Below are 55593 nucleotides of genomic sequence, written 5' to 3'. Positions count from 1 at the left end.
CGCCGCCATGGCGCCGAGGATGGGCATGGGGTCCATGCGGGTCGCATCCTGGTCGCCCCGCGCAATGCCGGCGGCATGGCTGTCGCCATACCGGTCGGCGATGGCGAGGCGGTCGGCAAAGAAGAGGAAGTCGAAGCAGCCCTGCTCCAGGAGCCGGGCAATGCGCACGTAGTGGTCAAGACTGAGAAACGGCGTCTCATGGGCCGGATTGCGCCAGATGGCGTGACTGTGAACCACCGGGCCGGCGATCAGGAAGCCGCACAGATGCATGGGTTTTGGCATGGTTGATCCTCCCTGTCCCGATGGGGCACGGCTATCCGCTTCACGCGCCGGAGGTCCCGCGCGTGCTGATGAGCAACTTGATGTTCGGACCTGAAGGTCATCCCCCGGCGGAGCCGCGGGATGACGGGCTCACCGCAGGCGTCAGGTGATGACGCCGATGGTCACGTTCTTTCCGCCCTTGATCTCCTGGACCAAGAAGGACCGGTTGATCTGGTCGCCGCGGGCGTCGAAATCGCAGGTGGCGCCGGCACCAACGAACTTGATCTTCTTGCCGGCGCGGATGAGTTCGAGGCCCTTCACCACGTCGTCCACCTCCTCGCCGGGCGGATTGCAGACCTCGAACACCGACTTCGCCCACACCTTCGCCTCGGAGGATTTGGCATGCTCCATGGCAAGGGCCGTGGCGCAGATCTGGTCGTGGGCGTTGCCGGCGAACAGGAAGACCGTGCCCGGCGCAGCGCCCATCTCCTTCACGAACTTCTTGTAGGCCGGCGCGTCGAGCGGCGGGGCGGGCTGCAGATGGTAGATGCCGTTCGCCACCTCCGGCCCCACGGCCTGGAGGAACTTGCCCTCGGCATCGGCGCCGATGGAAAGCGCGACGATCTTGGATTTGAAGCCGCCGCGATAGGCTTCCTTGGCGATGGAAACGAAGTCCGTCAGCAGCGACAGGCAGAACACCGCGTCTGGCTCGCTGCCAAAGGCCTTCTCCACCTCCGAGCGGTAGGAGGGCTGGTCGGGATTGTACATGACCACATCCGTGACCTTGCTGCCGAGCTTGGCCAATTCCGCCTTGAACGGCTCGATCATGGCCACCACGAAGGGGTTCTGCTGGGCCAGCACGACGGCCGTCTTGGCGCCGATCTTCTCCATGACCTTGGCGCCCGCGGGCCCCCAGGAGGTGCTCTTGGCCTGGAAGCGGAAGACGAGGCCCTTGGTGTCGCCCTCGGTCACCGCATTGGCTGCGCACGACACCATCTGCACCTTGTCGGCGGCCAGGATAATGGGTTTGGCGGCGAGCGCGATCGGGCTGCCCCAGAAGCCGCCCACGAGCTCGACCTTGTTCACTTCGAGCAGCTTCTTCGTGCCGGTGACGCCGATCGTCGGGTTGGTCTCGGAATCCTCGATGAAGAGCTTCAGCGGACGACCGCCGAGCAGGCCGCCCGCGTCGTTCACCTTCTTGACCACCATTTCCGCGGCCTTCTTCATGTCCGGGCCGTATGGGCCGGTCGCGCCGGAGAAGGGCAGCACCATGCCGATGGGGATCTCCGCCGCCTGGGCGGCTGCCGTCCGCCCGAACGCGGCGGCGGCGGGTAGCGAGGCGAGGCCGGCGATCACGTGCCGGCGGGTGAGGGGCAGACTGCGCGTCACGGCTGTTCTCCTGCTGCTGTGTCGGATCGGGGATGAAGGTGGAGCAACGCCTCCGCGGCGCCGTCATCGATCTGCAACGCGTCGTTGAAGCGGTTGAAGAAGCCGGCAAGCGCGGAGCGCAGCGTCAGCTCGACGATCTGCGCTTCGGTGAAGTGACGGCGCAGGGCGTCGAACACCTGATCCCGGATGCCCCAGGCGCGCACCGTGACGAGGCGCGCGTAGTCGATCACCGCACGGTCGGCATCGTCGAAGGCAGGGTGGTCGCTCTCGGGCAGTACGGCGACCGCCTCGGTCGGCACGCCCTCCACCTCCAGCAGGGGTGTGTGGTGCGAGACGCAATAGGGGCAGGCGTTGAGCTTGGAGACGGTGACGACCGCCAGTTCGATATAGCGGAAGGGAACCCCTTCCCGCGCGCGCAACTCCATCAGCATCCGGTAGAGGTGATCGAGGGCGGGCGGCACGTGAGCGAGAACCGCGGCCTGGTCGCGGAAGTCGGAATAGCCGCCGGCGAATGCCGAGAAAGTCTCCGCCACGGCTGCGGGCAGGTCGGCCGACGACAGGGGGGAAACGCGGGGCATCAGACTTTCTCGCTTTCGGGCGGGAAGAAATCGGCGAAGCGGCGCTTGGGCTCGGCGACGAGGCCCTCCGGCCGCAGGATGAGCAGGAGGACGATGCCGATCCCGATCAGCCCGAGGCGGAGCGCGGAGAGCTGCGCGCCATCGATGCCGGGAACCAGATCCTTCAGGAAGCGCGTGGCCTCCAGGATCAGCATGATGGACCCGGCGCCCAGCACGAGGCCGAGGTTGGAGCCGCGCCCGCCGGCGATGACCGCCATGAAGGCATAGGCGGTGATGATGGGCGTGAACTGGCTCGGGTCGATATAGGTGAGGAAGAAGGCGTGCAACGCGCCCGCCATGCCCATGATCGCCCCGCCGATGGCAAAGGCACGCACCCGCAACGCCAGCACCGGCTTGCCCAGCGCCGCTGCGGCCGTCGCATCGTCGCGCACCGCACGCAGCGCGCGGCCGAAGGGCGAGCGGACCAGCGCCTCGCTGAAGGCGAAGACGATCAGCACGAGCCCCAGCGCGAAGATGAGGATTACCGCATCGCCCCATCCCGCCGGCGTCAGGCTGGCGAAGGGGCGTGGAATATTGGCGATGCCGAGCGCCCCGCCGGTCAGGTCGCCGAGATTGAGCAGCAGGATGCGGACCACCTCCGCGAACCCGATGGTGACGATGGCGAGGTAGTTTTCCTCCAGCCGTATGGTGAGCAGCGACAGCAGCATCGAGAGGCCGGCGCACAGGGCGGCCGCGAGCAGCAAGCCGGCCAACCAGCCCACATGAGGCGCGCTGATCGCAAGGGTATAGGCGCCCAGCGCGACGAACCCGGCAACCCCGAAATTGACCAGTCCCGCAAGGCCCCATTGCAGATTGAGGGCAAGGCCCACGAGCGCGGCGATGGACACGAAGATGATGACGGTGACGAGGTAGGAGATCATCGCGCGCCCCTCACTTTCGGATGGCCTTGGCCCCGAACAGGCCATTGGCGCGGAAGAGGAGGAGCAGCAGGATGACGCCGAAACTGACGATCTGCCGGAAGGAGACGGGCAGGATAAGGGCGGACATCTCTTCCGCCACGCCGATGAGCAGCGCGCCCGCCACCGCCCCCATCGGATTGCCGAGGCCGCCCAGGATGGCAGCCGCGAAGATGGGGATCTGGTAGTTCCAGCCCATGAGCGGATCGATGGAGCGATCGAGCCCCGCCAGTACCCCGGCGAGCCCGATGAGGGCGCCGGTCAGCGCGAAGGTGATGCGCGCGATGGTGCGCCGCTCCACCCCACGCACGGCGGCGAGGGAGGCGTTGTCCGCCACCGCCCGCATGGCCCGGCCCAGCGGGGACGCGGTGATGACCAGGTGCAGCAGCACGAGCGCGATCAGTACCACACCGGCGGTGATGATCTGCTCATGGTTGATGCGCAGCCCGTTCCAGCGGATCGGCCGCGCCACCGCGAGATCGAAGCTTCTTGCCGAATTGCCGAAGATGAAGCGGCAGATGTTCTCCAGGACCAGCGAAACCCCCATGGAGGCGACCAGAAGCGTGATGGACCCGCGCGTGCGAAGCCGCTCGAACACCAAGGCATCGGCGATGAGCGAGGCGAGCGCCACGCTCGCCGCGGCCACCGCGGCGGCGAGCGGCAGCGGCAAGCCGAGCACCACGTTCGCGGTGTAGGCGGCATAGGCGCCGAGGGTGAGAAGGGCGCCGACCGCGAAATTGGCGAAACGCAGGATGCCGAACACCAGCGTGAGCGCGAGGGCCGGCAAGGCCAGAAGCAGGCCCGTGACGAGGCCATTGAGGAAAAGCTGCAGGGCCATGGCTCAAGCCGCCTTTCCGAAGAAGAGGCCGGCGAGGTCCGCCTGGCGGATGTCCGCGGCGGCGGCACGAAAAGTCAGCCTGCCGGCGACCAGCACGACCACCTCGTCGGCGATGGCGAGAGCGGCGGCGACGTTCTGCTCCACCAGCAGCACGGTCACGCCCGCCTCGCGCACGCGGACCACCGCCTCCATGGTCTCGCCGACGATCTTCGGCGAGAGGCCGGCCGATGGTTCGTCGAGCAGCAGCACCTCGGGATTGGCCAGAAGCGCACAGGCGAAGGCGAGCATCTGCCGCTGGCCGCCGGAAAGGTTGCCGGCGAGCGTCCGCGGCCTCTGCCGGAGTTCGGGGAAGAGATCGAGCACCCTCTCCCTCTGCTCCGGCCCCACGCCGGCGCGTCCGCGCAGAAATTCGGTGGCGAGCTTCAGGTTTTCCGCAATGGTGAGGGTGGCGAAGATATTGGATTCCTGCGGGACGTAGGAAAGCCCCGCCGCGACCCGCCGCGCCGGCGAGAGCGCCGTGATGTCCCGCCCCGTCACCGCCACCGTTCCGGCGCGGGTGGGCACGAGGCCCGCGATCGTCTTGATGAAGGACGACTTGCCGGAGCCATTGGGGCCGATGACGGCGACAATGCTCTCGGCCTTCTGCGACAGGTCGATGCCGCACACGATGTCGCCGCCCCTGCCGTAGCCGGCCCGCAGACCGGAGACGGAAAGGGCGAGGGACAATGCCTCGGCGTCTGGTGCGCGGGCCGGCATGTTCATGCTGCCACCCCGAGATAGGCGGAGACCACCCGCGGGTCGGCGGTGGCTTCGGCAAAGGTTCCGGAGACGAGGACCCGCCCTTGCGCGAGCACGTGGACCTGGTCACACACCTCTTCCACGAGGTGCATGTCATGCTCCACGATGCCGAAGGAGAGGCCCTCCGCCTTCAGCTCCTTCACCAGACTCACGATCTCTTGCCGCAGCGGCGGCGAGACACCTGCGCCCGGCTCGTCGAGCAGGATCAGCCTGGGCTTCATCAGGAGCGCGCGCGCCAGTTCGAGGAGCTTCTTCTGGCCGCCGGACAGCATCGCGGAAGGCTGGTCCGCGAGCTTCACGAGGCCCACGCGCTCCAGCAGATCACGGGCGGCTTTTGCATTGGCGCGCTCCTGCGCCCACCATCTCCCACGGCCGAACAAAGCGCCGGCAACCGTCTCGCCGGTCTGCGCCGGCGGGGCGGCAAGGAGCGTCTCGAAGACCGTAAGGCTCGAGAGTTCGCGCACGATCTGGAACGAGCGCACCACACCTTTGCCCGCCATCACATGCGCCGGCAGGCCCGTGACATCTTCCCCCTCCAGGAGCACCGTGCCGCCCTCCGGCCGCGCCAGCCCGGTGAGCGCATTGAGCAGCGTCGTCTTGCCTGCGCCGTTGGGGCCGATGAGGCCCGTGACCTCGCCGCGGGCGAGACCGAGGGTGACGCCGTCAAGGGCGGCAACCCCGCCATAGCGCCGGGTCAGCCCGCTGATCTGAAGGAAAGGGCTCGGGTTCACGTCGTCTCCACGGCAGAGGGCGGTGCCTTACTGATGCGCAAGCGCCTTTTTGATGTGCATCAAAATCGCAGATATTGAGCAGTTCTCGGGCAGTCAATTGCGACCGCACGTAGATTAGATCGATGCAATTCGCTCAAATCAAATTTATATTGCTTTGCACTTCCAAAAGTATTTTTAATGATCCGCATGTCGCGCTCGCTGGAGATCGCCCTGCTGCGCACCTTCGTCCTTCTGGTGGAGGAGAAGAGCGTCACCCGCGTCGCGCGGCGGCTGAACCGCACCCAGCCCGCGGTCAGCTTGCAGATCCGCCGGCTGGAAGCGGCCGCCGGTTTTCCCCTGTTCGAGCCGGACCTGCGGCACCTCAAGCTGTCCCGCCACGGCGAAATGCTGCTGCCCCATGCCCGCACCATGCTGCGCCTCGATGAAGAGGCCCGGCTGCGGCTTTCCGCCGACGACGTCGCGGGCCGGGTCACCCTCGGCTGCCCGGACCTCTACGCCGCGTTCCTGCTTCCGGAGACGCTGGCGCGCTTCCGCAGCACCTATCCCGGCGTGGAGGTTACGGTGCGCTGCGCGCTGTCGCGGCAATTGGCGCAGGACATGAGCGAAGGCCTGCTCGACATCGCCATCGCCACCCGCATGCCCGGCGTCTCGCCGCGTGTGGGAACCGGCACGCTGCTGCGGCCCGAGCCGCTGATCTGGCTGGGTGCCGAGGGTGGGAGCGCCCACCTTGCCGATCCCATTCCACTCGCCATGCTGCCGGACGGCAACCTCTATCGCGATTATGCGCTGGCGGCGCTCGACCGCATCGGCCGGCGCTGGCGCATCGCCTGCATTTCGGAAAGCATTGCCGGGCTGCAGTCCATGGCGCTCGCCGATTCCGCAGTGTGCGTCCTTGCCCGGTCGGTGCGCACGCCGGGGCTTGTCCCGATCGGCAGCGCCGAAGGTCTGCCGGCGCTCGAGAGCGTGGATCTGATCCTGTGGGAGCGCCACCCCGGCGGGTCGTCGGCAGCGGACCACCTTGCGGCCCATATTCGCCGCTCCGTTTCAGAGCGGGAGTGACCCAGATCACGCGGTCGCCGGCACGACCTGCAATTGTTGACGGGCCGCGTGCTAGGAAGATGGAGTGGGGATCGGTCAGACCATGCCGCCGTTGGCGCGCAACACCTGACCGTTGATCCAGCCGCCGTCCGGGCCCGCCAGGAAGGCGACCGCGCTGGCGATGTCGTCAGGCGTGCCGAGCCGCTCCAGCGGGTTCATCTTCGACATGCGCTCGATGAGCTCCGGCGACTTGCCGTCGAGGAACAGGGCGGTGGCGGTCGGCCCCGGGGCCACGGCGTTGACGGTGATGTTCCGGCCGCGCAGCTCCTTGGAGAGGATGCCGGTCAGCAATTCGATGGCGGCCTTGGTCGCGGCGTAGACGCCGTAGGTTTCAAGCTTGAGGCCAACCACGCTGGTCGAGAAGTTGATGATCCGGCCGCCGTCGCGGAGGCGATTGGCGGCCTCGCGCATGGTGTAGAGGCTGCCCTTCAGATTGATGGCGATCTGGCTGTCGATCAGCGCGTCATCGCCGTCGGCGATCTTCGCCAGCTTCATGATGCCGGCGTTGTTTACCAGCACGTCGACGCCGCCAAACGCCGCCTCTGCCGCGTCCCACATGCGGGCGACGGCCTTCGGGTCGCTGACGTCGGCCCTCGCCGTCAGCGCCTTTCCACCCGACTCCTCGATGGCCGCCGCCAGCTTTTCCGCATCGGCGACGCTGCCGGCATAGTTGATGACGACGGTGAAGCCGTCCTTGGCGAGGCGGCGGGCAGTCGCGGCCCCGATGCCTCGGGATGCGCCGGTTACAAGCGCGACTTTCCTGGTCTCTGTCATGATGGGTCTCCTTGCTGGCCGCGCCTTCAAGCGCACCGCTAGGATGCCCGCCCTTGACCTCCGGATAATCCTTCGTCATTCAACATCACTGTTCGGATCAGGCGAACAATAGCCGAAGGCTGGCCATGGACCGCTTCGACGCAATGCGGCTTTACACGCGGGTGGTTGAGCGCCGGAGCTTCACGCAGGCGGCGCAGGACCTCGGCATTCCCCGTTCGACGGCGACCCAGGTCATCCAGCAGCTTGAGGACCGATTGGGCGCGCGGCTGCTGCAGCGCACGACCCGTTCCGTCAGGCCCACTCTGGACGGCGAAGCCTATTATCAGCGATGCAAGGCCATCCTCGACGATGTCGAGACTGCCGACGGCGCATTCCGCGGCGCCAGTCCGCGCGGCCTGATGCGGGTGGAGGTGCAAGGGACGCTCGCGCGGCATTTCCTTCTCCCGGCACTGCCCGCGTTCTTCGCGCGCTATCCCGACATCGAAATCGCCATGAGCGAGAGCGACCGGTGGGTGGACGTGGTGCGCGAGGGTGTGGATTGCGTGCTGCGCTACGGCGCGCTGCCCGACAGCGATCTGGTCGCAAGGACGGTGGCGATGCTGCGGCGGATCACCTGCGCTGCGCCGTCCTACCTTGAGCGATACGGTGTGCCCGCGCATCCGGACGACATGGTCCGCCATCGAGCCGTCGGCATCCGCTCGCTTACCACGGGAAGCCTGACGCCGTTCGAATTCAGCTGCGAGGGTCAGACCCGGCGCATGGACATTCCCTCCCCGTTCTCCGTGACCGGGACCGAGAGCTATCGCGACGGGGTGCTCCTGGGTCTGGGACTGGCACAGATGCCGGTCTTCCACATCGAGCGGGATCTTCTGGCAGGGACGCTCATCCAGGTGCTCGCCGACTTCCCGCCACTGGCCGTCCCGGTGTCGGTACTCTACCCGACGAGCAGGCAGCTTTCGCCGCGCGTCCACCTGTTCATTGACTGGGCGACCCGTCAGTTCAGCACGCGGGAAGCGGTCTCGGACCTCTCGTGGCGGGTATCCTGAAAACCCGAGCCTGACGGGTCGGGCGGGGCGCGCGGCGCTGACGCCAAGGACGAGCGATCTCCATACAGAAAGTGCGTTCGCCAAATGCGGGCTGCCCGCCTTCGCGCGATCTCGCGCGCTCCCTCTTGCGGAGCGGCGTCCGATCCGATACGCCTACTTACAAGGATATAAAAGTTACTCACGAGTTTTGTGGTCGTCTGAACCGCGAACCGAAGAGCAATGGTAGGGAGGAACGGAAATGAGGCGGAGCGGATCCGAACGGACAGCGCTGCTTGCAAGCGTCGGCGCGGTGCTTGCGGCCATCGTGGCCACGGGGGGCGCCGCACTGGCGCAGACTCCGGTGAAGATCGGGGTCGTGGAAGGCCTTAGCGGTCCGCCCGCCATCGTCGATTTTGGCGAGAGCTATCTTCAGGGCATCAAGCTTGCGCTTGAGGACTACAAGGCCAAGGGCGGCAAGACCCCCATCGAGCTGGTCGTTTATGATGACGAGGCCAACCCCCAGCGCGCGGTCTCGGTGGTCCAGCGCCTCGTCCAGAACGACGGCGTCGCCGGCGTCATCGGCACGGTGTCCAGCGGCAACGTGATGGCCTTCGCCCCGGTGCTCCAGCGCGCCGGCGTGCCGCTCATCGCGGGACCGTCCGCGGCGACCGACATCACCACCAAATTCATCGATCAGAAGCCGAGCTTCATCTTCCGCTGCTCCATGATCGAGAAGTATCAGATCGACGCGATCCTCGACTGGGCCGTAAAGAACTATAAGAAGATCGGCCTGCTGCATTCCACCACCGGCTACGGCAACTTCGCCGCCCAGGAGGCGACCGCCGGACTGAAGGCACGCGGGGTCGAGCTTGCTGCGGTGGAGGCGGCGGCGCCGGGCGTCAACGACCTGACACCTCAGATGATCAAGATGCGCGACGCTGGCGTCGATCTTATCCTGCACTTCCACGAGTCGTTCGAACTGCCCTATCGCCCGCTGCCGCGGCTCGACTACAAGCCGATTTTCGCCGGCAACTGGGGCCTGTCCTCGCTGAAGGTGAAGGACATCGTGGGCGTGGAGGCGATCCAAGGCACCGCCATGGGCCAGGCGCTCGACCTGTCCGATCCGAAGGCGCAGGCGTTCAACAAGCGCATGACCGAGAAGTACGGCAAGGACTATCGCTGGCCCGTGGTCGCCGCGCTTGGCTATGACGCCGGTCAGATCATGTTCGCGGCCGTGGACAAGGTCGGCAAATCGGATCCGGCCAAGCTGCGCGATGCCATCGAGACGATCGACGGCGTTCAGGCGGTCTCGGCCACGCCGGCGAAGCCCTTCGGCCCCAACGACCATGAATGCCTCGGCCAGGGCGACATCTTCCTCGGCATCTGGAAGGGCGACACCGTGGTGCCCGCGCCGAAGTAGCGCCTTGTGGCTTCGCCGCCGGACAGCAACCGTCCGGCGGCGAAAGGCAGATCAAGCCTTTTTCTTTGTCTTCGCGCTCGGCCGCTTCGGCGCTGACGGGGCGGCAAGACCCGAGATCAAAAGGGTGGCAAAGCTTTCCATGATCTCCTCGGGCGTATTTGGACCGGAATCGCGGTACCAGGCCGGAATCCAGTTGACCACGCCGAGGGCGAACAGGCTGGCGAGCTTCGGGTCACACGGGCCAATGGAACCGTCGGAAACACCGAGGGCGATCAACCCCTTGGTGGCGGCGCTGATGCGCTTGCGGCGGGCCACCACGTCCGCGCGGTCTTCAGGGGTCAGCGAATCGACGTCGGTCAGCACGGGGCAGTTGCCGAGGTCGCCGAAGATGCCTTCCATGTAACGGCGTAGGTAGATGACCAGCTTTTCCAGGCCCGTTCCGTCGTGGGCATCAGCGAGCGCAAGACCTGCCTCGCCGTTATCCATGGCGACCTGGTGGCAAGCATAGAGCAGTTCCTGCTTGCTCTTGAAATACTGATAGAGCGTCGGCTTCGACACGCCGAGAACGGAGGCGACGTCATCCATGGACGTGTTGGCGAAGCCGCGACGATTGAAGGCGGATGCGGCCACCCGCAGCACAGCCTCGCGCTTGCGGCGGCGCTGCTCGTCTCGATCGAACGCCGCGCGCCCCGGCGCAGGGGCGCGGGTCGCCGCGCTGGGAGTGTCACTCATGAACCGGCAGATCCTGCTTTCGACGATGCCGCGGCCGGCCGTCCCGGAGAAGGGATCCGGATGATCGACCTGCGAACAAATACTGTGTCGCATGCTTGCACAAAACTAGCAAAACAGCTAGTCTGACTCATCAGTAAATATAACTACTAACTGGTAGGGAGGGCCGATGAGCATTGCAACGCTCATCCTGCAGACCGCGAGACGCCTGCCGGACAATCCCGCGATCACTGATGCCGATACGACCCTGACCTACGCCGCCTTTGCCGAGCGCGCGGCGCGTATCGGCGGCGGCTTGCAGACCATGGGCCTCTCGCGCGGCGCACGCGTCGTGCTGTTCATGGAGAACACCGGCGCGTTCTTCGAATGCCTCCTCGGCTGCTGGATCGCCGGCCTGTGCACCGTTCCGGTGAATGCCAAGCTGCATCCGCGGGAGGTGGTCGGCATCGCCGCGGACGCGGGAGCCGAGGTGATCCTCACCACGCCCGGCTTGTTTCCGGCTCTTTCTGCCGAAACCTCCGCACTCGAGCAGTTGCGCGCGGTTATCTCCACCGGCACGGATGCCTATGCCCGTCTTGCCGGTTCGCAGCCGATCGCCTGCACGGATGCGGCGGCGGACGAGCGGGCGTGGCTGTTCTACACCTCCGGCACCACCGGCAAGCCGAAGGGCGCGATGCTGAGCCATCGCAACCTGCTGGCCATGTCGATGGCCTATTATGCGGATATCGATCCCGTCGACGCCGATGACACGCACATCGCCTGTGCGCCGGTGTCCCATGGGGCCGGCCTCTACTGCCTGCCTTTCCTGATGAAGGGCGGGCACCAGGTGGTGCTTCCGGGCTTCGACGTCGAGGAGCTGCTGGACGCCATCGCGCGCTACAGCAAGGTTTCGCTTTTCGCAGCTCCGACCATGCTGACGCGCATGGCGAACCATCCGGCCATCCTCACCGCGAATCTGACGAATCTCAAGACCATCTATTATGGCGGCGCTCCCATGTACGTCGCCGACCTGAAGCACGCGCTGCGGGTGATCGGACCGAAGCTGTGCCAGATCTTCGGCCAGGGCGAGTCACCCATGACGATTACTGCGCTGCCCAAGGCGCTGCATCTTGGTCCCGGCGGCGCGCCGGCCGACGATGCGGTTCTGGGCTCGTGCGGCTTTCCCCGCTCTGGGCAGGAGGTCCGCGTGGTGGGCGAGGACGGATGCGATCTGCCGCACGGCGAGGTGGGCGAGGTAATCACCCGCAGCGACTGCGTCATGGAGGGGTACTGGAACAACCCGGCCGGGACGGCCACCGCCCTGCGCGACGGCTGGCTCTACACCGGCGATGTCGGCAGCCTCGATCCGCAGGGCTATCTCACCCTCCGCGACCGGTCGAAGGACCTCATCATTTCGGGGGGCAGCAACATCTATCCCCGCGAAGTGGAGGAGGTGCTGCTTCGCCACGAAGGGGTGCTGGAGGTGTCCGTCATCGGCGCGCCGCATGCGGACTGGGGCGAGGAAGTGGTGGCGTTCGTCGCCCTCCGGCCCGGCGCGGATGTGAATGCCACGGAGCTCGACCAGCTCTGCCTCGACAATATCGCCCGCTTCAAGCGTCCCAAGCGCTACCGCTTCGAGGCAGCGCTTCCCAAGAACAATTACGGAAAGATCCTCAAGACCGAGCTGCGCCGCAGGTTGGCGGAAGATGACGCCGCCACGCGGACGCAACAGCAGGGAGCAGCCTCATGAGGCCCGTCTTCGTCGCCGGCATCGGGTCCTCGGCCTTCGGCCGCCACCCGCAGACATCCATCGAGGCCCTCGCCATACGCGCTGCGGATGCGGCCATCCGCGAATCCGGCCTCGACCGGAGCGACGTCGGCGCGCTCTATCTCGGCAACTTCGTCGCCGGCCCGTTGCTGGGGCAGGAGGTGCTGGCGGGGCTGGTGGCCGACGGGCTGGGCCTGCCGCAGATCCCGTGCACAAAGGTCGAGGGCGCCTGCGCCTCCGGCGGCATCGCCTTCCGCCATGCCTTCCTCGCCGTGGCGACCGGCATGTGCGACATGGCCCTCGCCGTGGGCGCGGAGAAGATGACCCACGCCGACACGGCGGCCGTTACCTCGGCGCTGAACTGCGCCATGGATTTCCGCAGTGACGGCGTGAGCGGGCTCACCTTCCCCGGGCTGTTCGGCCTCGCCTGGCGCCTCTACGAGCAGCGCTATGGGGCGACGCGGGACGATATCTCTGCCGTGGTCCGCAAGAACAAGGGCAATGGCCTGAAGAACCCCCTCGCCCAGATGGGCGCGGATCTTTCGACCGAGGAGATCGGCAACGCTCGCCTGATCTGCGATCCGCTTCGCCTCTACGACTGCTGCCCGGCCAGCGATGGCGCAGCCGCCGTCCTCCTGGTGTCCGCCGATCGCCTGCGCCAGGCCATCTCGCAGCCCGTCCAGGTTCTGGCCTCGGCACAGGCCCGGGGCAGCGCGCGCATCGCCGGCCATCCCGACCTGTGCACGTTCGAGGCGACCGTCGCTGCCGCCCAGGCGGCATATAGCCAGGCCGGCATCACCGCCGACGAAGTGAGCTGCGTGGAGCTGCACGACTGCTTCTCCATTGCGGAGATCATCGATGCCGAGGACCTCGGCCTGATGCCGCGCGGCGCCGGCGCCGCCTATGCCGCCGAGGGCCGCACCGCGGTGGACGGCGACCGGCCCATCAATGCCAGCGGCGGGCTTCTCGCGAAGGGCCATCCGGTGGGGGCCACCGGCCTCGGCCAGATCTATGAGAGCGTGCTCCAGCTGCGTGGCGCGCATCCCAACCAGGTGAGGGGCGCGAAAGTGGCCCTCACCCACAATCTCGGCGGCACGGGCGTCGCCTGCACCGTCAATATCCTGCGCGCCACCGACGCCTGAGCGCGCGTCTCCTCCACAGCATCGGAACATCCCATGGGCGACATTCGCTGCGACCGCCACGGCAAGGTCTGGCTCATCACCATCGACCGTCCCGCCGTCATGAACTCCCTCGACTTCGCTGCGAATGACGCTCTGGTGGAGACTTTCCGGGAATTCGACCGCGACGACGGCGCCCATGTGGCGGTGGTCACGGGTGCAGGCGACAAGGCCTTCTGCGCCGGCGCCGACCTCAAGACCTACACGGTCAACTTCGCCCGCACCGCAGCCCCCGAGTTCCGCACCCGCTACACCAACGGCCCGGGCTTCGGCGGCATCACGCGCTCGATCGAGATCGACAAGCCGATCGTGGCCGCGGTGAACGGGTTCGCCATCTCCGGCGGATTCGAGCTGGCGCTCGCCTGCGACCTCCGCTTCTGCGCCCCCAATGCGGAGTTCGCCCTGCAGGACGCCAAATGGGGCTTCCATGCCTGCGACGGCGGGCTCATCCGCCTGCCGCAGATCGTCGGGCTCGGCCATGCCATGGAGATCATCCTCTCCGGCGAACGCGTGAATGCCCAGCACGCGTTCCGCATCGGTCTCGTCAACCGGATCGTCCCCGCCGACGAATTGGTGGCCTTCACGCTCGACTATGCCCAGATGCTGGCGAAGCGTTCGCCGCTCTCGCACCGCTTCGCCAAGGACGTGATGCGCCGCGCCGTCGGCATGCCGCTGGGCGAAGCGCTGCGGCTCGAATCCCGCTCCTTCTTCGATCTCGGCCAGAGCCAGGACATCGTGGAGGGCACCACCGCCTTCCGCGAGAAGCGCGAAGCCGACTTCCAGGGTCGCTGAGATCGCCATTATCCGTCATCAGGATCACGCCCGCCCCATGTCCTTCGTCCAGTCCGACCCGCTCGCCATCCAGATCCTGCGCTGCGCCGACTGTGGCCAGCTCGATGCCGGCCCCCGCGAGCTCTGCCCCACCTGCCACAGCCCGAAGATGGAGCCGGCGCCGGTCGATGGGTCCGGTGTTCTCGTCTCGTGGACGCTGGTGCGGCGCCCGCCGACGCGCTTCAGCGCCGACGGTCCCTATGCGGTCGCGGTGGTGGACCTCGACTGCGGCGTGCGCCTCACCGGGCGTCTCGCGCAGGTGCCGATGGAGGAGACCGATGCGCCGGCACTCGGCGCGCGGATGCGCGTCTGCGGGGGGGCCGCCGGCATGACGCTGTTCGCGCCCGTCGCGGCCAGCTGCTGATTTTCGCAAGACCAGGCCGGCGCCAGACCGGCTCGCAACGCCTTCCGGGAGAACGCATGTCCACGAGACGATCCGCAGTGCGTCCGTCCGATCCGCCCGGCGCTGGAGGGGCATCGTGACGCTGCTCAATTTCTTTCAACTGCTCGTCAGCGGCATCGCGATGGGCGCGATCTACACGCTCACCGCCAAGGGCCTGTTCATCACCCATCTGGCAACCCATCGGCTCAACTTCGGCCAGGGCGATTTCCTGATGGTGGGCGCCTTCGCCTCCATCGGCATGCTGACCGCGGGCGTGCCCGCACCGCTCGCGGTCCTGGGCGTGCTCGTCCTCATGGGTGGGCTTGGGTATCTCCTGGAGCGCTTCGCAATCCGCCCCCTCGACCGGCTGGGCGACCGGGCCGGCGCCTATTCCTGGGTGCTCACGACCGCGGGTGCGGCGCTGATCCTGCAAAACATCGTCGAGCTCGGCTTCGGCAAGTCCGCACAATATGCGCCGCCCCTCTTCTCCAAGACCCGCGACAACGTCATCAACATTCTCGGCGTCGGCATCTTCTTCGAGGAGGCGGCGATCATCATCACCGCCTTCGTCGTGGTCGGTGCCTTCTACTGGTTCCTGTTCGGCTCGCGCTGGGGGAAAGCGGTCTATGCCGTCGCCTTCAATCCGGAAGCGGCGTCCCTGTTCGGCATCGACGTGCGGGGCGTGGTGGTCCTGGTGTTCGTCCTCGCTGCGCTGATGGCCGGCATCTCCGGGGTGCTCGTCGGCCCCCTGGTGTCGGTGCATCCGCACATGGGCCTCATCTTCACCATCAAGGCGCTTGCGGTGGCCGCGGTGGGCGGCTTCACCAATCCGGTCGGCATCCTCCTGGGAGGTCTGCTGTTCGGCATCGCCGAAGCCTTCTCCAATTACTGGGACAGCGCATTTGGCGATCTCTACCCGCTGCTCTTCGTCATGGCCCTCCTCGCCGTGCGCCCGTCCGGGCTGTTCGGCGAGCGACGTGCCGACGTGCGCTGAGGAGGCCAAGATGCCGCGCATGCCCCGCCTCGCGATCTATGCCCTGGCGGCCGTGATCATCGCGATTTTCCCCCTGGTCGCGCCCAATCCCTTCTTCGTCCATGTCGGTCAGACGTTCGCCTACACGGCCATCGCCGTGATCGGCCTCAACATCCTGCTCGGCCTCTCCGGCCAGATGTCGCTCGGCCACGGCGGCTTCTACGCCGTCGGCGCGTACGCCTCCGCCATCCTCGCCACCACCTATGGATGGCCGCTGACGCTTTCCATGGGCGTGGCGATGGCCGCATGTCTTCTCGCAGGGTTTCTCGTGGGCGCGGTGGCGCTGCGCACGCGCGGGCTTTATCTCGCCATGGCCACGCTGGCCTTCGGCTTCATCGTTGAAATCGTGGCCCAGCGCTGGGTGTCCGTCACCGGCGGCACCATGGGCCTCATGGGTGTGCCGCAGATCGACTTCGGCAACTTCCGCATGGGGCCAACCTACTTCTTCTGGTTCGCCGCCGGATTGCTGCTTCTGGTGCAGGTCGGCAGCGACTATGTGTTCGGCTCCTCCATCGGCCGCCGCCTCAATGCGGTGAAAGAGAGCGAATCCTTCGCCGCAACGGTGGGCCTCAACGTGCCGCTCTGGCGCATCGGCGTGTTTGCGGCGAGCGCCGCCCTCGCTGGTCTCGCCGGCGTCCTGTTCGCGCATCAGAGCGGGTTCGTCTCTTCCGATGCCTTCAACATCCGCCTCACCATCTCGCTCCTCATCGCCACCGTCATCGGCGGACTGGGCCGATCGGCCGGACCGCTGCTCGGAACGGCGATCCTGATCGGCATCGCCGAGGCCATCGCCGCGGTCCATGACATCGGGCTGATGCTTTATGGCGGCATCCTGCTGGTGGTGCTGCTGCTGTTCCCCGAGGGCGCCATCGGCCTGTTCGGCCGGCGGCGGGGGAAATCCGCTGCCGCGCCGGACGCCGTTCCCGCCTTCCAGCCCGCGATCGCCGGAGCGGCCAATACCGGGGTGCGGCTCGATGTCGAAGGCGTGACCAAGAGCTATGCCGGGGTGGTCGCGCTGCGCGATGCGACGCTCTCGGTCGAGCCCGGGACCATTCACGCGCTGATAGGGCCGAACGGCGCCGGCAAGTCCACATTCATCAATGTGGTGGCCGGGCTCTACGCCCCCACCTCCGGCCGCATCCGCATCGGCGGCGTCGACGTCACCGACCTGCCGGCGAATCGGCGCGCCCGGCTTGGGCTGGTACGGACCTTCCAGAACCTCCAGCTCATCCAAAGCGTGAACGTGCTTGAGAACGTGATGCTCGGGATGGAGCGTCGTCACGGCCTTGCAGCCGACGTCCTCGCCTTTCTCGGCGGCTCCCGACACGAAGCCCGAGAGCGGGCGGAAGCCGCCTCCATCCTCGCCTTTCTCGGCATCGGCGAGTTGGCGGAGATGAAGCCCAGGGACCTGTCCTATGGCCATCGCAAGTTGGTGGAACTGGCCCGCGCCATCGCCCAGAAGCCCGCGATCCTGCTGCTGGACGAACCTGTTGCCGGCGTGAACCCGCAGGAGGCGCGCGAGGTCGCGCGCATCGTGGCGAAGCTGCGCGATGCCGGCATCAGCGTGCTGCTGGTCGAGCACAACATGGAATTCGTGATGGGCCTCGCCGACCGCGTGACGGTGCTCGATTTCGGCAACCGCATCGCCTGCGGCACCCCGGCGGAGGTGCAGAGGGACCCGAACGTCATCCGCGCCTATCTTGGCGCCGTGGAGGATGCGGCATGATCGAGGTCGAGAACATCGATGTCGCCATCGGGCCGGTGGGCATCCTGCACGACGTGTCGCTGCGCCTCGCGCCCGGCCGGCTGGTGACGGTGATCGGTGCCAATGGCGCGGGCAAGACCACGCTCTTGCGCACGCTCTCCAACATCGTCACCCCGCGCGCCGGGTCGATCCGCTTCGATGGCAATCCGACGGCGGGCATCAAGCCCCACCTTCTGGCGCGCGCAGGCCTGGTGCACGTGCCTCAGGGGCGCCAGATCGTCCCCAGCCTGACGGTGCGCGACAATCTGGTGATCGGTGCCGACCGCGTGGCTGGCCTCGACGCAGACACCATTGCGCAGGGTCTGGAACGGGAGTTCGCCCGCTTCCCCGTGCTGAAGGAGCGCCAGCACATCCTCGGCGGCAACCTCTCGGGCGGCGAGCAGCAGATGCTCGCCGTCAGCCGGGCGCTGATGATGCAGCCGAAGGTGCTGCTGCTGGATGAGCCCTCCCTCGGCCTCGCGCCGCAGGTGGTGACGACCATTCTGAAAGCGCTGCGTGGCCTCGCCGACGGCGGCCTGTCCGTGCTTCTGGTGGAGCAGCTCGCTCTGCTCGCGCTCGATACGGCAGACGAAGCCCACGTGCTACAGCGCGGGCGCGTCGCCCTCAGCGGCCCCGCCGCCGAATTGCGCCGGGACCGGGCGGTGATCGAGAGCTATCTCGGATAGGCCCCGGATGGGTCCTGCGTCTATCCTCTCAGCCTTCTGGCGCCCGGTCGGGGGCTAAGCAGCCACCGCCTCCGGCAGCACCACCGAAATGGCGTCGAACCGCTGGCCAGCCCGCAGGCAGAACGCCGGCTGGAGCAGCCGCTCGGCGATCACCTCGGTCTTCTCGTTGTCGATGAGCTTGAAGCGGCCGCGCAGGTCGTTGAGCACCGTCACGTCGGCCTCCATGCCCACCTTCAGCGCGCCGATCTCACTCGCACGATCGAGCACCGTGGCCGGATTGCTGGTGACCATGGGCACCACCTGCTCCAGCGACAGGCCGAGCGCCATCATGGAGCTCATCGCCTGGACCAGGCTGAAGCGGGCCTGGCCGAGGAAGGGATGGTTCTCCTCGTCGTCGTGCTTGTCCGGGGTGCCGGCGGGGGCTGGGATATGGGTGTTGTAGCCGTGGATATCCGCACCCAGCGTGTTGGGCACGATGCCCGCCGCGATCGCCTTTTTGGCGAGGCGATAGGAGAAATGGCTGCCATGCCCCACGTCCACCTTCAGCCCGCGGTCGAGCGCCGCCTGGATCACCGGATGGACCTCGCCGGCGCGGTTCACGAAACCGCCCGGATGGCGCGTGAACGGATGGGCGAGGATGTCGCCCTCCTTCAGCAGCGGGATCACCCGCTCCAGGATGGTGTCCACGTCCTCGCCGTTGGTGCCGCTCTCCGGCAGGCCCCAGAGCTGGCCGAAATGCACATAGACCGGCAGGCCGGTGCGCTTGCCGATCTCCGCCGACATCTCGATCACGCGGATGCCCCAGCGGGCGAAGCCGCCGATTTCCGCATGGGCCTTGATGCCGCGCACGATATCGAGGTTGGCGAGCGCCGACTTCACCGTGGCGTCGATATCCACGCAGTCCGGACTGTAGAGGTTGGGATAGTAATGGCCTTCGAGACCGCCCACGAGATAGGCCGAGAGGAAGGCCAGCACCCGGGACTTTGCGGGCTCGGCGATGAAGTGGCGGAAGCCCGGCAAAGTCATGCAGGACGGGCCGCCCTGGTCCACCAGCGTGGTGACGCCGGACTGCACGCCCACGAGGTCCGGGTTCATACCGAACCGGCCGGTCACATACTGGTAGACATGGGCGTGGGTGTCGATCAGGCCCGGTAGCACCAGCTTTCCGGTAACGTCGGTCACCTCGATGGCGCTGGACGGCAGGATATTGGCCTCGACCGCGGCGATCTTGCCGCCGCGCACCGCCACGTCGTAGGTGCCGTCAAGCCCGGAGGCCGGGTCGATCACATGGCCGCCGCGCAGCAGCAAATCATAAGCAGGGCGTTCGGACATCTTGGCTTCCCCTCGGGTTCAGGCCAGCGCTCCGGTGCGCTGCGGCCCGGCTGTGCATCACGAAGGCTAAGCGAACTGCAGCGTCCGCGCGGACGCCCCGGAAATACGAAGCATGCTTCGCGATCTGCAACGAAGCATACGTCGCAATCACTGGATTGCAAGCAATCGCCATGTCCAATTGCGTTTCCGGGCGGGACCAGCTTTCAGCAGTACTCAGGCAATGGAGGCAGAATCGATAAGCAGGGAAAGCCGGGCATGTGATGCCCGCCTTGTGGGCAATCGGAGCGGCGCGCGGCTCCACAAGTCTTGTCGGCGAAGCCGACCGCCTCCCTTGCCCATCGCCGAGCAAGATGCAATCTAGCTCATGCTTCCCCAAGCGCGTGGTCATGTCCAAGCTCCTCAAATCCTACGACCGCAGCCGTATCCCGCTCTATATCCAGGTGGCCTCGGTCATGCGGCAGCGGATCCAGTCGGGCCAATGGGCGCCGGGGCAGAGGATTTCCACCCTTGAGGAACTGGAGCGGGAGTTCCAGGTGGCCCGCGTCACGGTCCGTCAGGCCATCGCCGTGCTGCAGGAAGAAGGGCTGCTGCACGCCCAGCAGGGGCGCGGAACCTATGTGTCCGACCTGACGCCCAGCCGGCACTGGTTCAAGCTCGAGACCACCTGGGACGAACTGATCGAATCCATCCGGGACAACGTGCCCCAGCAGATGACGCTGGAACAGGACGTGCCCCCTCCCCCGCTGCAGCCCAATGACGGGCAGGCGGCGGCGCATTATGTCCGGCTGCGCAGCGTGCAGTATCGCGACAACGAGCCCTACTCCCTGGTGAACCTGCATCTGGCGCAGCACATCTTCGAGCTCGACCCCAAGCGGTTCATGCGCTCGCCCGCGCTCCCGGCCATCGCCGCCCTCAGCCAGGTAAAGGTCGCCTATGCCCACCAGACCCTGGTGATCGGCAGCGCCGACCCGGAGACCGCGGACCGCATGATGGTGGCCATCGGCGCGCCCACGGCGGAGTGCCATTGCGTCGTGATCGACGAGACCGGGACAGCCATCTACGTGGCGGACATCATCTATCGCAGTGACTGCATCAAGTTGCAGATCGACCTGCTCGGCAACGGTCCCGCGCCGGGCCGGGCCGCGCCGGCAAAGCCGCCGCGCCGGCCGAAGGCGAAGCAGTCCTAAAGGGCGATCGACCGCCGCGGAGCAGCGCGATCCGCCAGCCATCCCTCCGGTCTCTCGGGATCGGGTTGAAACGCGGAGCCCTCCCCTCTCCCACACCCGCAGGCCGGTTGCCTGCCCACCCTCTGCTTGGCACGCTCCGTGCTTTGGAGAACGGCAGGTCGCTTGAGCGCCCGTCCAACTTGTTCTAACTTTCGAATGACCAGATGATAGGCTGATAGGATGACTGCCCTGTGGGCGGCGCCCGTCGACATTCCCCCGATCATCCAAGAGGCACCGATCCCGCAAGGGCCGCGGTGAGACGTGTCATGAGAGCTGCGGCCGCAAGCGCCAGACTGGACGCCGCCCCGGACATTCCCCTGCTGTCCATTCGCGGCGTGCGGAAGGTCTTCAACCAGCTGGAAGCGATCCGGAACGTCTCGCTGGAGATCGGCGACGGGGAGTTCGTCAGCCTGCTCGGTCCCTCGGGGTGCGGAAAGAGCACGCTGCTGATGATGATCGCGGGGCTCATCCAACCCACTTCGGGCGAAATCCTGGTGGCGGGTGAGCGCGTCACCGGCCCGCGCCCGGATGTGGGCGTGGTGTTCCAGAGCCCGGTCCTGCTGCCCTGGCGCTCCGTCCTCGACAACGTCCTCTTTCCCATCGAGCTGCTCAAGAAGCCCCGCGCGCCCTATCGGGACCGGGCCATGGAACTGCTGAAGATGGCGAAGCTGGAGGACTTCGCGGCCGCCCTGCCCCGTGCTCTGTCCGGCGGCATGCGCCAGCGCGCCGCCATCTGCCGGGCGCTGATCCACGACCCCTCCACGCTGCTGATGGACGAGCCGTTCAGCGCGCTCGATGCCATCACCCGCGACGAGATGTCGGTGGAGCTGCTGCGCATCTGGCAGGCCAACCGCAAGACCGTGGTTTTCGTCACCCATTCCATCCGCGAGGCGGCGTTCCTGTCCGATCGGGTGCTGGTGATGGGGCGGCGGCCCGCAACCCTGGTCGAGGATCTGGCCATCGACCTGCCCCGTCCCCGTCACATCGCCATGACGGAAGAGGAAGACTTCAATGGCTATGTCCGACACCTACGCCGCAGCATCGAGGCCAGCCATGAAGGCGTTGCTGCGGACCATTGAGAAGTTCGTCTGGCCCGTGGTGCTTCCCGTCGGCCTGCTCGCCGCATGGGAGATCGCCGTGCGCGCGCTCCACATCCGCAGCATCATCCTGCCGCCGCCGTCGGAGATCGTCGCGGTTATGGTGGAGCGCTACGACCTCATCCTCACCCATCTGTGGCCTTCGCTCTACCTCACCCTGGGCGGCTTCGCGCTCTCCGTCGTGGGCGGCATCGCGGTGGCCGTGCTCATCACCTGGTCGAGCGCGCTGCGCGCGGGCCTCTATCCCATGATCGTGGTGAGCCAGGTGGTGCCGAAGATCTCCATCGCGCCGCTGTTCGTGGTGTGGTTCGGCACCGGCACGCTCTCCAGCCTGCTGCTGGCCTTCCTGATCGCCTTCTTCCCCATGACCATCAATGCGGCCATGGGGTTTCAGTCGGTGGACGAGGACATCCACCGCATGGCCCGCACCTTCATGGGCTCGCGCTGGCAGATCTTCTGGAAGATCCAGCTGCCCCACGCCCTGCCCTACATCTTCAGCGGCATGAAGATTTCCATCACGCTCTCCATCATCGGCGTGATCGTCTCCGAGTTCGTGGCCTCCCAGGAAGGCATCGGCTACCTCATCAAGCTGTCGGGCGGCCTGCTGGACACGCCGCTGATGATGGCCGCCATCGCCGCCCTCAGCATCAGCGGGCTTGGCCTCTACTGGCTCATCGCCGAGGCGGAGCGCATCGCCGTCTATTGGCAGGGCCCCTCCGATCCCGCTGGCGCCGGACAGGGATGATCTCTCCATGAAACGCCTGGACCCCACGGCCGAGACCGTCCATTTCGGCTTCCACGACGCTAGGCTCGTACCGGTGCTGGAGATCGATCCCGGCGAGGAGATTTCCCTCGGCTCCATCTCCGCCCATCCCGACGACGACGTGCCGGCCGACTGGCTGCCCCCCGCGATCCACGACATCTATGCCCGTGCCCCGCGGGGCACCGGCCCGCACATCCTCACCGGGCCGGTCGCGGTGCGCGGCGCGCGCGCCGGCAACGTGCTGGTGGTGGACATCCTCGACGTCCGCATCACGCAGCCCTACGCCTACAACATCGTCAGCCCGCTCAAGGGGATGTTCCCCACGGAGCAGCCGGTCCAGCGCACCGTCATCATGCCCATCGACCTGTCCACGGGGCTGGCCGAGGTGGTGCCCGGCATCAAGGTGCCGACCCGGCCGTTCTTCGGCCAGATGGCGGTCGCGCCACCGCGCGAATGGGGCCGGCTCGACAGCCGGCCTCCCAATCGCCATGGCGGCAATCTGGATAACAAGGAACTCGTGAAGGGCACCCGCCTGCTCCTGCCGGTATGGGTGGACGGCGCCCTGTTCAGCGCCGGCGACGGCCACGCGGCGCAGGGCGACGGCGAGATCAACCAGACCGCACTGGAGACCAGCCTCGACGGCCGCTTCCGGCTCTCGCTGCTCACCGACCGCACGCTCGAATGGCCGGTGGCGGTCTCGCCCACCCACCTGATGACCATGGCGTTCCACGAGGACCTGGACGATGCCGCGCGGCTCGCCATGCGCAGCCTGATCGCCATCCTGGAGCAGGATTGCGGGATCGCCTTCCACGACGCCTACCGCCTGTGCAGCGTCGCGGCGGACATGCACGTCACCCAGTTCGTGAACGGCAATCGCGGCATCCACGCCATGCTGCCGCTCTCCCTCGTCGAAACCTTCCCACGGAAGCCGAGCTTCCTGCCCAGACCCGGAGACTTCTCATGACCGTGGACCGGCGTTCCCTCCTGAAGTTCGCCGGCGCTGCGGGCGCGGCCCTGAGCCTGCCTCTGCCGGCGGTGCTGCATGCCGCGCCGCTCACGCCGGTGAAGATGACCTTGCCCTGGCTGCCGCTGGGCACGTTCAGCTACGCCTTCGTGGCCAAGAAGATGGGCTTCTGGGAGCAGCGCGGCCTCGATGTCACCATCGACCGGGGCTTCGGCTCCGGCAAGGTGTGCGTGCCGGTGGACCAGGGCCAGTACGAGTTCGGCATCCTCGACCTTGCGGTGATGATGAACTGCGCGGCGCGCGGCCTTGATCTCACGGCGGTGGCCGGCATCTGGCCGAAATGCCCCATCGGCATCTTCTCGCTCAAGGAAAACGGCCTCACCACGCCCAAGGACCTGGAAGGCCAGACCGTGGCGTTCGACGTGGGCTCGGGCGACTTCCAGCTTTGGCCCGCCTTCGTCAAGGCCACCGGCATCGACGACAAGAAGGTCAACAAGGTCACCATGGACGCCGCCGCGCTCATCAAGGCGCTGGTGGAAAAGCAGGTGAAGGCCGAGGGCAACTTCTTCGGCTCGATCGCACCCAGCCTGTGGGCCAACGGCCTGGAGATCAATTCCATTCTCTACGAGGACTACGGCATCAAGGCCTTCAGCAACGTGGTCGCCACCAAGAAGACCACGGTCCAGCAGAAGCCGGAGCTGTGCAAGGCGTTCGTCGGGGGGCTCATGGACGGGCTGAAATATGTCTATCTCAACCCTGACAAGGCGGTGGACCTGCACCTGGAGAGCGTGAAGGAATTCCAGGGCGGCAACGCCATCACCAAGAAAGTGGTCGAATACGGCCAGGCGGTGAGCACCGCCCTCGGCCTCGTGCCATCGGTGAAGGCCAACGGCCTCGGCTACATGGACCCGGCGCTGATCCAGGCCACGGTGGATACCGTCAAGACCTACATGGACGTGAAGAATCTGCCGGCCACCGATACGCTGTTCACCAACGCCTTCGTCGGCGCGGTGAAGATCGACGACGCGGACTGGGCGGCGCTCGAGGCCCGCTCGGAAAAATTCATCCCGCGGAAGGCCTGAGCCATGGCGAGGCGCGCCGCGGCGGAGATTGGCGCATCGGGTGTCGGTGCGTCGGTGCTGCGCAAGGAGGACGAGCGCTTCCTGCAAGGACGCGGGCAGTATGTGGCCGACGTGCGCCTGCCCGGCATGCGGGAGGTGGCCTTCGTCCGCAGCCCGGTGGCCCATGCGCGGCTGCGGGGTATCCATGTGCCCGACGCGTTGCGCGCGTGCGTCTTCACCGCCGCCGACCTCGCGGGCGTCGAGCCGATCCGCGCCGCTACGGCACTGCCGGGCTTCAAGCATTCCGCGGAGCCCATCCTCGCCGTGGACAAGGTCCGCTATGTCGGCGAGATCGTCGCCATGTGCCTCGCGCGCACCCGCGCCGAGGCCGAGGACATGGTGGCGCAGGTCACCCTCGACTATGAGGAGCTGCCCGCCGTCACCGACATGATCGCCGCCTGCGCGCCGGGCGCGCCGCTGGTGCACGAGGCCTGGGGCGACAATGTCTTCATCACCTTCTCGGAAGACGGCGACATCGGCCGGGTCGCGCAGGACGCGGCCATCCGCGTGACGCGGGAGATCCGCACCGCGCGCCACTGCATGTTCCCCATGGAGGGTCGGGGCGTGGTCGCGCACGTCGACGCGCGGCTCGACGTGCTCACCCTGGTCTCGGCCACCCAGATGCCCCACGTGGTGCAGCACGGGCTCGCCGAATGCCTCGGCATCCCGAGCGGTCAGGTGCGGGTGATCTCCCCGGACGTGGGCGGGGGGTTCGGCTACAAGGGCCTGCTGCTGCGCGAGGAAGTGGCCTTGGCCTGGCTCACCCGCCATGTGGGCCACCCGGTGCGCTGGCTTGAGGACTGCCGCGAGCACCTGGTCGCCAACGCCAATTGCCGCGAGCACGCCTACACCATCACCGGCTATGCCGACGCGGAAGGCAGGCTCCTCGGCCTCGACTGCATCGCCCATGTGGATGCGGGGGCCTATTCGGTCTACCCCACGTCCTCCGCGCTGGAGGCGGCGCAGGTGGCGAGCCTCCTGCCCGGCCCCTACGATCTGCCGGTCTATCGCTGCCGCTCCCATGCGGTGGCCACCAACAAGTGCCCGATCCTGCCCTATCGCGGCGTCGCCCGCACCGGCGTGTGCCTCGCCATGGAGACGGTGATGGACGCCATCGCCGCGGAGGCCGGGCTGGAGCCCTACGAGGTGCGCCTGCGGAACCTGGTCGGGCCGGAGCGCATGCCGTTCGACAACGTGCTGAAGAAGCATTTCGACAGCGGCGACTATCCCGAATGCCTGCGCCGCGCGGTCGCGGCCATCGACGTGCCCGGCGTGCGTGCGCGCCAGCGGCAGGGCGAGGCCGACGGACGCCACATCGGCGTGGGCATCGCCATCTTCTGCGAACAGGGCGCCCACGGGACGTCGGTGCTCGCCTCCTGGGGCCGGCCGGTGGTGCCCGGCTATGAGCAGGCGACCCTGCGCCTCACCTCGGACGGCGACCTGGAAATCCGCGTCGGCACCCATTCCCACGGCCAGGGCCACGAGACCACCTTCGCCCAGATCGCGCACGAGATCCTGGGCCTGCCGCTGGAGCGCATCAAGGTGCTCCAGGGCGACACCCTGCTGGTGCCCTTCTCCACCGGCACCTGGGGCTCGCGCTCCATCGTCATGGGCGGCGGCGCGGTGGCGGAAGCCGCCCGCGCGCTCGCCGCCCGCGCCGCGAAGATCGGCGCCTGGCTGCTCCAGGCGGATCCGGCGGCGGTGCGCGTCGCGGATGGCGCCGTGCAGGGCGGAGAGGCCAGCGTCTCCCTGCGCGACGTCGCACGCGCCTGGTATCTCCAGCCCCAGCAGCTGCCCCCCGGCGTGGACACGGGCGGGCTGGAGGTGACGGCCGGCTACCGCGCCGGACGCGACAGCGGCACGTTCAGCTATGCCGCCCATGCGGCGCTGGTGGCGGTGGACCCCGGCACGGGGCTGGTGGAGATCCTGGATTACGTGGTGGTGGAAGATGGCGGGGTGCTGGTGAACCCCATGATCGTCGATGGCCAGATCACCGGCGGCACGGCCCAGGGCATCGGCACCGGCCTGTTCGAGGCCATGCCGTTCGACGCCCAGGGCCAGCCGCTCGCCTCGACGCTGCTGGACTACATCCTGCCCGGCGCAGCCGACGTGCCCGACATCCGTATCCTGCACATGGAAACGCCCTCGCCCTACACCGCCTTCGGGGTGAAGGGCATCGGCGAAGGCGGCGCGGTGGCCCCGCCCGCCGCCATCTGCTCGGCGGTGAACGACGCCCTGCGCCCGCTCGGCGTGGAGCTGAACCAGGTGCCCCTGACGCCGGACCTGATCCTCGACGCGATCCTCTCGGCAAGCCGGCCATGAAGCCCGCGCCCTTCGACTATCTGCGCCCCCGCACGCTGGCCGAGGCCTGCGCCGCCCTCAAGACGGCGGACGGCGGCGCCAAGCTCATCGCCGGCGGGCAGTCGCTCGGCCCCATGCTGAACCTGCGGCTGGTCCAGCCCCGCCTGCTGGTGGACATCTCCGGCCTGGAGGCGCTCCACGCCTTCTCGGAAACGGCGGATGCGCTCCACCTCGGCGCCGGCCTCACCGCGGCGAATATCGAGGACCAGCGCATCGACACCCGGGCCGTGCCGCTGCTCCAGCGGGTGGCGGCCGGCATCGCCTATCGCGCGGTGCGCAACCGCGGCACCGTGGGGGGCAGCCTCACCCATGCCGACCCCGCCGCCGACTGGGTGAACCTCATGCCGGCGCTGGGCGCCCGCTATGAGCTCGCCGGCCCGGCGGGTTCGCGGACCGTGGCCGCGGCCGACTTCATGACCGCCGCGTTCGAGACCCTGCTGGCGGAGGACGAAGTGCTTTCCACCATCATCGTGCCCAAGCCCGCGCCGGGAACGCGCTTGGGCCACGCCAAGATCGCGCGCAAGACCGGCAAGTTCGCCATGGCCATCGCCGTCGTGGTCGCGGAACCCGACGGCGGCACCTGCCGGGCGCTCATCGGCGCCACCCATGGCCGGCCGATCCTGGTGGAGGACGCCGGCGCGCGGTTCGGCCTCGGCACCGGCCGCCTCGACGAACCCGGCCTCGCCGGCCTGCTCGCGGACGCCGGCATCACCACCCCGGCCGCGCGCCACCTCCATCTCACGGCGCTGCGCCGCGCCGCCGCCGAGGCGTTTCCCCAGGCCATCCCATCGTGACCGAGATATCCCTTTCCGTGAACGGGCGCAGCGTCTGCGGCGTCGCCGAGCCCCGCACCCACCTCGCCGACTTCCTGCGCGACACGCTCGACCTCACCGGCACGCACCTGCGCTGCGAGCAAGGGGTGTGCGGCGCCTGCACGGTGCTCATCGACGGCGCGCCCGCCCGCTCCTGCATCAATTATGCGGTGGCTTGCCAGGGCGCGGAGGTGACCACCGTCGAGGGCTTCGGCACCGACGGGGTGATGGCGCAGTTGCGAGCCGCCTTCCACGCGGAGCATGCATTGCAGTGCGGTTTCTGCACGCCGGGCATGCTGGTCACCGCCCGCGACATCGTCCTGCGCCTGCCGGATGCGGATGCGGCGCGGGTGCGCACGGAGCTCGCCGGCAATCTCTGCCGCTGTACCGGCTATGCCGGCATCGTGCGGGCAATCTGCCGGGTGCTGGAAGACCGGAAGGCGGAGGGCGCCGACGCCATCCCCCAGGGCCGGCTCGGACCGGTGGGCGCCCGCGCGGCCGCGGTGTCGTCCGCCCAGGCCGCTGCCCCGCCCGCTGCCGTGACAGCAGCCGCGCCCGCAACCGGCGAGCTCGGCCTCGGCGGCCGCGCGCCCAATCTGGAGACCGCGCTCGCCTTCACCGTGCGGCGGCCTCTGGCCGAAGTGTGGGCGGTTCTGGATGACATTCCCCGCGTCGCCCGCTGCATGCCCGGCGCGACCTTGACCGCCCCGCCGGCGGACGGGCGCGTGGAAGGCCGGGTCGCGGTGAAAGTCGGCCCCATCGCCACCAATTTCACCGGCACCGCGCACATCGCGCGGGACGAACCAGGGAAGCGCGGCATGCTGTCCGGCGCCGGCCGCGACAGCCTCAGCGGATCGAGCGCCCGCGCCGAGATCACCTATGCCCTCGCGCCCGGGGGCACCGATGCGACCCGCATCGACATCGCGGTCCGCGCCTTGCTGGCCGGCCCCCTGGCCCAGTTCGGCCGCAGCCAGATCGTCCAGGGCCTGATGGCGCGCCTCGCCGCCGAGTTCGCCCGGCGGCTGGAAGCCATGCTGGAAGGCGGGGAGGACGCCCCGCCGGCGTCTGAGGCGGCCTTGCGCCCCTGGGCGCTGGTGGCCGCCGCCATCGCAGAGAAATTCCGTTCGCTGTTCAGAAAGGCCCGCTGACGCGGTTTGGCGCCCATGAAGATTGCCGTCCCGGACCTGGTCTCGCCCTCCTATTTCCCGGCCGAGGCCGCGGTGGAACTGGGCTGCTTCGCCGCCCATGGCGTCGATGCGCAGATCGAGCTGATTTCGCCGGTGGAGCGGGCCTACGCGGCCATGCGCGAGGGGGCGGTGGACTTCGTCGCCGGCTCCGCCCACTCGGCCCTCTCCGCCTTCCCGCGCTGGCAAGGCGCGAAGCTGCTGTGCGCCCAGTCCCAGGGCATGTACTGGTTCCTCGTCATGCGTGCCGACCTCGGTGCGAAGCGCGGCGACCTTGAGGTGGTGAAGGGCAAGCGCATCGGCGCGGCGCCCTGGGTCGGCATGGGCCTCAAGCGCCTTCTCACGCAGGCCGGCATCGATCTGGTGCGAGACGCCGTCACCATCGCCCCCACCCCCGGCTCACTGGAGCCGCGGATCAATTTCGGCCTCGCCGCCGTGGAGGCGCTGGAGGCGGGCATCGTGGACGGCTTCTGGGCCAACGGCATGGGGGCGGATCTCGCCGTGGCGCGTGGCTCCGGCACCGTGGTGCTGGACGTGCGGCGCGGCGACGGGCCGGCGGAGGCCTTCAACTACACCATGGCGACGGTGGCGACCACCGATCGCCTGCTGGCGGAGAATCCCACGGCCTGCGAGTCGGCGGTGCGGGCCATCGTCGACGCCCAGAAGATCCTCGCCGCAGACCCGGCCCGCGCGCGGCAAGTGGGGGAAAAGCTGTTCCCCGAAGTGGCGGACCGCATCGAGGCGCAGATCCGCCGCGACCTCCCCTTCTACCAGGCGGGACTCACGCCGGACTTCATCGCCGGCATGAACCGCTTCAGCCGCGACATCGGCATCCTCGACGCCGACGTGCCGTACGACGCCGTGGTGGCGGAAGGCATGCGCCACCTGTGGTGAACGCCCTGCCCCGTCACCAGGGCGGACTCAGATATAGCGCTCCTTGTCGCCGCCGCTCTGGTACCACGGGCAGAACACGCGCTCGGCGAGCGAGACGACATAGAACAGGCAGATGCCCAGCACCGCCAGCAGCGCCATGGCGCCGAACACCAGCGGGGTGTTCATGGTGGAGGAGAAGGTGAGGATGAGGTAGCCGAGGCCCCGGTCGGACCCCACGAACTCGCCCACCACGGCGCCGATCAGCGCCAGCGCCATGGCCACCTTCATGCCCGAAAATAGATAGGGCATGGCGAAGGGCAGCCGCACCTTCCAGAACACCTTCAGGCTGGGGGAATTGAGCGAGCGCGAGAGCTCCAGCAGTTCGCGCGGCACGGCCTCCATCCCCGCAGAGGTGTTGATGATGATGGGGAAGAAGGCGGTCATGGCCGCGATCAGCACCTTGGACCCGGTGCCGTAGCCGATCCACACCAGGACGATGGGCGCCAGCGCCACCTTGGGCACCGACTGGAGCACCACCAGGATGGGATAGATCACCTTGCGCGCCAGCGGCGACAGCACGATGAGGATGGACAGCGGGACGCCCACCGACACGCCGAGGCCGAAGCCCAGCAGCACTTCGATGGTGGTGGTCATGATATGAATCGGCAGAATGTCACGCGCCGTCCACAAGGCCCCGACGATGCGGCTCGGCGCCGGCAGCAGCCATTGCGGCACCTTGCCGATGGTGCAGGCCAGCTCCCACCCGGTGATGAGGCAGACGAACACCAGCACCGCGGCGAAATTGCCTTGCAGGAAGCGCCTGAGCCGCGCGAACGGCACCTTATGCGGCGGCAATCTGCTGCCCGCCGGAGATAAGGGAACGGATTTCTTCAGCGTAGCGGCCGTACTCATGCGTGGACACCATGTTGATCGTGCGCGGGCGCGGCAGGTCGATCTTGATCGAGGCGGCGACGCGGCCCGGGCGGGCGGTCATCACCAGCACCCGGTCGGCGAGCAGGATGCCTTCCTGGATCGAGTGGGTGACGAACATCACCGTCTTCTTGCGCTCGCTCCAGATCCGCAGCAGCTCGATGCCGAGCTCCTCGCGGGTCATGGCGTCGAGCGCGGCAAACGGCTCGTCCATCAGCAGCAGCTTGGGGTCGTAGATCAGCGCCCGGCAGATGGCCGCGCGCTGCTGCATGCCGCCGGAGAGCTCGTTGGGCATGGCCTTCTCGAACCCGGCGAGGCCCACCAGCTTCAGCAGGTCGCGGGCCTCGGCGTCGTAGGATCTGGTGCTCTTGCCCATCATCTCGATCGGGAACAGCACGTTCTCCAGGATGTTGCGCCAGGGCATGAGGATCGGCTGCTGGAACACCATGCCGATGCGCGCGGTGGGCGACGTGAGCGGGCGCCCCTCGAAGAACACCTCCCCGCTCGACGGCCGGATCACGCTGGCGACGATCTTCAGCAGCGTGGACTTCCCGCAGCCGCTCGGCCCCAGGATGGTGACGAACTCGTTCTCGCCGATGTCCGCATGGATGTCGTCGAGCGCCAGGACGGTGCGGCCGGAGCGCGTCGTGTACTCCATGGACAGGCGGCGGACCTCCAGGATCTGGGTCATGCGCCCGCCCTCAGCTCTTCTTCTCGGGCGGCAGGAATTCCAGCGTGTAGATCTCATCCACCGGCACAGAGCGCTTCAGCGACAGCGACTTGGTGACAATGTCGCGCACGTTCTCCATGTGCTTGGCGTCGATGTAGCCGAGGCCGTGCTTGGCCACCTCGTCGGTCATGGCGAGCTGCTTGGTGTCCAGGAGCTCCTCCTTGCCCACGTCTGCGTCGATCTCGGGGTTGGTCTTGCGCAGGATCGCGATCGCCTCGTCGGGATTCTCGAAGGCATACTGGCTGCCCTTCAGGGTCGCCGCCATGAAGCGCTTGATGAGGGCGGGATTCGACTTGATGAGATCGGTCTTCACGATGATGCCGTCGCCATAGAGGTCGAGGCCGTAGTCGGCGAAGCGGAAGGCGTCGATGTCCAGGCCCGCCTCCTGAGCGCCCTTGCGGTAGCGGCCGAGATAGGAGCTCTGGTCCAGCACGGCATCCACCTGCTTGGAGAGCATCAGGGGCAGGAAGGAGTTGGGGTTCACCACCACCTCGTTGATGCCAGAGCGCTCGATCTTGTTGGCCTGAAGAAAGGCCGGGAACATGTTCACCGAGGCGCCGGCCGCCGACCGGCCGAGCTTCTTGCCGATGAGGTCGTTGGGCTCCTTGATGGCGCCCTTCACATAGAGGATGGCCACCGAGGACTTGCCGAAGATCAGCCCCACCAGCTTGACCGGCGACTCGTCATTGGCCTTTGCGCCGATCACCGCGGCGGTATCGGCGAGGCCGAAATCGGATTCCCCCGCGGCCACGCGCTTGATGGTGTCGCCGGAGCCGTTGCCGCGGGAGATCGAGACATTGAGCCCCTGCTCCGCGTAGAAGCCCTTCTCCACCGCCACGAAATAGGGCGCGTTCTTGCCGCTCACCAGCCAGTTGAGCGCGAGCTTTACGTTGTCGGCAGCGCTCGCGGCCGGGGCGCCAAGCAGCAGGGAGCCGAGCGCCACGGCGCCGGCGAGGCGCGCGAGCGGGCCGGACTTAGGCGTCCTCGTCTTCAACGCGGTCATGGCCTTGTCCTCTGGTTCGGGGCCTTCGCCGGCCCGGTTCTGGTGGTTTGCGGAATCAGATGGCGCCGGCCATCGCGGGGGCCTGCGCGTAGCGGCTGGCCGGGCGCTTCAGGCCCAGATTCTCCCGCAAGGTGCGGCCGGTATATTCGGTGCGGAACAGGCCGCGGTTCTGAAGCTCGGGGATGACCTGGTCGATGAATTCGGTGAGCCCCAGGGGCAGCACCGGCGGCTGGATCAGGAAGCCATCCACCCCATAGCCCTCGAACCATTCCTGCATCTGGTCCACGATGGTGCTGGGCGTGCCCTTCAGCGTGCGCTGGCCGCGCGCCGCGCCGTAGCGCTCGTACATCTGGCGGACCGTCAGCGGCTCCTTGAAGAGGTAGGAGAAGCGCGGATTGGTCTTGCGGTCCTCGGGCGAGATGATGTGGTCCGGCAGCGGCTTGTCGATGTCCACGTCGGTGAGGTCCACCCCTCCGAGGGCATTGGACAAGAGTTCCTTGCCCACCGCCGGGTGGATCAGGGTCTGGAGATACTCGAGCTTCTCGTCCGCCTCCTTCTGCGTCGCGCCCACCACCACGTTGAGGCCCGGCATCACCAGCATGTCGTCCGGACCGCGGCCGAACCTCGCGGCATGCCCCTTCACCTCGCGGTAGAAGGCCTTCGCTTTCTCCAGATCGTGCAGGGGTGTGAACAGCACCTCGGCGATCTGCGCGGCGAGATCCTTGCCGGTGTCGGAGGCGGAGGCCTGGAACAGCACCGGGTAGCCCTGCGGCGGCCGGGCGGTGTTGAGCGGCCCGCGCACGTTGAAATGGGTGCCGTGGTGGTTCAGAAAATGCAGCTTCTCCGGCTCGAAGTAGCGCGCCGAGGCGCGGTCGCGGACGAAGGCATCGTCGTCGTAGCTGTCCAAAAGCCCCTTCACCACGTCGACGAATTCGCCCGCCCGCTGGTAGCGCTCGCTATGGCCGTAATGGGCGTCGCGGCCGAAATTGTAGGCCTCCGACGCATTGCCCGAGGTGACCACGTTCCACCCCGCACGCCCGCCGCTCATGAGGTCGAGCGAGGCGTATCTCCGGGCGATCTGGTAGGGCTCGTTGTAGCTGGTGGTGGCGGTGGCCACGAGACCGATATGCTGCGTCACCGCCGCCAGGCCGGCCAGCAGCATCAGCGGGTCGAAGAAGGCCATGTATTGCGGCCAGCGTGACAGGGCTTCGAGGTTGCCGTCGCGGGTCGCCACCGCGTCGGCGAGGAAGATGAGGTCGAACTTCGCGCGCTCCGCTGCCTGCGTCATCTGCGCGTAGTGGGCGAAATTGGTCCCCGCATCGATCTGCGCGCCGGGATGCAGCCACGAGGCGATATGATGACCCGTGGGATGGAAGAACGCCCCGAGCTTCAGCTGACCTGTCCGCTTCATACAGTGCCTCGCCAACCCCTCATGTGGCCCGGACTCCCCCGCCTTCATCCGCGATTCGGACCCTATGCAGGGGGCGTGCCGCAGACGCCCCGGCGCATCTCGCCCTGGAAAACCGGCGTGACCGGAGGCCACCGAGCCGATCAGTCCTTCTTTGGAAGGAATTGCGCCGAATAGACCTGGTCCAGCGGCAGCGTTGTCTTCAGCCCGAGATATTCCGCCAGCACCCCCTGCACGTGGCGCATGCGCTCGGGGTCGAATGTGCCGAGCCCGTGGGCCCGCGCACCGGCGGTCCAGGCAAGATCGGTATAGTCCTGGAGCTCCGCCTGGCCGATGTCCGGCTCGATCTCGGGGTTGGTCTTGCGCAGGATTTCGATGGCCTCGGGGATGTGCGCGAAGGCGTATTCGCTGCCCTTGATGGACGCACGCACGAACCGTCGGACGAGGTCCGGATTGCCGGTGGCGAGGTCGGTCTTCACGAAGATCACGTCGCCATAGATGTCGAGCCCGTAATCGGCGTAGCGGAAGGCGTCGATGCGGACGCCCGCCGCCGCCCCGGCCTTGCGGTAGCGCTGAAGATAGGAGCTCTGGTCGAGCACCGCCTCCACCTTGCGCGACAGCATGAGCGCCACGAAGCTCGACGGCGTCGCCACCACCTCGTTCAGGCTGGCGCGCTCGATCCCGTTGGCCTTGAGGAAGGCCGGGAACATGTTCACCGACGCGCCGGCGGCCGACCGCGCGATGGTCTTGCCCCTCAAATCCTGCGGCTTGGCGTTTCCCGCCTCGGCCACGTAGAGCACCGCCACCGGCGACTTGTCCGACATCATCGCCACCATCTTCACCGGCGTCCCCTCGTCGGCCTGCGCCTGCAGGACGGAGGCGGAATCGGCCAGCCCGAAGGTGGATTCGCCCGCGGCGATGCGCTTGATGGTGTCGCCCGAGCCGCTGCCGCGGGAGATGGTGACGTTCAGCCCCTCCGCCGCGTAATAGCCCTTCTGAAGCGCGACGAAATAGCCGGCGTTCTTGCCACTCACCAGCCAGCTCAGCGCCAGCTGCACAGTGTCGGCGGCGCGGGCCGCCGGGGCGCCCAGCACAGCGGCGAACGCCAGCGCTCCCGCCAGCAGCCGTCCCGTGCGGGTGATGCGGGAGCTGCTCCCGACGATCCCGCCCCACCTTCCGCAGCGTCCTGCCATGTTGAGCCTCGAAGGGTGGCCGCGCGCGCGTCGCCGACCCGCACGCCGGGAGAAGCTGCACGCCGCTAAGGGACTATCTTTAGAATGTTAGGCTCTTTAAAATTCGTCGAAAATGGAAAGCACCTTGGAGTTTGCGCATATTATGCACTTCGGCGGCTCAAGTTGGCGTCATCCGGCATCGTTCTTCAGCACCAATCGAGAGTGCCGCAGCCCGGGCGGAGAGCGCACAATTTGACCGCCCCCGCACAGGCCCCCAGGCCTGATCGCAGAGCATGGCCTCCGGCACGGCACAGGTGATGGCAAAGCGCAGCAAGGACGAAATCGAGCACGTGGCCAAGCGCGCCCTCCTCTCCCAGGGCGTGGCGGAAACCTTGACGGACGCCGTCCGCCAGGCACTGCGGCGCGACGTGCTCACCGCCGCTTTGCCGCCCGGCACGCGCCTCTCCGTGCGGGAGTTGAGCGAGCATTACGGCGTCGGCGCCACGCCGGTGCGCGAGGCGCTCTGGAGCCTCGTGGGCGAGGGCCTCGTGACCACGGAGGCGCAGCACGGTTTCCACGTGGCGGGCGCCGATCGCGGCCGGCTCGCGAGCCTGCTCCTGCTGCGGCGGCGCGTGGAACCTTGGCTGCTGGGGGCCTCGCTGCGCAATGGCGGGGCGGACTGGCGCCGCGCGGTGGAACGCGCGTTCGCGGCATTCCAGCCCATCGACGCCCAGGTGGGCGACCTGCGGCCGCTGAACGAGGAATGGGAACGCCTGCACCAGGCCTTCCATTTGGCCCTGATCGAGGGCTCCGGCATGCCGGCGGCGGTGGATCTGGCGCGGCAATGGTACGAGGAGATCGACCGCTACCGCCGCCTCGATGCGGGCAACCTCTCCGTGGAGGCGGGCGCGAAGCCGGACCACGAGGCGCTGTTCGAGCTGGTCACCTCGGGGGCGGAGTGGGACGCGGTGGAGACGCTCACGCGCCATATCGACGATACGGCGGAGCGGCACGGCGTGCATTTCGACGGGGCGGACATCAGCCCCTCGCCCGCCCGTTGAGATCCCCTAGAATTCGCTCGACGTGATCGATACCCCGAGCCGGCGCTGCACCAACACCTCGGCCAGCGCCACCAGGCCGTAGAGGGACAGACCCACGGCGCACAGCATGGCGATGGCCGCGAACACCAGGGCCGTATCATCCGCCGACGAGGCGAACATGATGATATAGCCCAGCCCTTCCTGGGCCGTGACGAACTCGCCCACGATCACGCCGATGATGGCCATGGTCACGGAGATCTTCAGGCCGGCGAACAGATAGGGCATGGCATAGGGCACGCGCACGCTGACGAAGGTCTGCCAGCGCGTCGCGGTCAGGGCGGTGCAGAGGCGCAGGATGTCGCGATCCGCGCTCATCAGCCCCGCCATGGTGGCGACCACCACCGGGAAGAACGCCAGGAAGACGGCGAAGGAGAGCCGCGAGGTCGGCCCGATGCCCAGCCACACGATGAACAGCGGCGCCAGCGCCACCTTCGGGATCAGCTGGAACAGCAGGATGTGGGGATAGAGCGCCTGCCTCACCCGCCGCGACAGCACCAGAACGGTGCCGAGGGTGACGCCGAGCAGAGCAGCCAGGAGGAAGCCGACCACCGTCTCGGTCAGGGTCGGCATTGCCTGCTGAAGCAGGATCGGAAACGATTCCTTGAGGGTGCTCCACACCGCCGAGGGCGGGGCGATGAGGAGCGGGGAGATCTTCGCGAGCCGCGTGCCATACTCCCAGGCGAGCAGCGTCAGGATCGCCACCGCGAGCGGCAGCAGCACCCGCTGCGCCAGCCGGACGCGGCGCCAAATGCCGCCGATCATCACCGCCATCCGGGGTCCCTGTCCGTTGTCCGGCCGCGAGGCGGACGGATCGAGCGATGCCGCCGCCGATTTCATCGGGTCGAACCCTCGCGCAGGCGGGCGGGATGGGGATGCCGGCCGTTCATCCGCGCCACCATTTGCGGGCCAGACGCTCGCCGGTCACGGCGATGGCGTAGGGAACGAGGCCGACGATGCACAAGACCACCAGGGCCGCGAAGATGAACGTGGTCTCGCTGCGCGACTGGGCGGTGAGGATGTAATGGCCGAGGCCGCTCTTGGACGAGATGAACTCCCCCACCACGATGCCGATCACCGACATGGTGGCGGCGATCTTCAGGCCCGAGAAGAAATAGGGCAGCGCATAGGGCACCCGAACCAGAAACAGCGTCTGCCACCGGCTCGCCGTGAGCGCGCGGCAGAGCCGCAGGGCGTTGGCGTCGGCCCGGTCGAGCCCCGTCATTGTGGCGAGCGCCACCGGGAAGAAGCTGATGAATACGGAATAGGACAGCCGCGACGGGGATTCGAAACCGAGCCAGAACACGAACAGCGGCGCCAGGGCGATCTTCGGGATGATCTGGAACACCACCACGTGGGGATAGAAGGCCTGGAACACCACTGCCGAGGACGTCAGAACCAGCGCCGCCACCACCCCCAGCACCGCCGACAGGCCGAAGGCGACAAGCGCCTCCGAGCCGGTCTGCCAGGCGTTACGCGCCAGCACGCCTGCGATCGTGCCGAAGGACGAGGCGATATCGCTCGGCGCCGGCAGCAGCACGGGCGAGATGGCGAAGGCGCGGGTCACAATCTGCCAGGCCGCCAGCGCCCCGAGGCCGACTAAAACAGGCAGTGCGACGGCAAGCACCTGCTCCTTCGTGCCGCTCGCGGCCGTGCTCATGCCGCCCTCGCCCGGCGGCCACCGTCTTCGCGCCGCTCGATCAGGTTGCGCAGATGGGCGCAGATCTCGTTGAACTCTGCCTTCTCGCCGATGGAGCGTTCGCGCGGGCGGGGGAAGGGAATGCGCAGGTCCTCCACCACGGTGGCGGGGCGGCGGGTCATCACCAGCACCCGGTCGGCGAGATAGACCGCCTCGCGGATGGAATGGGTGACGAACAGGCCGGTCTTGCGATAGCGGTCCCAGATGTCGAGCAGGGCATCGTTCATCTCGTCCCGCGTCATGGCGTCGAGCGCGGAGAACGGCTCGTCCATCAGCAGGATGTCGGGGTCGGTCACCAGCGCCCGGCAGATGGCGACCCGCTGGCGCATGCCGCCGGAGAGCTGGTGCGGCTTCTTCTCCTCGAAGCCCGATAGCCCCACCATGTCGATCAGTTCGCGGGCCCGCTCCCGATGCTCGGCCAGCGGGCGCTTCTGGACCCGCGCGGGGAAGAGGATGTTCTCCATCACCGTCTTCCACGGCAGGAGGGTCGAATCCTGGAACATGATGCCCACGTGGGCACGCGGACGGGTGATGGCCTCGCCATCGACCATGATGCGGCCGGAGGTGACGCTCTCCAGTCCCGCGCACATCATCAGCAAGGTGGACTTGCCGCAGCCGGAGGGACCGAGGATGGCGACGAACTCGCCCTCCTGGGCGGTGAAGGAGACGTTCGAGACCGCCTCCACCTCGTCCTTGCCGGTCTGATAGACCTTGCGGACGTTCTCGACCGCGATGTTGGTTGCCATCAGCCGGCCTTCTCGGCGAGATACTTCACGAAGGGCTGCGCCTTCGCCTTGGCCTGCGTCCATTCCTCCGGGGTGAGCATCAGCTTGCCGATATAGTCGTTGGACATGACGTCCTTGACCTTCGGTGCCTTGTCGGACGGGCCGGCCACGTACTTCATGACGAGGTCGATCATCTCGCCGTAGTCGCTCTCCGAGGCGTAGCCGAGGCCGTTCTTCTGCGCCACGTCGAACAAGGCCGAGTTCGAGCAGATGCCGATGCCGATGCGGGTGCGCTCCAGGCCGCCGGGAGACAGGGTGGTCTCCGGCACTTCCTTCGCGAACAGCTTGATGGACTCTTCCGGCTCCAGCAGCGTGTATTTCAGCCCCTTCAGCAGGCCCGCGGCGACGTCCGCGCAGAGCTTGGGCTCCTTCTCCAGGGTGGCGGGCTGGGTCAGGAGGGCGTTGTTGTAGAGGGTCAGCCCGTGATTGCTGTAGAGCATGGCGTGGGCTTCGTAATTCTGCGAAATCAGCGGCGGGATGAAGGACACCGCAAATCCCGACATGCAGTCCACCTGGCCGGTGGTCAGCAGGCGCTGGCGGACGTTGGCGTCGGTCTGCACGATCTCCACCGACTTCAGGTCGAAGCCCGTGATCTTGGCGAAGGCGGGCAGGAAGGGGTGCTCGCCGGAGGTGACCACCGAGGCCATCTTCTTGCCGGCCAGATCCTTCGGCGCGTGGATCGGGCTGGAATTCAGGAGGCAGATGCCCATGGTGGCGTCGTAGCCCGCCGATGCGATGGCGACGAGGCCGAGGCCCTTGGCGGCCTGCTGGATGGCGGCGGTGGGCACCGCCATGCCGAACTGGAACTGCCCCGCCGCGATCGCCTGGGCGGCCGCCACCGAGCCGTAGCCGCGGCTGACCGTGACGTCGAGGCCGAGCTCGTCCCAATAGCCCTTGGCCTTGGCCACGAACACGTAGGCGTTGTTGCCCTCGGCCAGGAACGGCAAGGTGAAGGTGATCTTGCGCTTCTCCTGGGAATGGGCGGAGCCGATGATGGCGGGCGCGGCCAGGACAGCCGGGGCCGCCAGCATCGAACCCATGAACCCGCGTCGCGTCAGCTTCAGCATCTGGCCCTCGTCATGTCGCCGTGATCGATCATGGTTTTGCAAGTGCTATGCCAGCCGCGGCATGTGGAAAGACGGGGCTTTCCCCCTTGTGGCGCAACGCGCGCACGCGTCCCCGGCATGCATATGCCCAGCCCTTCGGACTTTATCGATAACGCCTCTGGGGCCGGGCATGCTGTGCAGGGGCCATGCATCATCGAGAGAAAACACCATCGCAACGGGCATCCCGCCGTGTAAATCTGGGAGCCGGCAGCATTCCCCTGCATGGCACATGCCTTGCTAAAACCAGGGCGAGCGAAACCGAGACGCCGGGCGCCATAAGCCCCGCCGGCCCCTGCGCGAACCGCGCAGCCCTGGGGCTGGAAACACCGAGGACACAGATGCTGGTCAAGAACCCCGTGAATGATCGCCAGTCGCTTCGCGGCTTCCTGGATTTCGTCGAATCGGAATTTCCGGCCGAGATCCTGCGCATCAAGGTTCCGGTGAAGCGCGAATTCGACATGACCACCATGGTGTTCGAGCTGGAGAAGGCGGGGCGCGATCCCACGCTGGTGTTCGAGAATGTCGAAGGCTTCGACATGCCGGTGGTCACGAACATCGCCGCCAACCGCAAGGTCCTCGCCGGCCTGCTGGGAGTCGCGGCGGACGACCTGCCTGCCGCCTTCCGCTCCCGCGTCCAGAACTACATCCCGTGCGACGTGGTGGATGACGCGCCGTGGAACGACATCGTGCTGGAAGGCGACGATATCGACCTCACCAAGCTGCCCATTCCGCTGCAATTTTCCGTGGACGCCGCGCCCTACATCACCGCCGGCCAGCTGGTGGCGCGCGACCCCGTGACCGGCGTGGACACGACGGGCTTTCACCGCCTGATGCTGAAGGGCAAGAACCGCCTGGGCGTGTCCCTGCATTCGCGCCGGCGCATGTACGAATTCCATCGCCGCGCGCAGGAGATGGGCAAGTCGCTGCCGGTGGCGATCACGCTGGGCATCCACCCGCTGCACTACATGGGCTCGATGGTCTATGCCTATCCGCCCAACGTGCGGAAGTTCGAGATCATCGGCGGCCTGTTCGGCGAGCCCTATCGCGTCGCCCGCTGCGGCATCGAGGGGCTGGAGGTGCCGGCCGGCGCCGAGATCATCATCGAGGGCGAGATCCTCGCCGACGTGCACGAGCCGGAAGGTCCGTTCGGCGAGTTCACCGGCTATGCCTCCTACCGCTCCACCCAGAACGTGTTCGTCGCCCACCGGGTGCGGATGCGGCGGGACGCCATGTACCATTCCGTGGTCTCGGGCATGGCGAAGGACCACATCCTCACCACCTGCATCACCCGCGAGGGCGAGATCCTCAACGCCCTCAAACGCAACCTGCCGAACGTGAAGGCGGTGCACGTGCCGCACTCCACCTGCGGCGCCTTCATGGCCATCGTCTCCATGAAGAAGATCGCCGAAGGCGAGCCGCAGATGGCGGTGATGGCGGCGCTCGGCACCGAGCTCTACACCAAGTACGTCATCGTCGTGGACGAGGACGTGAACATCTTCGACATGAACGACGTGATGTGGGCCATCGCGACCCGGGTGCGGGCGGAGAAGGACATCTTCATGGTGCCCGGCGCCAAGGGCGCGATCCTCGACCCCTCGTCGGATCCGGAGAGCTTCACCCTCACCAAGATGGGCATCGACGCCACCCGGCCCACCGGCCGCGACTTCGCCGAGCGCCTCGTCATCACCGAGGAGAGCAAGGCCCGCGCCCACGCCATCCTGCAGGCCGCCGGGGTGTCGCTGTGACCATCGCCGTGACCGCGAGCACCGACGCCGGGTTCGAGGACTTCCGCGGCATGCTCGCCCGCATGACCCGGGAAGGCCAGTTGCGCAGCGTCGGCAAGGAGGTCAAGCCGCAGCACATGACGGCGCTGATCGGCCAGTCGCCCACCGCCCTGCTGTTCGAGCGGGTGGAGGCCTATGACATCCCCGTGGTGGGCGGTCTGTTCTGGACCCGCGCCCGCACCGCCTCGGCGCTCGGCTGGCCCGAGGCGGAGCTGGGCCGGCGCTTCGCTCAGGGCGTCGCGCGGCCGTTCGCGCCGGTGATGGTGGAGAATCCGCCGTGCCAGCAGAAGGTGGTGCTGGGCGACGACGTAGACCTCTCCGCGCTGCCCATCCCCTTCATGCACCAGAAGGATGGCGGCCCCTACATCTCCGCCGGCATCGCCTTTGCCGACGATCCCGACCTCGGTCCCAATGCCGGCTGCTACCGGCTCATGTTCCGCACCCGGCGGGAGATGGCCATCGACCTGTTCACCGCCTCGGACCTGCGGCGCTACTACACCCGTCATTTCGAGCGCGGCGAACCGATGCCCATCGCCGTCGCCATCGGTGTCCATGCCTTCGAGCACATGGGCGCGGCCTACAAGGCGCCCGCGGGCGTGGACGAGATGGAGATCGCCGGTGGCCTGCGCGGCGCGCCTGCGCGCCTTGCCGCCTGCAAGACCGTTCCGCTGAAGGTGCCGGCCCACGCCGAGATCGTGCTGGAAGGCGAACTGCTGCCCAACGGCTGGACCGCGGACGAAGGCCCGTTCGGCGAGTTCGCCGGCATGCAGGGCGACCTGAAGCACAACCCCATCTTCCGCGTGAACGCCATCACCCACCGGGAGAACCCGATCTTCTACGCGCTGCAGATGCCGTGGGAGAATGACTGGCTCAACGGCCCGGCCACCGAAGCCGCATGCATGCGCATCCTTGGCCTCATTGGCGTCCAGGCCACCGCGGTGCGCGCCACCGAGGGCGGATGCTGCGGCTGGTCGGTTGTGGCGGCCATCAAGAAAAGGGCGGGCGAAGGCAAGAATGCCATCGCGGCGCTGCTCGCCCTGCCGGTGGTCAAGCAGGTGATCGTCACCGACGACGACATCGACATCGACGACCCCGCGCAGGTGGAATGGGCGGTCACCTTCCGCTGCCAGGCGGACAAGGACGTGGTGGTGCTTTCCGGCCTCAAGGGCAAGCACGTGGACCCGAGCCAGCGCCCCTGGGACCTGAAGCCGGGCGAACTGCCCACCACCGCCAAGTTCGGCATCGACGCCACCATCCCGGAGGGCATTCCGGCGTTCCGCTACGAGCGCATCGAGCCGGCCTTCAGGAGCGCCGTGCAGCTGAGGGACTATCTGTGAGCGACACCCCCTCTCCCCTCGCGGCGCGCATCCTCGCCTTGCTGCAGCAGCCGACCTTCTTCTGGCAGGTGATCGACGCCCTCTCGGACCAGACCTACCGCGCCACGCTGGAGGCCTGGAGCGAGGTGCGCGAAGGTCATGACCTCGACCGCGACGAGCACGGCCGTTATTGGCTCAAGACCGCACCATGATGGGAAAGCACCGCGTGAGCGACCACGACGATCCGCGACTCAACTGGGCCACCCTGTCCCAGGCCGAGCGGGATGCCGCCTACGACAATAACGGGGCAGTGGCCAATTCCCCCGCCTTGATCGAGGAGCGCAACCGCCTGTCGGCGGAGAAGCGCGCGCGCCCCGGCGCGAAGCTCGACCTCGCCTATGGCCCGACCGAGCGCACGCGCATCGACCTCTATCCCGCCGCGGACCCTGCCGCGCCCTGCCTGGTCTTCATCCACGGCGGCTACTGGCAGCGCAATTCCCGTGAGGTCTTCGCCATGGTGGCGGAGGGGCCGAACGCCGTGGGCTGGTCGGTGGCGGTGCCGAGCCACACCCTCGCCCCCGACGCCTCGCTGAGCGAGATCGTGGCCGAGATCCGCGCCTGCCTGGACTGGCTCGCCGCCGAAGGCCCTGCCCACGGCATCGCGGGGCCGATCATTCTTTCCGGCTGGTCGGCCGGCGCGCACCTTACGGCCTTGGCGCTGGATCACCCGGCGGTCGAAGCCGGCCTTGCCATATCGGGGGTGTACGAGCTGGGGCCAATCCGCGACACCAAGCTCAACGCCGTGCTGGCGCTCACCCCGGACGAGGTGGAGACCCTGTCGCCATTGCGCTTGCCGGTGGTCATGAAGCCGCTCACCATCGCCTACGGCTCTGCGGAAGTGCCGGCCCTGGTGCAGGATGCCCGCCTGTTCCACGCCAAGCGGGCAGCGGCCCATGCACCGGGCGCGCTGGTGCCCATCGCGGGCGAGAACCATTTCTCGATCCTTGCCCATCTGTGCCGCGCGGACGGCGTGCTGGTGAAGCTCGCCCGGTCGCTGGCCGACGACATCCCGGCGGGCCGCCCATGAGCAGTGCAGGTACGGGCTCCAGCCAGGGCGTCGGCGCGCGGGTGCTGCGCAAGGAGGATGATCGGCTGATGCGCGGGCGCGGCCAGTTCGTGGCCGACATCCGCCTGGCGGGCATGAAGGACGTCGCCTTCGTCCGCAGCCCTCTCGCCCACGCCCGCATCCGCGGCATCGCCATCCCCGACCATCTGCGGGACCGGGTCTTCGTCGCCGCCGACCTCGAAGGCGTCGCGCCCATCCGCGCGGTGTCCGGCCTGCCGGGCTTCAAAATCTCCGAGCAGCCGGTGCTGGCCACCGGCAAGGTGCGGCAGGTGGGCGAGCTGGTGGCCATGTGCATCGGCGCCACCCGCGCCGAGGCGGAGGACATCGCCGCCGCAGTGACGCTCGACCTCGAGGAGCTCCCCGCGGTTCACGACATGCGGGAGGCGCTGAAGCCCGGTGCGCCCCTGGTGCACGAGCACTGGGGCGACAACGTCTTCCTGGAAGCCTTCGTGGACGTGAACTTCGAGAGCGCGCTGGACGCGCCCATCAAGGTCACCCGGGAGATCTCCACCTCGCGCCAGTGCATGGCGCCGCTGGAAGGCCGCGGCGTGGTGGCGACCTTCGACCACCGCCTCGATCAGCTGACCGTCTATTCCGCAACCCAGATGCCCCACATCAACCGCAACGGCCTGTCCGAATGCCTCGGCATGCCGCAGGAGCGCATCCGCGTTGTCTCGCCCGACGTGGGCGGCGGCTTCGGGCACAAGGGCATTCTGCTGCCGGAGGAGGTCTGCCTGTCCTGGGCCACCATGCGCCTGGGCTTTCCCCTGCGCTGGATCGAGGACCGGCGCGAGCACCTCACCGCCAGCGCCAATTGCCGCGAGCACCATTACCGCATCACGGCTTATGCCGACCGCGACGGCCGCCTGCGCGGGATCGACTGCGAGGCGACGGTGGATTCCGGCGCCTATTCCTCCTACCCGTTCTCGGCGTGTCTTGAAGCCGCGCAGGTGGCGAGCATCCTGCCGGGCCCCTACGACTTCCCGGCCTATCGCTGCCGCACCTTCTCCGCCGCCACCAACAAGTGCCCGATCCTGCCCTATCGCGGCGTGGCGCGCACCGGCGTCTGCTTCGCCCTCGAGCTGGTGCTGGACGCGGTGGCGCGGGAGGCCGGCATCGAGCCCTCCGCGCTACGTCTGAAGAACCTGATCCGGCCCGACCAGATGCCGTTCGACAACATCACCAACAAGCATTTCGACAGCGGCGACTACCCCGAGGCGGTGGAGCGCGCGTTGGCCGCCATCGACGTGGCGGGCATTCGCGCGCGCCAGCGTGCCGGCGAGCCGGACGGGCGCCGCATCGGCGTCGGGCTGGCGGTCTATTGCGAGCAGGCCGCCCACGGCACCTCGGTCTATGCCGGTTGGGGCATCCCCATGGTGCCCGGCCACGAAATGGCCTCGGCCCGCATGACCCCCGACGGCGGCCTGGAGATCAAGGTGGGCGTCCATTCCCATGGTCAGGGGCTGGAGACCACCCTCGCCCAGGTGGCGAACGAAATCCTCGGCGTGGATATCGACCGGGTGCGGGTGGTGCTGGGCGACACCGCCGCCACGCCCTATTCCACCGGAACCTGGGGCTCGCGCTGCATGGTCATGGCCGGCGGCGCGGTCGCCACCGCCTGCAAGGAGCTGGCGGGCAAGGCGACGCGCATCGGGGCGCGGCTGCTCCAGGTCGCGCCCGAGGACGTGACCCTGGCCGCCGGGCACGTCTCGTCGGCCACGGGCAGCGTGAGCCTGAAGGAGATCGCCCACACCTGGTATCGCCGCCCGCAGGACCTCCCGGCCGACGTGGACGCCTCGGGCCTGGAGGCGATCGCCGGCTACAAGCCGGTCCGCGACAGCGGCACGTTCAGCTATGCCGCCCATGCGGTGACGGTGGCCGTGGACCCCGACCTCGGGACGGTGGACATCCTCGACTATGTGATCGTCGAGGATGGCGGCGTGCTGGTGAACCCCATGGTGGTCGACGGCCAGATCTATGGCGGGCTCGCCCAGGGCATCGGCACCGCGCTCTATGAGGAGATGCCGTTCGACGACGCCGGCCAGCCCCTCGCCACCACGTTCGCGGACTATCTGCTGCCTGGCCCCACCGAGGTGCCCGAGCCCCGGCTGGATCACATGGAAAGCCCTTCCCCCTACACCCAGTTCGGCGTGAAGGGCATCGGCGAAGGCGGCGCCATCGCCCCGCCAGCCGCAATCACCAACGCGATCAACGACGCGCTCAGCGGCCTGGGCGTGGAGATGCTGCATTCGCCCGTCACGCCTCACCGCATCGTCGAGGCCATCCTCGGGGCGCGGGGCGCCAGCCGGTCGCGGACCGCGGCATGAAGCCCGCCCCCTACCAGTTCGAGCGGCCGCGCACGCTCGACGCCGCATGCGCCCTCCTGGCGGAGGCCGAGCGGTCCGGGGCGCACGTGAAGATCATGGCCGGCGGCCAGTCGCTCGGCCCGTTGCTCAACCTGCGCCTGGCGGAGCCCGACCTCGTCATCGACATCTCCGCCATCCGCGAGCTGGCCGTGGCGGACCGCGCGGGTGACGATCTGGTGCTGGGCGCATGCGTCACCCATGCGGACATCGAGGACGGCAGGGTGCCGGACGTGACCCGCGGCGCCATGCAGCGTGTGGCGGGCGGCATCGCCTACCGCGCGGTGCGCAATCGCGGCACCGTGGGCGGCAGCCTGAGCCATGCCGATCCCGCCGCCGACTGGCTGTCGGCCCTCACCGCCCTTGACGCGCGCCTGGTGCTTCAGGGACCGGACGGGACCCGCACCCTGCCCCTCTCCGACTTCGTGGTGGGAGCGCTGGAAACCGCGCTGCTGCCCGCGGAGATGGTTGCGGCCGTCCGGGTGCCGCTGCTGGCCCCCAGCGCCCGCTGGGGCTATGCCAAGGCCTGCCGCAAGACCGGCGAGTTCGCCCACGCCATCGGCGCGGTGCTGGTGGACCCGCAGGCGCGGACGGCGCGCGTGGTGATCGGCGCGCTGGATGCCCGCCCCCTGCTGCTCGCCGACGCCTCCGGCCTGTTCGGCGGCCGCATCACCAGCGAATTCGCCGCCCAGTTTGATCCCGCCGCCGCCGACGCCCTGCTGGCGGAGGCCGGCGTCGCCGATCCGGTCCGCCGGCATTTCCATGTCACCGTGCTCGGCCGCGCCGTGCGGGAGGCCGCGCAATGACCCCCGTGTCCCTGACCGTCAACGGCACCGGCACCACCGCCAGCGTGGAGCCGCGCACCGCCCTCGCCGATTTCGTGCGCGAGGGGCTCAACCTCACCGGCACGCATCTCGGCTGCGAGCACGGCGTGTGCGGCGCCTGCACCGTCCTGGTGGATGGCGTCCCCGCCCGCTCCTGCATCACGCCCACCGTGGCCTGCGACGGGGCGGAGGTGACCACCATCGAGGGGCTCGACAACGACGAGATCGCCACCGAGCTGCGCGCCGCCTTCACCCGCGAGCACGCCCTTCAGTGCGGCTATTGCACCCCCGGCATGCTGATCTCCGCCCGCGACCTGGTGGTGCGCCTGGACCGCGCCTGCGAGCAGAGCATCCGGGTGGGCATGAGCGGCAACCTGTGCCGCTGCACCGGCTATGTGGGCATCGTGCGCGCCATCCACACCGTGATCGCCGACCGCCGTGCCCGCGGCATTCCCGCCCAGCCGGGCGCCGGCCGCACGGCCCTCGGGCCGGCCGGCGCCCATCTTTCCGCCGCCCCCGCCGGGGCCGGGGAGGTGCGGATCACCAAAGCGGTGGCGGCGACGCCCTCCGGCCCACCCCACCGCGCGGCCGATCCGGCGGGGGACGAGGCGGATTTCAGTCCCGCGGCGCACTTCGTCCAGACGTTTACCGTCGCCTTCGCGCCCGACGAGGTGTTCGCCGTGCTGGGCGATGTGGCGGCGGTCGCCGCCTGCCTGCCCGGCGCCGCCTTGACCGCGCCGCCGACGCCGGAGCGGATCGAAGGGGAAATGCGGGTGAAGATCGGCCCGATCGCGGCCGCATTCCGCGGCACCGCCCGCATCAGCCGCGATCCCGCCACCCGCTCCGGCCGCATCGTCGGCGGTGGCCTCGACGCGCGCGGCCGGTCCTCGGCGCGCGGGGCGATCGAATATCGCGTCCTGCCCGGCCCCGACCCGGACAGCAGCCGGGTGGAGATCGAGGTGGGCTACACCCTCAGCGGCGTCCTCGCCCAGTTCGGCCGTCCCGGCCTGGTGCGCGATCTCGCCGCCCGTCTCACCGCGGACTTCGCCGCGAACCTGGAACGCAAGCTGAGCGGCAGCGCGCCCATCCCCGCCGCCACCGAGCTGAGCGCCACGCGCCTGCTGCTCCAGCTGATCCGCGCCCGTTTCAGGGCGCTGTTCGGTGGGGGTGGCGACGCCTAGGTCAAGCTTCTGCAGGGACTTCTTCGTCGCTCTTGAGAGGCTGATGCGGTTGCCGCGCTGACTGCGCGCGACGCGCGGGCACGACTGCCTTCATCCGCCCGCACCATGAGATCGGCGAGGCGCCGGGGCTGGCGGACGAGACGCTTGACGGCTGTCCGCTGGCGGATTTTCCCAATCACGGGGAGAAGACCGTCCCGCCGCGCTCCTCCAGTCGCGGCCGGACGTCTTCGCCGGCACGCTCCTCATCTGCGACACCGCGCCCTGGAGCTCCACAGCCGGCGGGGTGAAGTGATGGGTGACAGCATCCCGTTGCGTGCGTGCTTTCTGGTGGGGTTGTAGAAGATCTCCAAAAAAATTGCATCAGACTCGAATAAGTTTGATATTGAATTGATTCGGTTTGAAATATTTTGAGCTGATCAGTTTTGGGCGGAGCTTGGACTTTTCTGCCGTTGATCCAGTCTGGAATTCAAACGTCACAAGGAACTTTGCCACCGTCCGGCTTTGATTGTATTCGCGGCGAAGGCGCCATGCGCTTCACACCCTCAGCGCCTCTATCACCGCGCGAAGCCCTGCCGACAGATATTTCCGGGCTGGATAATAGAGGTAGAGCCAGTCTTCGGGCGCACACCAACTGGCGAGGCATTCGACAAGTTCGCCGCGCTCGATGAACTGCCGCGCGCGCTCCTCCCAGACGTAGGCGAGGGCAAGGCCTGCGCGCGCAGCCTCGACCATCAGCTCATGATCGTCGAGCGAGATCGGCCCCGTCGGCTCGAACGCGATGAGCTTTCCCGCCCGGCTGAATTCCCAGGCGTAGGCCGTGCCGCTCGGATAGATATTGCGAATGCAAACATGATCCCTGAGGTCGGCCGGTGTCCTTGGCATCTCGCGCGTTTCGAAATAGCCGGGTGATCCCACCACGGTCAGCTGCAGCCGCGGCTTGATCTTCACCGCGGTCATGCCGTCGCGCAGGCTCTCACAACAAAATTACGTATATAGCGCGACCGGCCGCAAAGGATCTGCCTTCGTCCGTCTCCCCGCGATCGTCGAAGTCGGGAGCCGGCTCGGGGTGAAGGCCCACGCGAGCGCTTACCACCCGCTTCCTTGTTTTCTTGGAGGGGAGTGCTCAGGGAGAGGCTCATGGCATGGGATTGAAGGTAGCCTCCCCTAACCCTACGAAAGGGGTGTATGCCGCTGAGACCACGAGAGGCCCTAGAAAGGGATGCCGGCTGATGAAATTCGAGAGGGTGCGTGCGACTTGTGTAGCTCTTGGCTTTCTCGGGCTATCCGCCTGCGATTTGCTTTTTCCATGGGAAGACGCGGTTCTACCGAAAGTGCTCGGACATCCAAAACTCATTAAATCTGATTCTTTTGATGGATTTAGAGAGGGATGCCGATATGCGATATTCAAGCTATCGCCAGAGACAATTCAGAAAATTAGATCCAATGGAGTGGAATTTCTATCCTCAGACCGCGACGCATCACATGGCCATCCGCGCAATCCTTATAGCCCATGGATGAAGACGCCGATTGTCGGCGGAAGGCAGCAAGATAGAAATTACATTTATGCATACGGCGCCGATGGCGGCTGCAATGATCGTACCGTTCCCAGCATCGACGTCGAAAGAATAAGTCAGAAGCCTGGATATTTCTATCAGTTGACGGCGAACCGTGAAGGGATGATATTTGTATCTCCCAGTCATGGAGTTGTCGTTTATATATATTTCGGATAGACAATATCTATTATTTGTACGGCAACTGTGAAGGATGACGCTCGGAATAGCTCGTTCCTCTCATACCAACTCAATTCGCCTGTCAATCCACACTCTCAGGCGATCCGAGGGCCTTCGCCGATACCCCTCATCTCGCGCCCCTGAAATGGTAATTAGGTATAGATTTCGGTCGAATTTCTACGCCTAACAGAGCTGAATCCGGGTGTTTTTGCAATTGCAAGCGGAAAATCGCTGCGAACGCTGAAATCTGCTCATAATGGGAGCATTAGTGACTGGCAGTAGGGTCCCCTTTCGATGGAGCATCGCAGGTATGGCAAACGGCGCTCTATTATGTTCCTAGCCTGCATCGGCGTTATGCATGTTGTTGTGTTGTATACGGTAGGATATGTCGTAATACCGTATCGTAACTGTCACCTCTCGGTAATCTGGAGGACCAAGTGCGAAAAGCGTTTATCGTGAGCCCAAATACGGACGCTCGCCATTATCTTGATCCGGAGTTCGGAGGAGGCAGACACGACTACAGGCGAGACGCCGCAATCGGAGATCGTTTTGTTAAGGGCGCCACTCTGGATGGCTATTTTGGCTTGCATTACGAGGCGCCAATAGATTTCGTTAGAGCGGCGCCGACTGAGATGATAATAAGTTCCCATCGTCAGCTCGAATTCGATTTTGGGTTCGGATTGATCGGCGGCTTTGGCCTTACATCTCGTTCGTTCAAGAACCTGTATCGAAAGCTAGAATCGACAGGTAATCAGTTTATTGATATAGAATATACAATTGACAAAAGAGGAAAAGAATTTGATAAGAAATACTGCTTGATGAACGTCACTCGTGTTCTTAATGCGGTGGATATAGATCGTTCTAATGTCGAGCTTCGCGAAACTCAGATGCCTATGGGTGGAATCATGAAGTCGATGCGGGTCAATCGTCCTTTTCATGTCGTATTGCGGCGAGATATTGTGGGTTCATTTCATCTGTGGCATGGATCGATCGAGGATTTATATAAGGTATTCGTATCGGAAGAGCTCAAGGAGCTAATTGAACAAAATGGTCTTAAGAAACTTGATTATACCGAAGTTGATGTGATCTGATCTGCTATTTGAAGCTGTATCGATGCGAGCCGTAGTCGAGCGACGTTTGGCAGAACCTCACACCGCCCCTTTGTCGCTCCAGTCCATCTCTTTCTGGTGCCTCAAGAGAAGGATGGTCACTCCATCGTCGCTGAAGTGGTAGCGAGCGACATAGCCGCTGTCCCCAAACGGGATGAGCCAGTCCCGAAACTGCTCGGGTAGACCGTCGATCGTCCGGCCCATGTGAGGATGTGTGCCGAGTGCACGAACGCCGCCTACGATGGCTTCGCCGGCTCTTTTCGCGGCGGCAGGATTCTTCGGGCTCAGAAACGCCCTTAGCCGCTCAAGGTCGCGGATCGCAGCCGGGGAAAACCTCACTTGCGGCATTGAGGTGCCGGCAGCTCGCTTTCAGTGCCCCAACTCGACAACCACTTCTCGACGTCCTCGGCCGTGGCATGCACGCCCGTTGCCTGGAACTCATCCCATGCCTTGACGGTGTCCTGGCGCAGGGCCTCGCGCCTTTCCTCGCGCTCCACGTACTGCGCGATCGCTTCCCGCATGATCCAATGGGAGGAGCGTCGGCGAATTTCGGCAAGGCGCTGGATGCGCCCTTTTAGCTCGTCGTCGAGCTTGATGGATGTTGCCGTTGCCATGCGTCGGCTCCACAGTGAATTGGTAATACCTCTTGCTACTGTAGCCACTCATTCCCCATTGTCCACCGGAGAAGCCATTGGAGGCTCCCGACGAGGCTCCACCACCCGCTTCCTTGTTTTCTTGGAGGGGAGTGTCTTGGAGGGACCCATTTTTCCTAAGTGAAAGGTCGGGGCGGCCGACGCCCACCGCTGCCCTCTTCAGTACATGGCCGGCCATGTATGGGCTTCGGCAGGCCTCTGGGGCGACATATCTTGAAGCTCGGGGAGCCCCGAGAGCGCATCGGGGTAACAAGCCTCGGGTAACGGCCTGTCCTGCGCCGATGTGCGGGTATCCGCGATGGCGAGTCGGATGCCTGTTTCGGTGCTGCCCTATCCAATCGAGCCGACCTCGGGCCTAGCGGGCGATTTTTGTTACCCGGGCGTTACCCGGTTCAGAGGCCTGCCCTGCAGCACTCCGGCTAAGTCATTGATTTAATGGCGCGCCGGGGAAGATTCGAACTCCCGACCCCCAGATTCGTAGTTCAGAAATAGCACTTTTCTACGGTATCCCCCGGCCCTTCTAAGTTTTCTTGCATCCTTATAATATGTTGATTATCATCACAAAATCGTATTCGCGCGCGTTGTAGGGAATTTGCACCGCCAAACTGTTCGATCCGCCAAAACCGTTTCAAAAACCGTTTCAGAAAATAGGGACTACGCCATGGCCGAACTACGCTTCCAGATCAACGACAAGGCCATCGAGCGCCTCCCTCCCCCCGAGAATGGACGCTACATTGTCCGAGACATCGAGCTGAAGGGGTTCTTTCTCGTCGTCGGTGCCCGCAAGAAGACCTTCACCATCCAGGGCGATCTGAGGGAGGAGGGAAAGCGCGCGGCGACCATTCGTGTCGCAATCGGCGACACTTCGGAAATGTCAACGCGCGCCGCGCGGGCGGTGGCGAAGGAATATCTGGCGCAGATCAGCCGGGGGCAGCATCCCAAGGGCGAGGAGCGGATTGCCAAGGCGACGACGGCCGCCGCGCTCGCAGCCCCGGAGGTTCCCAAGATCGTCGGCATCACACTTCGAGCGGCGTGGGAGCGTTACAAGATCTCCATGGCTCGCAAGAATCGAAGCGAGCGCACCATCGAGAGCTATCGCGATCACATTGAGCGCATCTTTGCAGAATGGCTGGACACGCCGCTGATCGAGCTCGGCAATGACCCGGCGAAGGTGGCCGCGAAGCATGATGCGATCACCAAGGAGAACGGCCCCTACATTGCCAATGGCAGCATGCGGACGCTTCGGGCCGTATACAACCACGCCCGCAAGACCAACCGGGAGCTGCCCGCCGACAATCCCGTCGGAAGTATCGACTGGAACGGAGAGAAGCGCCGCGATACCGGGATGGGTCTCGCGGACTTGAAGGGCTGGTTTTTCGAATTGGCCGTGATCGACAACCCCATTCGGCGAGAATTTCACCTATTCACTTTGCTTTCGGGATGCCGACCTGCGGCACTGAAGGAGGCCAAGGTTTCGCACATTGATCTGCGCCGACGGGTGCTGCACGTCCCCAAGCCCAAGGGAGGCGCCGACCGCGCCTTCGATATCCCGCTCTCGCGTCAAATGGTCATATGCCTTATGCGGGCAATGCGCTTCGGTCGTCTGATGCATCCGTTCGAGGCGCAGGAGTGGATCTTCCCCGCCGAGAGCGCCGATGGGCATCTTGCCGAGCAGAAGGAAGACCGAGAAACGCTGTCGAAATGGGGCAACGACCTGCGTCAGACCTTCCGTACGATTGCCACCCCCGCAGGCGTCTCCGAATTGGATGCTCGGATGCTGATGAACCACTCCATTCCTGGGGTGAATGCCGGCTACATCACCCGGCACAAGCTCCTGGAAGACCACCTGCGCGCCCAGCAGCAGGCCGTGAGCTCAACGATCTTCAACGCGCTCGGGGAGGCGGTCACTAAGCACGAGAAACTCGTTGTCTGGCTCGGTCTGGGAGCCACGCGGCGTGCAATCCGCCACGCGGAGGACTCATTTAAAAGGCGTGAGGTAATGGCGAGTTAGCGACAATTTCAGTTGTCGCATGGAAAAGCGACAAATCCCCTAGAACGTGGCCCCATAATTTGCGGTCGGGTTGGCGGCGTGATTCAAGCTCCCCATTGAGGGAGGGATGGATGCGCCGGCACGAGCTAACGGATGGGGCGTGGGCGATCATCGCCCCGCTGCTGCCGAACAAGGTGCGCGGGGTGGCGCGTGTCGATGACCGCCGGGTGATTGAGGTGGTCCCGCATTGGCGGACAGTTTGGGGGCTTCGCTAAGCTTGGTTCTGGTGTGTGTCACGCCGCCATGTTGATGCCGTCGCAGGCCATGTGGACCTCCTCCGGCGTTCTGCCGCCGAGAACCGAGTGGGGCCTCGTGCGATTGTAGTAGGTGATCCATCGGCCGATCCCGGCCCGCGTCTCGGAACCGGTCTCGAAGGCGTTGAGGTAGATGCACTCGTATTTCAGCGACCGCCAGAGGCGCTCGATGAACACGTTGTCCATCCACCGGCCGCGGCCATCCATGGAAAGCCGTACGCCGGCGTCCAGCAGCACCTGGGTGAACCGCGGGCTGGTGAACTGGCTGCCTTGGACGCCCTTCTGTTTGTCAAGCGGCGATGCGGGTGGCGTTGATCTCCCTCTGGCGCTGCATGATGAGGGTAAAGACCTCTCGCGCCAGGTAGCGCTTCAGGGAGCGGATCGCGTCGAGCTTGGAATGGCCTCCGGCGATGCGGCGTGCAACGAAGTCCTTGGTTCTCTGGTCGGTGCGCAGCCTGCCGATGGCGATGATGTGGAGAGCGCTGTTGGCGCTGCGATCGCCGCCACGGTTCAGGCGATGCCGGATCGTTTTGCCGGACGAAGCGGGGACGGGGCTGACGCCACACAGGGCAGCGAAGCTGGCTTCGGAACGCATGCGTTCGGGATTGCCGCCCGCAGTCAACAATAGTTGTGCGGCCCCGACATGGCCGATCGAGTTGCGTTCGATCAGGTTGGGTGCAAGCTCCTCGACGATCGCGGCGATCATCGCATCGAGATCGGCGATTTCGTCGTGCAATTCGAGGTAACGCCGGGCAAGGGATTTCAAGCTGATCCTGTAGGCCGCCTCGACGTCTCGATAGGCAGTGAGGTCCGGCCGCCACGCTGCCAGCATGCGAACCAGCTGCATTCGGGTCAAGGTTCGCAATTGGTCACGCAGTCCGTCGGGCGCGGCCACGATTGTGTTGTGGATCATCTGCAGGGCGATGCGCCGCGCCGTCACCGCCGTCTTGCGGCAGGCCACCAGCACGCGCAACGCCTCGATCATCCCATCGCGGCTGCGCGGTGTGACGGTGCGCTGGCCAGCGAACGCGGCATGAGCGGCGCTCTGTGCGTCGAGGTCGTCGCTTTTGCCTCGCTTTCGGCGATCCTGCCGATCAGGTGTCGTCACCTCCAGGACGGTCACGCCCGCCTGTTGCAGGAAGCGCAGGAGGCCGGCGCCGTAGCTGCCGGTCGATTCGACGCCGACACGCTGGACACTCCCAAACGAGCGCATCCATGCCAACATCTGCCGATAGCCCTGCCGGGTGGTCGCGAACGAGCGCGTCCCCAGCACGCGATCATGAACGTCGACGACGGCTGCGACGTGCAAATCCTTGTGGGTGTCGACGCCTCCGATGACAAT

General features: G+C 66.8%; 53 protein-coding genes and 2 pseudogenes (2 of these 55 running past the window's edge). 31 read left to right on the top strand and 24 right to left on the bottom strand.

Annotation, left to right across the window (positions count from 1 at the left end; all coding sequences use genetic code 11):
- The 7 genes from ABLE93_RS19730 to ABLE93_RS19700 form a co-directional block, all read right to left on the bottom strand.
- On the bottom strand, positions 1-282 hold the 5' portion of the coding sequence (locus ABLE93_RS19730) for an LLM class flavin-dependent oxidoreductase (RefSeq protein ID WP_348841549.1). 1038 nt of this gene lie to the left of the window's left edge; the window shows 282 of its 1320 coding nt (coding positions 1-282); the start codon lies at positions 280-282; its stop codon lies off the left edge, out of view.
- A 141-nt stretch (positions 283-423) separates the two neighbouring features.
- A complete protein-coding gene (locus tag ABLE93_RS19725; RefSeq protein ID WP_348841548.1) occupies positions 424-1650 on the bottom strand; it encodes an ABC transporter substrate-binding protein in 1227 nt (408 codons plus the stop codon).
- Positions 1647-2228 carry a carboxymuconolactone decarboxylase family protein gene (locus tag ABLE93_RS19720; RefSeq protein WP_348841547.1) on the bottom strand — a complete coding sequence of 194 codons (582 nt, stop codon included), beginning with the start codon at positions 2226-2228 and terminating at the stop codon, positions 1647-1649. Before ABLE93_RS19720 ends, ABLE93_RS19725 begins: the two co-directional genes overlap by 4 nt.
- Positions 2228-3148, bottom strand: a complete 921-nt coding sequence (locus ABLE93_RS19715) for a branched-chain amino acid ABC transporter permease (RefSeq protein WP_348841546.1) — start codon at positions 3146-3148, stop codon at positions 2228-2230. The genes ABLE93_RS19720 and ABLE93_RS19715 overlap by 1 nt, the downstream gene beginning before the upstream one ends.
- A gap of 10 nt (positions 3149-3158) precedes the next feature.
- Positions 3159-4022, bottom strand: coding sequence for a branched-chain amino acid ABC transporter permease (locus ABLE93_RS19710; RefSeq protein ID WP_348841545.1), 864 nt, complete (start codon positions 4020-4022; stop codon positions 3159-3161).
- A 3-nt stretch (positions 4023-4025) separates the two neighbouring features.
- A complete protein-coding gene (locus ABLE93_RS19705; protein ID WP_348841544.1) occupies positions 4026-4784 on the bottom strand; it encodes an ABC transporter ATP-binding protein in 759 nt (252 codons plus the stop codon).
- Positions 4781-5551, bottom strand: a complete 771-nt coding sequence (locus tag ABLE93_RS19700) for an ABC transporter ATP-binding protein (RefSeq protein ID WP_348841543.1) — start codon at positions 5549-5551, stop codon at positions 4781-4783. Before ABLE93_RS19700 ends, ABLE93_RS19705 begins: the two co-directional genes overlap by 4 nt.
- Positions 5552-5728: 177 nt before the next feature.
- On the opposite strand from ABLE93_RS19700, the gene ABLE93_RS19695 reads away from it, so the two are divergent.
- Positions 5729-6610, top strand: a complete 882-nt coding sequence (locus ABLE93_RS19695) for a LysR substrate-binding domain-containing protein (RefSeq protein ID WP_348841542.1) — start codon at positions 5729-5731, stop codon at positions 6608-6610.
- A 75-nt stretch (positions 6611-6685) separates the two neighbouring features.
- Here the strand turns inward: ABLE93_RS19695 and ABLE93_RS19690 are convergent, their stop codons facing one another.
- Positions 6686-7423, bottom strand: a complete 738-nt coding sequence (locus ABLE93_RS19690) for an SDR family oxidoreductase (protein ID WP_348841541.1) — start codon at positions 7421-7423, stop codon at positions 6686-6688.
- Between the two features lie 125 nt (positions 7424-7548).
- Between ABLE93_RS19690 and ABLE93_RS19685 the strand changes: the two genes are divergently transcribed.
- The gene (locus tag ABLE93_RS19685; RefSeq protein WP_348841540.1) at positions 7549-8469 is read left to right on the top strand and encodes a LysR family transcriptional regulator; all 921 of its coding nucleotides are present in this window, start codon (positions 7549-7551) and stop codon (positions 8467-8469) included.
- 238 nt (positions 8470-8707) lie between these two features.
- Positions 8708-9868: an ABC transporter substrate-binding protein gene (locus tag ABLE93_RS19680; protein WP_348841539.1), complete on the top strand. Its 1161-nt coding sequence runs from the start codon at positions 8708-8710 to the stop codon at positions 9866-9868.
- Between the two features lie 51 nt (positions 9869-9919).
- Here the strand turns inward: ABLE93_RS19680 and ABLE93_RS19675 are convergent, their stop codons facing one another.
- Entirely contained in the window at positions 9920-10600 is a 681-nt protein-coding gene (locus tag ABLE93_RS19675) for a TetR/AcrR family transcriptional regulator (protein WP_348841538.1), read from the bottom strand.
- Positions 10601-10766: 166 nt separating this feature from the next.
- Here ABLE93_RS19675 and ABLE93_RS19670 point away from each other — a divergent pair, with 166 nt between their 5' ends.
- The 7 genes from ABLE93_RS19670 to ABLE93_RS19640 all read left to right on the top strand — a co-directional run bounded on the left by ABLE93_RS19670 (position 10767) and on the right by ABLE93_RS19640 (position 18198).
- The gene (locus ABLE93_RS19670) at positions 10767-12326 is read left to right on the top strand and encodes an acyl-CoA synthetase (RefSeq protein WP_348841537.1); all 1560 of its coding nucleotides are present in this window, start codon (positions 10767-10769) and stop codon (positions 12324-12326) included.
- Entirely contained in the window at positions 12323-13486 is a 1164-nt protein-coding gene (locus ABLE93_RS19665) for a thiolase C-terminal domain-containing protein (RefSeq protein ID WP_348841536.1), read from the top strand. The genes ABLE93_RS19670 and ABLE93_RS19665 overlap by 4 nt, the downstream gene beginning before the upstream one ends.
- Before the next feature lie 33 nt (positions 13487-13519).
- A complete protein-coding gene (locus ABLE93_RS19660; RefSeq protein WP_348841535.1) occupies positions 13520-14314 on the top strand; it encodes an enoyl-CoA hydratase/isomerase family protein in 795 nt (264 codons plus the stop codon).
- 37 nt (positions 14315-14351) lie between these two features.
- Positions 14352-14717 carry a Zn-ribbon domain-containing OB-fold protein gene (locus ABLE93_RS19655; protein WP_348841534.1) on the top strand — a complete coding sequence of 122 codons (366 nt, stop codon included), beginning with the start codon at positions 14352-14354 and terminating at the stop codon, positions 14715-14717.
- A gap of 115 nt (positions 14718-14832) precedes the next feature.
- A complete protein-coding gene (locus ABLE93_RS19650; RefSeq protein ID WP_348841533.1) occupies positions 14833-15729 on the top strand; it encodes a branched-chain amino acid ABC transporter permease in 897 nt (298 codons plus the stop codon).
- Between the two features lie 10 nt (positions 15730-15739).
- Positions 15740-17494, top strand: a complete 1755-nt coding sequence (locus ABLE93_RS19645; RefSeq protein ID WP_348841532.1) for a branched-chain amino acid ABC transporter ATP-binding protein/permease — start codon at positions 15740-15742, stop codon at positions 17492-17494.
- Positions 17491-18198 carry an ABC transporter ATP-binding protein gene (locus ABLE93_RS19640; protein WP_348841531.1) on the top strand — a complete coding sequence of 236 codons (708 nt, stop codon included), beginning with the start codon at positions 17491-17493 and terminating at the stop codon, positions 18196-18198. Before ABLE93_RS19645 ends, ABLE93_RS19640 begins: the two co-directional genes overlap by 4 nt.
- A gap of 54 nt (positions 18199-18252) precedes the next feature.
- Here the strand turns inward: ABLE93_RS19640 and ABLE93_RS19635 are convergent, their stop codons facing one another.
- Positions 18253-19530 (bottom strand): amidohydrolase/deacetylase family metallohydrolase, encoded by a 1278-nt coding sequence (locus tag ABLE93_RS19635; protein ID WP_348841530.1) that lies wholly within the window; start codon positions 19528-19530, stop codon positions 18253-18255.
- Between the two features lie 386 nt (positions 19531-19916).
- Between ABLE93_RS19635 and ABLE93_RS19630 the strand changes: the two genes are divergently transcribed.
- The 9 genes from ABLE93_RS19630 (at position 19917) to ABLE93_RS19590 (ending at position 29952) form a co-directional block, all read left to right on the top strand.
- Positions 19917-20717 carry a GntR family transcriptional regulator gene (locus ABLE93_RS19630; protein ID WP_348841529.1) on the top strand — a complete coding sequence of 267 codons (801 nt, stop codon included), beginning with the start codon at positions 19917-19919 and terminating at the stop codon, positions 20715-20717.
- A gap of 305 nt (positions 20718-21022) precedes the next feature.
- The gene (locus ABLE93_RS19625; protein ID WP_348841528.1) at positions 21023-21835 is read left to right on the top strand and encodes an ABC transporter ATP-binding protein; all 813 of its coding nucleotides are present in this window, start codon (positions 21023-21025) and stop codon (positions 21833-21835) included.
- Complete coding sequence (locus ABLE93_RS19620) at positions 21810-22598, top strand: ABC transporter permease (protein ID WP_348841527.1); 789 nt, start codon at positions 21810-21812, stop codon at positions 22596-22598. Before ABLE93_RS19625 ends, ABLE93_RS19620 begins: the two co-directional genes overlap by 26 nt.
- Before the next feature lie 7 nt (positions 22599-22605).
- Positions 22606-23580 (top strand): acetamidase/formamidase family protein, encoded by a 975-nt coding sequence (locus ABLE93_RS19615; RefSeq protein WP_348841526.1) that lies wholly within the window; start codon positions 22606-22608, stop codon positions 23578-23580.
- Positions 23577-24662: an ABC transporter substrate-binding protein gene (locus ABLE93_RS19610; RefSeq protein WP_348841525.1), complete on the top strand. Its 1086-nt coding sequence runs from the start codon at positions 23577-23579 to the stop codon at positions 24660-24662. The genes ABLE93_RS19615 and ABLE93_RS19610 overlap by 4 nt, the downstream gene beginning before the upstream one ends.
- Positions 24663-24665: 3 nt before the next feature.
- Positions 24666-27023, top strand: coding sequence for a xanthine dehydrogenase family protein molybdopterin-binding subunit (locus tag ABLE93_RS19605; protein ID WP_348841524.1), 2358 nt, complete (start codon positions 24666-24668; stop codon positions 27021-27023).
- Positions 27020-27856, top strand: a complete 837-nt coding sequence (locus ABLE93_RS19600) for an FAD binding domain-containing protein (protein ID WP_348841523.1) — start codon at positions 27020-27022, stop codon at positions 27854-27856. Before ABLE93_RS19605 ends, ABLE93_RS19600 begins: the two co-directional genes overlap by 4 nt.
- On the top strand, positions 27853-29022 hold the full coding sequence (locus ABLE93_RS19595) for a xanthine dehydrogenase family Fe-S subunit (RefSeq protein WP_348841522.1): 1170 nt from the start codon (positions 27853-27855) through the stop codon (positions 29020-29022). Before ABLE93_RS19600 ends, ABLE93_RS19595 begins: the two co-directional genes overlap by 4 nt.
- Before the next feature lie 15 nt (positions 29023-29037).
- A complete protein-coding gene (locus ABLE93_RS19590) occupies positions 29038-29952 on the top strand; it encodes an ABC transporter substrate-binding protein (RefSeq protein ID WP_348841521.1) in 915 nt (304 codons plus the stop codon).
- Positions 29953-29979: 27 nt separating this feature from the next.
- Here the strand turns inward: ABLE93_RS19590 and ABLE93_RS19585 are convergent, their stop codons facing one another.
- The 5 genes from ABLE93_RS19585 to ABLE93_RS19565 form a co-directional block, all read right to left on the bottom strand.
- Complete coding sequence (locus ABLE93_RS19585) at positions 29980-30786, bottom strand: ABC transporter permease (RefSeq protein ID WP_348841520.1); 807 nt, start codon at positions 30784-30786, stop codon at positions 29980-29982.
- Positions 30773-31552, bottom strand: coding sequence for an ABC transporter ATP-binding protein (locus tag ABLE93_RS19580; RefSeq protein ID WP_348841519.1), 780 nt, complete (start codon positions 31550-31552; stop codon positions 30773-30775). The genes ABLE93_RS19585 and ABLE93_RS19580 overlap by 14 nt, the downstream gene beginning before the upstream one ends.
- 10 nt (positions 31553-31562) lie before the next feature.
- Positions 31563-32594, bottom strand: a complete 1032-nt coding sequence (locus ABLE93_RS19575) for an ABC transporter substrate-binding protein (protein WP_348841518.1) — start codon at positions 32592-32594, stop codon at positions 31563-31565.
- A gap of 55 nt (positions 32595-32649) precedes the next feature.
- Entirely contained in the window at positions 32650-34005 is a 1356-nt protein-coding gene (locus ABLE93_RS19570; protein WP_348841517.1) for an LLM class flavin-dependent oxidoreductase, read from the bottom strand.
- Between the two features lie 140 nt (positions 34006-34145).
- Positions 34146-35195, bottom strand: coding sequence for an ABC transporter substrate-binding protein (locus ABLE93_RS19565; RefSeq protein ID WP_348841516.1), 1050 nt, complete (start codon positions 35193-35195; stop codon positions 34146-34148).
- Between the two features lie 296 nt (positions 35196-35491).
- On the opposite strand from ABLE93_RS19565, the gene ABLE93_RS19560 reads away from it, so the two are divergent.
- A complete protein-coding gene (locus ABLE93_RS19560) occupies positions 35492-36235 on the top strand; it encodes a GntR family transcriptional regulator (RefSeq protein WP_348841515.1) in 744 nt (247 codons plus the stop codon).
- A 6-nt stretch (positions 36236-36241) separates the two neighbouring features.
- Here the strand turns inward: ABLE93_RS19560 and ABLE93_RS19555 are convergent, their stop codons facing one another.
- From ABLE93_RS19555 to ABLE93_RS19540, 4 genes are all read right to left on the bottom strand, one after another.
- Entirely contained in the window at positions 36242-37045 is an 804-nt protein-coding gene (locus ABLE93_RS19555; protein WP_348841514.1) for an ABC transporter permease, read from the bottom strand.
- A gap of 112 nt (positions 37046-37157) precedes the next feature.
- A complete protein-coding gene (locus ABLE93_RS19550) occupies positions 37158-37931 on the bottom strand; it encodes an ABC transporter permease (RefSeq protein WP_348841513.1) in 774 nt (257 codons plus the stop codon).
- On the bottom strand, positions 37928-38716 hold the full coding sequence (locus tag ABLE93_RS19545) for an ABC transporter ATP-binding protein (protein WP_348841512.1): 789 nt from the start codon (positions 38714-38716) through the stop codon (positions 37928-37930). Before ABLE93_RS19545 ends, ABLE93_RS19550 begins: the two co-directional genes overlap by 4 nt.
- Complete coding sequence (locus ABLE93_RS19540) at positions 38716-39822, bottom strand: ABC transporter substrate-binding protein (RefSeq protein ID WP_348841511.1); 1107 nt, start codon at positions 39820-39822, stop codon at positions 38716-38718. The genes ABLE93_RS19545 and ABLE93_RS19540 overlap by 1 nt, the downstream gene beginning before the upstream one ends.
- A gap of 377 nt (positions 39823-40199) precedes the next feature.
- On the opposite strand from ABLE93_RS19540, the gene ABLE93_RS19535 reads away from it, so the two are divergent.
- From ABLE93_RS19535 to ABLE93_RS19505, 7 genes are read left to right on the top strand one after another with little or no spacing between them, the layout of a single operon-like run.
- A complete protein-coding gene (locus ABLE93_RS19535) occupies positions 40200-41606 on the top strand; it encodes a UbiD family decarboxylase (protein WP_348841510.1) in 1407 nt (468 codons plus the stop codon).
- Entirely contained in the window at positions 41603-42982 is a 1380-nt protein-coding gene (locus tag ABLE93_RS19530; protein WP_348841509.1) for a UbiD family decarboxylase, read from the top strand. Before ABLE93_RS19535 ends, ABLE93_RS19530 begins: the two co-directional genes overlap by 4 nt.
- Positions 42979-43173 (top strand): hypothetical protein, encoded by a 195-nt coding sequence (locus tag ABLE93_RS19525; RefSeq protein ID WP_348841508.1) that lies wholly within the window; start codon positions 42979-42981, stop codon positions 43171-43173. The genes ABLE93_RS19530 and ABLE93_RS19525 overlap by 4 nt, the downstream gene beginning before the upstream one ends.
- Positions 43170-44048 carry an alpha/beta hydrolase gene (locus tag ABLE93_RS19520; RefSeq protein ID WP_348841507.1) on the top strand — a complete coding sequence of 293 codons (879 nt, stop codon included), beginning with the start codon at positions 43170-43172 and terminating at the stop codon, positions 44046-44048. The genes ABLE93_RS19525 and ABLE93_RS19520 overlap by 4 nt, the downstream gene beginning before the upstream one ends.
- Complete coding sequence (locus ABLE93_RS19515) at positions 44045-46414, top strand: xanthine dehydrogenase family protein molybdopterin-binding subunit (RefSeq protein WP_348841506.1); 2370 nt, start codon at positions 44045-44047, stop codon at positions 46412-46414. The genes ABLE93_RS19520 and ABLE93_RS19515 overlap by 4 nt, the downstream gene beginning before the upstream one ends.
- Complete coding sequence (locus tag ABLE93_RS19510; RefSeq protein ID WP_348841505.1) at positions 46411-47256, top strand: FAD binding domain-containing protein; 846 nt, start codon at positions 46411-46413, stop codon at positions 47254-47256. The genes ABLE93_RS19515 and ABLE93_RS19510 overlap by 4 nt, the downstream gene beginning before the upstream one ends.
- Complete coding sequence (locus tag ABLE93_RS19505; RefSeq protein ID WP_348841504.1) at positions 47253-48455, top strand: xanthine dehydrogenase family Fe-S subunit; 1203 nt, start codon at positions 47253-47255, stop codon at positions 48453-48455. The genes ABLE93_RS19510 and ABLE93_RS19505 overlap by 4 nt, the downstream gene beginning before the upstream one ends.
- Positions 48456-48989: 534 nt before the next feature.
- On the opposite strand, the gene ABLE93_RS19500 is transcribed toward ABLE93_RS19505, so the two are convergent.
- On the bottom strand, positions 48990-49412 hold the full coding sequence (locus ABLE93_RS19500; RefSeq protein ID WP_348841503.1) for a LysR substrate-binding domain-containing protein: 423 nt from the start codon (positions 49410-49412) through the stop codon (positions 48990-48992).
- A 272-nt stretch (positions 49413-49684) separates the two neighbouring features.
- Here ABLE93_RS19500 and ABLE93_RS19495 point away from each other — a divergent pair, with 272 nt between their 5' ends.
- Positions 49685-50185 carry a hypothetical protein gene (locus ABLE93_RS19495; protein WP_348841502.1) on the top strand — a complete coding sequence of 167 codons (501 nt, stop codon included), beginning with the start codon at positions 49685-49687 and terminating at the stop codon, positions 50183-50185.
- Positions 50186-50640: 455 nt separating this feature from the next.
- Positions 50641-51276, top strand: a complete 636-nt coding sequence (locus tag ABLE93_RS19490; protein WP_348841501.1) for an imm11 family protein — start codon at positions 50641-50643, stop codon at positions 51274-51276.
- A 57-nt stretch (positions 51277-51333) separates the two neighbouring features.
- Here ABLE93_RS19490 and ABLE93_RS19485 read toward each other — a convergent pair whose 3' ends face one another.
- Both ABLE93_RS19485 and ABLE93_RS19480 read right to left on the bottom strand, forming a co-directional pair.
- On the bottom strand, positions 51334-51642 hold the full coding sequence (locus ABLE93_RS19485; RefSeq protein WP_348841500.1) for a type II toxin-antitoxin system RelE/ParE family toxin: 309 nt from the start codon (positions 51640-51642) through the stop codon (positions 51334-51336).
- Positions 51630-51908 carry a CopG family ribbon-helix-helix protein gene (locus ABLE93_RS19480; protein WP_348841499.1) on the bottom strand — a complete coding sequence of 93 codons (279 nt, stop codon included), beginning with the start codon at positions 51906-51908 and terminating at the stop codon, positions 51630-51632. Before ABLE93_RS19480 ends, ABLE93_RS19485 begins: the two co-directional genes overlap by 13 nt.
- A gap of 700 nt (positions 51909-52608) precedes the next feature.
- Between ABLE93_RS19480 and ABLE93_RS19475 the strand changes: the two genes are divergently transcribed.
- Both ABLE93_RS19475 and ABLE93_RS19470 read left to right on the top strand, forming a co-directional pair.
- The gene (locus ABLE93_RS19475; RefSeq protein WP_348841498.1) at positions 52609-53958 is read left to right on the top strand and encodes an integrase arm-type DNA-binding domain-containing protein; all 1350 of its coding nucleotides are present in this window, start codon (positions 52609-52611) and stop codon (positions 53956-53958) included.
- A gap of 110 nt (positions 53959-54068) precedes the next feature.
- Positions 54069-54170, top strand: a pseudogene (locus ABLE93_RS19470) (IS5/IS1182 family transposase); the annotation flags it as partial.
- Between the two features lie 60 nt (positions 54171-54230).
- On the opposite strand, the pseudogene ABLE93_RS19465 reads toward ABLE93_RS19470, so the two are convergent.
- A pseudogene (locus ABLE93_RS19465) lies at positions 54231-54524 on the bottom strand (integrase core domain-containing protein); the annotation flags it as partial.
- Between the two features lie 16 nt (positions 54525-54540).
- A protein-coding gene (locus ABLE93_RS19460) for an IS110 family RNA-guided transposase (RefSeq protein WP_348841497.1) crosses the window boundary here: on the bottom strand, positions 54541-55593 show its 3' portion. 30 nt of this gene lie beyond the right edge of the window; 1053 of the gene's 1083 nt are visible here — the last part of the coding sequence; its start codon lies off the right edge, out of view; the stop codon is at positions 54541-54543.

Origin of the sequence: Xanthobacter pollutisoli (assembly GCF_040044995.1) — a bacterium.
In the GTDB taxonomy this organism is placed as follows: domain Bacteria; phylum Pseudomonadota; class Alphaproteobacteria; order Rhizobiales; family Xanthobacteraceae; genus Xanthobacter.
This window is presented reverse-complemented; position numbering and strand designations above follow the sequence as displayed.

What these genes read in the sequence shown, in the direction of transcription:
- ABLE93_RS19565 (WP_348841516.1), bottom strand. Translation starts at nt 35,195, where the DNA reads ATGGCAGGACGCTGCGGAAGGTGGGGCGGGATCGTCGGGAGCAGCTCC.
- ABLE93_RS19505 (WP_348841504.1), top strand. Translation starts at nt 47,253, where the DNA reads ATGACCCCCGTGTCCCTGACCGTCAACGGCACCGGCACCACCGCCAGC.
- ABLE93_RS19695 (WP_348841542.1), top strand. Translation starts at nt 5,729, where the DNA reads ATGATCCGCATGTCGCGCTCGCTGGAGATCGCCCTGCTGCGCACCTTC.
- ABLE93_RS19660 (WP_348841535.1), top strand. Translation starts at nt 13,520, where the DNA reads ATGGGCGACATTCGCTGCGACCGCCACGGCAAGGTCTGGCTCATCACC.
- ABLE93_RS19720 (WP_348841547.1), bottom strand. Translation starts at nt 2,228, where the DNA reads ATGCCCCGCGTTTCCCCCCTGTCGTCGGCCGACCTGCCCGCAGCCGTG.
- ABLE93_RS19675 (WP_348841538.1), bottom strand. Translation starts at nt 10,600, where the DNA reads ATGAGTGACACTCCCAGCGCGGCGACCCGCGCCCCTGCGCCGGGGCGC.
- ABLE93_RS19630 (WP_348841529.1), top strand. Translation starts at nt 19,917, where the DNA reads ATGTCCAAGCTCCTCAAATCCTACGACCGCAGCCGTATCCCGCTCTAT.
- ABLE93_RS19570 (WP_348841517.1), bottom strand. Translation starts at nt 34,005, where the DNA reads ATGAAGCGGACAGGTCAGCTGAAGCTCGGGGCGTTCTTCCATCCCACG.
- ABLE93_RS19540 (WP_348841511.1), bottom strand. Translation starts at nt 39,822, where the DNA reads ATGCTGAAGCTGACGCGACGCGGGTTCATGGGTTCGATGCTGGCGGCC.
- ABLE93_RS19690 (WP_348841541.1), bottom strand. Translation starts at nt 7,423, where the DNA reads ATGACAGAGACCAGGAAAGTCGCGCTTGTAACCGGCGCATCCCGAGGC.
- ABLE93_RS19520 (WP_348841507.1), top strand. Translation starts at nt 43,170, where the DNA reads ATGATGGGAAAGCACCGCGTGAGCGACCACGACGATCCGCGACTCAAC.
- ABLE93_RS19635 (WP_348841530.1), bottom strand. Translation starts at nt 19,530, where the DNA reads ATGTCCGAACGCCCTGCTTATGATTTGCTGCTGCGCGGCGGCCATGTG.
- ABLE93_RS19670 (WP_348841537.1), top strand. Translation starts at nt 10,767, where the DNA reads ATGAGCATTGCAACGCTCATCCTGCAGACCGCGAGACGCCTGCCGGAC.
- ABLE93_RS19615 (WP_348841526.1), top strand. Translation starts at nt 22,606, where the DNA reads ATGAAACGCCTGGACCCCACGGCCGAGACCGTCCATTTCGGCTTCCAC.
- ABLE93_RS19620 (WP_348841527.1), top strand. Translation starts at nt 21,810, where the DNA reads ATGAAGGCGTTGCTGCGGACCATTGAGAAGTTCGTCTGGCCCGTGGTG.
- ABLE93_RS19535 (WP_348841510.1), top strand. Translation starts at nt 40,200, where the DNA reads ATGCTGGTCAAGAACCCCGTGAATGATCGCCAGTCGCTTCGCGGCTTC.
- ABLE93_RS19515 (WP_348841506.1), top strand. Translation starts at nt 44,045, where the DNA reads ATGAGCAGTGCAGGTACGGGCTCCAGCCAGGGCGTCGGCGCGCGGGTG.
- ABLE93_RS19555 (WP_348841514.1), bottom strand. Translation starts at nt 37,045, where the DNA reads ATGGCGGTGATGATCGGCGGCATTTGGCGCCGCGTCCGGCTGGCGCAG.
- ABLE93_RS19715 (WP_348841546.1), bottom strand. Translation starts at nt 3,148, where the DNA reads ATGATCTCCTACCTCGTCACCGTCATCATCTTCGTGTCCATCGCCGCG.
- ABLE93_RS19575 (WP_348841518.1), bottom strand. Translation starts at nt 32,594, where the DNA reads ATGACCGCGTTGAAGACGAGGACGCCTAAGTCCGGCCCGCTCGCGCGC.
- ABLE93_RS19510 (WP_348841505.1), top strand. Translation starts at nt 46,411, where the DNA reads ATGAAGCCCGCCCCCTACCAGTTCGAGCGGCCGCGCACGCTCGACGCC.
- ABLE93_RS19640 (WP_348841531.1), top strand. Translation starts at nt 17,491, where the DNA reads ATGATCGAGGTCGAGAACATCGATGTCGCCATCGGGCCGGTGGGCATC.
- ABLE93_RS19685 (WP_348841540.1), top strand. Translation starts at nt 7,549, where the DNA reads ATGGACCGCTTCGACGCAATGCGGCTTTACACGCGGGTGGTTGAGCGC.
- ABLE93_RS19625 (WP_348841528.1), top strand. Translation starts at nt 21,023, where the DNA reads ATGAGAGCTGCGGCCGCAAGCGCCAGACTGGACGCCGCCCCGGACATT.
- ABLE93_RS19590 (WP_348841521.1), top strand. Translation starts at nt 29,038, where the DNA reads ATGAAGATTGCCGTCCCGGACCTGGTCTCGCCCTCCTATTTCCCGGCC.
- ABLE93_RS19495 (WP_348841502.1), top strand. Translation starts at nt 49,685, where the DNA reads ATGAAATTCGAGAGGGTGCGTGCGACTTGTGTAGCTCTTGGCTTTCTC.
- ABLE93_RS19560 (WP_348841515.1), top strand. Translation starts at nt 35,492, where the DNA reads ATGGCAAAGCGCAGCAAGGACGAAATCGAGCACGTGGCCAAGCGCGCC.
- ABLE93_RS19545 (WP_348841512.1), bottom strand. Translation starts at nt 38,716, where the DNA reads ATGGCAACCAACATCGCGGTCGAGAACGTCCGCAAGGTCTATCAGACC.
- ABLE93_RS19710 (WP_348841545.1), bottom strand. Translation starts at nt 4,022, where the DNA reads ATGGCCCTGCAGCTTTTCCTCAATGGCCTCGTCACGGGCCTGCTTCTG.
- ABLE93_RS19680 (WP_348841539.1), top strand. Translation starts at nt 8,708, where the DNA reads ATGAGGCGGAGCGGATCCGAACGGACAGCGCTGCTTGCAAGCGTCGGC.
- ABLE93_RS19580 (WP_348841519.1), bottom strand. Translation starts at nt 31,552, where the DNA reads ATGACCCAGATCCTGGAGGTCCGCCGCCTGTCCATGGAGTACACGACG.
- ABLE93_RS19655 (WP_348841534.1), top strand. Translation starts at nt 14,352, where the DNA reads ATGTCCTTCGTCCAGTCCGACCCGCTCGCCATCCAGATCCTGCGCTGC.
- ABLE93_RS19610 (WP_348841525.1), top strand. Translation starts at nt 23,577, where the DNA reads ATGACCGTGGACCGGCGTTCCCTCCTGAAGTTCGCCGGCGCTGCGGGC.
- ABLE93_RS19645 (WP_348841532.1), top strand. Translation starts at nt 15,740, where the DNA reads ATGCCGCGCATGCCCCGCCTCGCGATCTATGCCCTGGCGGCCGTGATC.
- ABLE93_RS19480 (WP_348841499.1), bottom strand. Translation starts at nt 51,908, where the DNA reads ATGGCAACGGCAACATCCATCAAGCTCGACGACGAGCTAAAAGGGCGC.
- ABLE93_RS19485 (WP_348841500.1), bottom strand. Translation starts at nt 51,642, where the DNA reads ATGCCGCAAGTGAGGTTTTCCCCGGCTGCGATCCGCGACCTTGAGCGG.
- ABLE93_RS19550 (WP_348841513.1), bottom strand. Translation starts at nt 37,931, where the DNA reads ATGAGCACGGCCGCGAGCGGCACGAAGGAGCAGGTGCTTGCCGTCGCA.
- ABLE93_RS19605 (WP_348841524.1), top strand. Translation starts at nt 24,666, where the DNA reads ATGGCGAGGCGCGCCGCGGCGGAGATTGGCGCATCGGGTGTCGGTGCG.
- ABLE93_RS19600 (WP_348841523.1), top strand. Translation starts at nt 27,020, where the DNA reads ATGAAGCCCGCGCCCTTCGACTATCTGCGCCCCCGCACGCTGGCCGAG.
- ABLE93_RS19705 (WP_348841544.1), bottom strand. Translation starts at nt 4,784, where the DNA reads ATGAACATGCCGGCCCGCGCACCAGACGCCGAGGCATTGTCCCTCGCC.
- ABLE93_RS19665 (WP_348841536.1), top strand. Translation starts at nt 12,323, where the DNA reads ATGAGGCCCGTCTTCGTCGCCGGCATCGGGTCCTCGGCCTTCGGCCGC.
- ABLE93_RS19475 (WP_348841498.1), top strand. Translation starts at nt 52,609, where the DNA reads ATGGCCGAACTACGCTTCCAGATCAACGACAAGGCCATCGAGCGCCTC.
- ABLE93_RS19500 (WP_348841503.1), bottom strand. Translation starts at nt 49,412, where the DNA reads ATGACCGCGGTGAAGATCAAGCCGCGGCTGCAGCTGACCGTGGTGGGA.